This is a genomic window from Streptomyces dangxiongensis (assembly GCF_003675325.1).
GTDB lineage: Bacteria > Actinomycetota > Actinomycetes > Streptomycetales > Streptomycetaceae > Streptomyces > Streptomyces dangxiongensis.
This window is the reverse complement of record NZ_CP033073.1, coordinates 6,542,830-6,599,692: the sequence shown is the minus strand read 5'-3', so window position 1 is coordinate 6,599,692 and position 56,863 is coordinate 6,542,830. Positions and strand designations below refer to the sequence as shown.

The 56,863-nt window shown below is 73.3% G+C and carries 48 protein-coding genes, 3 pseudogenes and 1 riboswitch (2 of these 52 running past the window's edge); of the genes and pseudogenes, 19 read left to right on the top strand and 32 right to left on the bottom strand.

Going from position 1 to position 56,863, the window contains the following annotated elements; translation table 11 throughout:
* The 4 genes and pseudogenes from D9753_RS29870 to D9753_RS29855 form a co-directional block, all read right to left on the bottom strand.
* Positions 1-4,284, bottom strand: the 5' portion of a protein-coding gene (locus D9753_RS29870) for a hypothetical protein (protein ID WP_121789834.1). It extends 390 nt beyond the left edge of the window; the window shows 4,284 of its 4,674 coding nt (coding positions 1-4,284); the start codon lies at positions 4,282-4,284; the stop codon falls past the left edge of the window.
* A gap of 40 nt (positions 4,285-4,324) precedes the next feature.
* The gene (locus D9753_RS29865) at positions 4,325-5,215 is read right to left on the bottom strand and encodes a hypothetical protein (RefSeq protein ID WP_121789833.1); all 891 of its coding nucleotides are present in this window, start codon (positions 5,213-5,215) and stop codon (positions 4,325-4,327) included.
* Between the two features lie 31 nt (positions 5,216-5,246).
* Positions 5,247-6,777 (bottom strand): annotated as a pseudogene (locus tag D9753_RS29860) (hypothetical protein).
* Positions 6,778-7,108: 331 nt separating this feature from the next.
* The gene (locus tag D9753_RS29855; protein ID WP_121789832.1) at positions 7,109-7,816 is read right to left on the bottom strand and encodes a GntR family transcriptional regulator; all 708 of its coding nucleotides are present in this window, start codon (positions 7,814-7,816) and stop codon (positions 7,109-7,111) included.
* Positions 7,817-8,019: 203 nt separating this feature from the next.
* Here D9753_RS29855 and D9753_RS29850 point away from each other — a divergent pair, with 203 nt between their 5' ends.
* From D9753_RS29850 to D9753_RS29835, 4 genes are all read left to right on the top strand, one after another.
* Positions 8,020-9,339, top strand: a complete 1,320-nt coding sequence (locus tag D9753_RS29850; RefSeq protein ID WP_121789831.1) for an MFS transporter — start codon at positions 8,020-8,022, stop codon at positions 9,337-9,339.
* Between the two features lie 154 nt (positions 9,340-9,493).
* Complete coding sequence (locus D9753_RS29845; protein ID WP_121789830.1) at positions 9,494-10,252, top strand: LamB/YcsF family protein; 759 nt, start codon at positions 9,494-9,496, stop codon at positions 10,250-10,252.
* Complete coding sequence (gene pxpB, locus D9753_RS29840; protein ID WP_121789829.1) at positions 10,249-10,866, top strand: 5-oxoprolinase subunit PxpB; 618 nt, start codon at positions 10,249-10,251, stop codon at positions 10,864-10,866. Before D9753_RS29845 ends, pxpB begins: the two co-directional genes overlap by 4 nt.
* A gap of 30 nt (positions 10,867-10,896) precedes the next feature.
* A complete protein-coding gene (locus tag D9753_RS29835) occupies positions 10,897-11,766 on the top strand; it encodes a 5-oxoprolinase subunit C family protein (RefSeq protein WP_121789828.1) in 870 nt (289 codons plus the stop codon).
* 211 nt (positions 11,767-11,977) lie between these two features.
* Here the strand turns inward: D9753_RS29835 and D9753_RS29830 are convergent, their stop codons facing one another.
* The 4 genes from D9753_RS29830 to D9753_RS29815 all read right to left on the bottom strand — a co-directional run bounded on the left by D9753_RS29830 (position 11,978) and on the right by D9753_RS29815 (position 16,645).
* On the bottom strand, positions 11,978-13,156 hold the full coding sequence (locus D9753_RS29830; protein WP_121789827.1) for a glycosyltransferase: 1,179 nt from the start codon (positions 13,154-13,156) through the stop codon (positions 11,978-11,980).
* Positions 13,153-14,283 carry a glycosyltransferase family 4 protein gene (locus tag D9753_RS29825; protein ID WP_121789826.1) on the bottom strand — a complete coding sequence of 377 codons (1,131 nt, stop codon included), beginning with the start codon at positions 14,281-14,283 and terminating at the stop codon, positions 13,153-13,155. The genes D9753_RS29830 and D9753_RS29825 overlap by 4 nt, the downstream gene beginning before the upstream one ends.
* A gap of 252 nt (positions 14,284-14,535) precedes the next feature.
* The gene (locus D9753_RS29820; RefSeq protein WP_121789825.1) at positions 14,536-15,954 is read right to left on the bottom strand and encodes a HEAT repeat domain-containing protein; all 1,419 of its coding nucleotides are present in this window, start codon (positions 15,952-15,954) and stop codon (positions 14,536-14,538) included.
* A gap of 298 nt (positions 15,955-16,252) precedes the next feature.
* Positions 16,253-16,645 (bottom strand): ankyrin repeat domain-containing protein, encoded by a 393-nt coding sequence (locus D9753_RS29815; protein ID WP_121789824.1) that lies wholly within the window; start codon positions 16,643-16,645, stop codon positions 16,253-16,255.
* 353 nt (positions 16,646-16,998) lie between these two features.
* On the opposite strand from D9753_RS29815, the gene D9753_RS29810 reads away from it, so the two are divergent.
* Positions 16,999-17,193, top strand: a complete 195-nt coding sequence (locus tag D9753_RS29810; RefSeq protein ID WP_121789823.1) for a hypothetical protein — start codon at positions 16,999-17,001, stop codon at positions 17,191-17,193.
* A 40-nt stretch (positions 17,194-17,233) separates the two neighbouring features.
* Entirely contained in the window at positions 17,234-18,883 is a 1,650-nt protein-coding gene (locus D9753_RS29805) for a P-loop NTPase family protein (RefSeq protein WP_121789822.1), read from the top strand.
* Positions 18,884-19,040: 157 nt separating this feature from the next.
* Here D9753_RS29805 and D9753_RS29800 read toward each other — a convergent pair whose 3' ends face one another.
* Entirely contained in the window at positions 19,041-20,549 is a 1,509-nt protein-coding gene (locus D9753_RS29800; RefSeq protein ID WP_121789821.1) for an SCO1417 family MocR-like transcription factor, read from the bottom strand.
* A gap of 159 nt (positions 20,550-20,708) precedes the next feature.
* On the opposite strand from D9753_RS29800, the gene yczE reads away from it, so the two are divergent.
* From yczE to D9753_RS29780, 5 genes and pseudogenes are all read left to right on the top strand, one after another.
* Complete coding sequence (gene yczE, locus D9753_RS29795) at positions 20,709-21,287, top strand: membrane protein YczE (RefSeq protein ID WP_121791353.1); 579 nt, start codon at positions 20,709-20,711, stop codon at positions 21,285-21,287.
* Positions 21,288-21,304: 17 nt separating this feature from the next.
* Positions 21,305-22,081 carry a glycerophosphodiester phosphodiesterase gene (locus D9753_RS29790; RefSeq protein ID WP_121789820.1) on the top strand — a complete coding sequence of 259 codons (777 nt, stop codon included), beginning with the start codon at positions 21,305-21,307 and terminating at the stop codon, positions 22,079-22,081.
* 60 nt (positions 22,082-22,141) lie between these two features.
* Positions 22,142-22,780: pseudogene (locus tag D9753_RS39465) on the top strand (MFS transporter); the annotation flags it as partial.
* Between the two features lie 85 nt (positions 22,781-22,865).
* A pseudogene (locus tag D9753_RS39460) lies at positions 22,866-23,488 on the top strand (MFS transporter).
* Positions 23,489-23,659: 171 nt separating this feature from the next.
* The gene (locus D9753_RS29780; protein ID WP_121789819.1) at positions 23,660-24,034 is read left to right on the top strand and encodes an RNA polymerase-binding protein RbpA; all 375 of its coding nucleotides are present in this window, start codon (positions 23,660-23,662) and stop codon (positions 24,032-24,034) included.
* A 91-nt stretch (positions 24,035-24,125) separates the two neighbouring features.
* Here D9753_RS29780 and fxsA read toward each other — a convergent pair whose 3' ends face one another.
* From fxsA to D9753_RS29760, 4 genes are all read right to left on the bottom strand, one after another.
* Positions 24,126-24,677 (bottom strand): FxsA family membrane protein, encoded by a 552-nt coding sequence (fxsA, locus tag D9753_RS29775; protein WP_121789818.1) that lies wholly within the window; start codon positions 24,675-24,677, stop codon positions 24,126-24,128.
* Positions 24,678-24,750: 73 nt separating this feature from the next.
* Positions 24,751-25,545: a polyprenol monophosphomannose synthase gene (locus tag D9753_RS29770; protein ID WP_121789817.1), complete on the bottom strand. Its 795-nt coding sequence runs from the start codon at positions 25,543-25,545 to the stop codon at positions 24,751-24,753.
* A 554-nt stretch (positions 25,546-26,099) separates the two neighbouring features.
* Positions 26,100-27,704: an amidohydrolase gene (locus tag D9753_RS29765; RefSeq protein WP_121789816.1), complete on the bottom strand. Its 1,605-nt coding sequence runs from the start codon at positions 27,702-27,704 to the stop codon at positions 26,100-26,102.
* A gap of 52 nt (positions 27,705-27,756) precedes the next feature.
* The gene (locus D9753_RS29760; protein WP_121789815.1) at positions 27,757-28,197 is read right to left on the bottom strand and encodes an Lrp/AsnC family transcriptional regulator; all 441 of its coding nucleotides are present in this window, start codon (positions 28,195-28,197) and stop codon (positions 27,757-27,759) included.
* Between the two features lie 234 nt (positions 28,198-28,431).
* On the opposite strand from D9753_RS29760, the gene D9753_RS29755 reads away from it, so the two are divergent.
* The gene (locus D9753_RS29755; protein WP_121789814.1) at positions 28,432-28,869 is read left to right on the top strand and encodes a hypothetical protein; all 438 of its coding nucleotides are present in this window, start codon (positions 28,432-28,434) and stop codon (positions 28,867-28,869) included.
* A 406-nt stretch (positions 28,870-29,275) separates the two neighbouring features.
* Here the strand turns inward: D9753_RS29755 and D9753_RS29745 are convergent, their stop codons facing one another.
* Entirely contained in the window at positions 29,276-30,448 is a 1,173-nt protein-coding gene (locus D9753_RS29745; RefSeq protein ID WP_121789812.1) for an acyl-CoA dehydrogenase family protein, read from the bottom strand.
* 330 nt (positions 30,449-30,778) lie between these two features.
* Between D9753_RS29745 and D9753_RS29740 the strand changes: the two genes are divergently transcribed.
* Positions 30,779-32,011, top strand: a complete 1,233-nt coding sequence (locus D9753_RS29740) for a glycoside hydrolase family 18 protein (RefSeq protein WP_121789811.1) — start codon at positions 30,779-30,781, stop codon at positions 32,009-32,011.
* A gap of 76 nt (positions 32,012-32,087) precedes the next feature.
* Here the strand turns inward: D9753_RS29740 and D9753_RS29735 are convergent, their stop codons facing one another.
* The 5 genes from D9753_RS29735 to D9753_RS29715 all read right to left on the bottom strand — a co-directional run bounded on the left by D9753_RS29735 (position 32,088) and on the right by D9753_RS29715 (position 37,195).
* Positions 32,088-32,741 carry a TetR/AcrR family transcriptional regulator gene (locus tag D9753_RS29735; RefSeq protein ID WP_121789810.1) on the bottom strand — a complete coding sequence of 218 codons (654 nt, stop codon included), beginning with the start codon at positions 32,739-32,741 and terminating at the stop codon, positions 32,088-32,090.
* A gap of 73 nt (positions 32,742-32,814) precedes the next feature.
* Entirely contained in the window at positions 32,815-32,955 is a 141-nt protein-coding gene (locus D9753_RS29730) for an SCO1431 family membrane protein (RefSeq protein WP_121789809.1), read from the bottom strand.
* A 105-nt stretch (positions 32,956-33,060) separates the two neighbouring features.
* Positions 33,061-34,425, bottom strand: a complete 1,365-nt coding sequence (locus D9753_RS29725; protein WP_121789808.1) for a peptidase C39 family protein — start codon at positions 34,423-34,425, stop codon at positions 33,061-33,063.
* A gap of 208 nt (positions 34,426-34,633) precedes the next feature.
* Complete coding sequence (locus D9753_RS29720) at positions 34,634-36,160, bottom strand: amino acid permease (protein WP_240468316.1); 1,527 nt, start codon at positions 36,158-36,160, stop codon at positions 34,634-34,636.
* A 78-nt stretch (positions 36,161-36,238) separates the two neighbouring features.
* Positions 36,239-37,195 (bottom strand): hypothetical protein, encoded by a 957-nt coding sequence (locus tag D9753_RS29715; RefSeq protein ID WP_121789806.1) that lies wholly within the window; start codon positions 37,193-37,195, stop codon positions 36,239-36,241.
* A gap of 145 nt (positions 37,196-37,340) precedes the next feature.
* On the opposite strand from D9753_RS29715, the gene D9753_RS29710 reads away from it, so the two are divergent.
* On the top strand, positions 37,341-38,030 hold the full coding sequence (locus D9753_RS29710) for a uridine kinase family protein (RefSeq protein ID WP_240468315.1): 690 nt from the start codon (positions 37,341-37,343) through the stop codon (positions 38,028-38,030).
* A 429-nt stretch (positions 38,031-38,459) separates the two neighbouring features.
* Entirely contained in the window at positions 38,460-40,322 is a 1,863-nt protein-coding gene (locus D9753_RS29705) for an AAA family ATPase (RefSeq protein ID WP_121789805.1), read from the top strand.
* 62 nt (positions 40,323-40,384) lie between these two features.
* On the opposite strand, the gene D9753_RS29700 is transcribed toward D9753_RS29705, so the two are convergent.
* The 9 genes from D9753_RS29700 to D9753_RS29660 form a co-directional block, all read right to left on the bottom strand.
* Positions 40,385-41,473, bottom strand: coding sequence for a hemolysin family protein (locus D9753_RS29700; RefSeq protein ID WP_121789804.1), 1,089 nt, complete (start codon positions 41,471-41,473; stop codon positions 40,385-40,387).
* Positions 41,470-42,804, bottom strand: a complete 1,335-nt coding sequence (locus D9753_RS29695; protein WP_121789803.1) for a hemolysin family protein — start codon at positions 42,802-42,804, stop codon at positions 41,470-41,472. The genes D9753_RS29700 and D9753_RS29695 overlap by 4 nt, the downstream gene beginning before the upstream one ends.
* A gap of 225 nt (positions 42,805-43,029) precedes the next feature.
* Positions 43,030-43,485, bottom strand: coding sequence for a PH domain-containing protein (locus D9753_RS29690; protein ID WP_121789802.1), 456 nt, complete (start codon positions 43,483-43,485; stop codon positions 43,030-43,032).
* A gap of 16 nt (positions 43,486-43,501) precedes the next feature.
* A complete protein-coding gene (gene hisG / locus D9753_RS29685; protein ID WP_121789801.1) occupies positions 43,502-44,350 on the bottom strand; it encodes an ATP phosphoribosyltransferase in 849 nt (282 codons plus the stop codon).
* Between the two features lie 49 nt (positions 44,351-44,399).
* Positions 44,400-44,672, bottom strand: coding sequence for a phosphoribosyl-ATP diphosphatase (locus tag D9753_RS29680; protein WP_059248197.1), 273 nt, complete (start codon positions 44,670-44,672; stop codon positions 44,400-44,402).
* 34 nt (positions 44,673-44,706) lie between these two features.
* Positions 44,707-45,192, bottom strand: coding sequence for a 6,7-dimethyl-8-ribityllumazine synthase (gene ribH, locus D9753_RS29675; protein ID WP_121789800.1), 486 nt, complete (start codon positions 45,190-45,192; stop codon positions 44,707-44,709).
* A 23-nt stretch (positions 45,193-45,215) separates the two neighbouring features.
* Entirely contained in the window at positions 45,216-46,517 is a 1,302-nt protein-coding gene (locus tag D9753_RS29670; protein WP_121789799.1) for a bifunctional 3,4-dihydroxy-2-butanone-4-phosphate synthase/GTP cyclohydrolase II, read from the bottom strand.
* Positions 46,514-47,155 (bottom strand): nicotinamide mononucleotide transporter family protein, encoded by a 642-nt coding sequence (locus D9753_RS29665; protein ID WP_121789798.1) that lies wholly within the window; start codon positions 47,153-47,155, stop codon positions 46,514-46,516. The genes D9753_RS29670 and D9753_RS29665 overlap by 4 nt, the downstream gene beginning before the upstream one ends.
* Positions 47,152-47,757, bottom strand: a complete 606-nt coding sequence (locus tag D9753_RS29660) for a riboflavin synthase (protein WP_121789797.1) — start codon at positions 47,755-47,757, stop codon at positions 47,152-47,154. Before D9753_RS29660 ends, D9753_RS29665 begins: the two co-directional genes overlap by 4 nt.
* A 158-nt stretch (positions 47,758-47,915) precedes the next feature.
* Positions 47,916-48,046: riboswitch (FMN riboswitch) on the bottom strand.
* Between the two features lie 342 nt (positions 48,047-48,388).
* Here D9753_RS29660 and D9753_RS29655 point away from each other — a divergent pair.
* Entirely contained in the window at positions 48,389-49,141 is a 753-nt protein-coding gene (locus tag D9753_RS29655) for an SDR family oxidoreductase (RefSeq protein ID WP_121789796.1), read from the top strand.
* Positions 49,142-49,396: 255 nt separating this feature from the next.
* Here D9753_RS29655 and D9753_RS29650 read toward each other — a convergent pair whose 3' ends face one another.
* Positions 49,397-50,704, bottom strand: coding sequence for an ROK family transcriptional regulator (locus D9753_RS29650; protein ID WP_121789795.1), 1,308 nt, complete (start codon positions 50,702-50,704; stop codon positions 49,397-49,399).
* 141 nt (positions 50,705-50,845) lie between these two features.
* Between D9753_RS29650 and D9753_RS29645 the strand changes: the two genes are divergently transcribed.
* Positions 50,846-52,060 carry an MFS transporter gene (locus D9753_RS29645; RefSeq protein ID WP_121789794.1) on the top strand — a complete coding sequence of 405 codons (1,215 nt, stop codon included), beginning with the start codon at positions 50,846-50,848 and terminating at the stop codon, positions 52,058-52,060.
* Here D9753_RS29645 and D9753_RS29640 read toward each other — a convergent pair.
* Positions 52,020-52,478 carry an acyl-CoA thioesterase gene (locus tag D9753_RS29640; RefSeq protein ID WP_121789793.1) on the bottom strand — a complete coding sequence of 153 codons (459 nt, stop codon included), beginning with the start codon at positions 52,476-52,478 and terminating at the stop codon, positions 52,020-52,022. The two genes, D9753_RS29645 and D9753_RS29640, sit on opposite strands and share 41 nt — an antisense overlap.
* 233 nt (positions 52,479-52,711) lie before the next feature.
* Here D9753_RS29640 and D9753_RS29635 point away from each other — a divergent pair, with 233 nt between their 5' ends.
* Both D9753_RS29635 and D9753_RS29630 read left to right on the top strand, forming a co-directional pair.
* Positions 52,712-54,103, top strand: a complete 1,392-nt coding sequence (locus D9753_RS29635; RefSeq protein ID WP_121789792.1) for a uracil-xanthine permease family protein — start codon at positions 52,712-52,714, stop codon at positions 54,101-54,103.
* Positions 54,104-54,203: 100 nt separating this feature from the next.
* Positions 54,204-54,890, top strand: a complete 687-nt coding sequence (locus tag D9753_RS29630; RefSeq protein ID WP_121789791.1) for a DUF5995 family protein — start codon at positions 54,204-54,206, stop codon at positions 54,888-54,890.
* A 91-nt stretch (positions 54,891-54,981) separates the two neighbouring features.
* Here D9753_RS29630 and D9753_RS29625 read toward each other — a convergent pair whose 3' ends face one another.
* Both D9753_RS29625 and D9753_RS29620 read right to left on the bottom strand, forming a co-directional pair.
* On the bottom strand, positions 54,982-56,694 hold the full coding sequence (locus D9753_RS29625) for a flavin monoamine oxidase family protein (RefSeq protein ID WP_121789790.1): 1,713 nt from the start codon (positions 56,692-56,694) through the stop codon (positions 54,982-54,984).
* A 53-nt stretch (positions 56,695-56,747) separates the two neighbouring features.
* Positions 56,748-56,863, bottom strand: partial view of a carbon-nitrogen hydrolase family protein gene (locus D9753_RS29620; protein ID WP_121789789.1) — the 3' end only. The gene runs 673 nt beyond the window's last position; 116 of the gene's 789 nt are visible here — the last part of the coding sequence; its start codon lies off the right edge, out of view — the gene reads right to left on this strand; the stop codon is at positions 56,748-56,750.

Here is a 56,863-nt window from a genome sequence, read left to right as displayed (position 1 = left end):
GGTGAGTAGCTGGCCGCCCGAGAAGACGTCGCCCATCTGGCCGACGGGGACGCGTTCGGCGCGCAGTACGGCGTCCGGCTTGAGGATCTCCACGGCCACGCCCCTGGGCTGGAGCGCCGCCGCCACTCCGCGCAGCAGCAGGGACACGCCGTCGCGGCGCAGGTCGGAGTTCTTCCTCACGGCCGCGCGCGTCGCCTCGTCGATGACCTCGCCGAGCCGCTCGGTGAGGACGGCCTGGTCCGGCTCCTCGAAGCGGATGCGCAGGAACTCCTGCCCGGACCACTCGCCGAGCCCCTCGGGCAGCCGGGAGAGCCGCTGGGCGGACCTCAGCGTCGCCAGGGCCGACTCCACGAGACCGCGCAGCCGGTCCACGATCGAGTCGCGGTTGCGCTCCAGTTGGGCCAGCTCGTCCGTCAGGACGCGCAGCCGGGGCGCGAAGGCGTCCGCCCACTTCTGGGCGTGCTCGGGCAGCGCGGCCGCGGGCAGCTCGCGGATCTGCTGCCGGGCGGGGGTGCGGACCTGTTCGTAGCGCGTGGAGTTGGCGTGCCGGACGAGGATGTCGCTCGCCTCGCGCACGGCCGACTCGGCGGCGGAGAGGTCGGCGGCGCAGCCGCGCAGCGAGCGGCGGGCCTCGGCGGCGGAGTGCCGGGCCTCCTCCAGCGTGCCGGGGTAGGGCTCCGGTTCCTGCTGTTCCTCCTCGGAGGTGTGTTCGCGCAGCAGGTCGCGGAGCATGGCGGCGATCTCGTCGAAGCCGCCGGCCGCGTCCTCGGCGGCGCGGTGGGACGCCAACAGTTCCGCGTGTGCCTCACGGGCCTCGGCCAGGGCCTCGGTGCGGGCGGTGAGTTCGGCCGTGGCCGTACGCAGCAGGGCCTGGGCGTGCTCGGCGTCGCGCGGGACGAGTTCCTCGGCCAGTCCGGTGTGCGTACCGCCGTCCTCGGGCGCGTACCGCTCGGCCTCGCCGCGCAGCCGGCCGAGCTGCTCGCTCGCGGTCGACACGCGGGTCTCCAGGAGCTGCACCAGCTCCTCCGCGCGCGCGACGGCAGCCTGCCGGGAGGGGCCGTCGGCACCGTCGGGTGACTGCAACAACTGCTCGGCGCGGGTGCGGACCTTGTTGCTGAGCCGGTCCAGTTCGGCGCGGGCGGCGCTCTCGTCGCTCTCCGCGCGGGCCTGTTCGGCGCGCAGGTCGGCGCCGACGCCGACCTTCTCGTAGACCTGGGAGGCGGCCCGGTAGGCCTCGCGCAGGGCGGGCAGGGACGCCTCGGGTGCGTCCGCGTCCTCGGCCGGTACGTCGTCGGGTGCGCCGGCGATCTCCGCGCGCTCGGCGCGCAGGGCGCGCGCGGTGCGGCGGGCGTCGTCGGCGGCGCGCTGGGCGGCGCGGCGGTCCTCGTCGGCGGACCGGGCCCGCTCCAGGCAGGTCTGGGCGCGGGCCTCGGACTCGGTGGCCTCGTCGGCGAGTTCACGCAGTCTCGCCTGCCAGCCGGCGCGCTCGCGGAGCCGGAAGGCGAGGCCGGCGAGGGCATCGGCGGCGCGGCGGGCCTTCTGGGCGGCCTCCTGCCGTTCGTCGCGGACCTGCGCGGCCTCGGCGGCGGCCTCGTCGGCCTCCGCGCGCACGGTCCGTGCCTCGGTGAGTCCGGCCTCGCTCTCCTCTGCGGTCGCGCGGGCTTCCTGGGCGGTCCGGGCCAGTTCGGTGAGGCGTCCGGCGGGGCAGCCGGCGCGCCAGGAGGCGAGCCGGGCGGCCAGTTCGCGGTCCTTGCCGAGCCGGGCGGCGAGGGTCCGGATCTCCTCGTCGCGCGCGGTGGCCCGGGCGCGCAGGGTCTGCCGTTCCTCGTCGGCGGCGTACTCGTCGTGCATGGCCGGGTTCGGCGGTACGAGGAAGACGTCGTCCGGGGCGGCGGCGGGGGTCGGGGCGAGGAGGGCGGCGGCGGTGCCGACGGCCACCGCGGAACGCGGCAGCAGGGCGGCGCCGTCCAGTGCCTCGCGGGCCCGCGCGTGCGTGTCGGGGTCGGTGATGATGACGCCGTCGACCAGCTCGGGTCGGGCGGCGAGCACCCGCGCGTGGTCGGCGGGGTCGACGGCCTGCGCGAGGTAGCGCCAGCCCGGCAGCGCGGGAATGCCGTGCTCACCGAGGAACTCCACGGTGGCCAGCACGTCGGGGCCGGGCGGCAGCAGTCCGCCGTCGCCGAGGGCGCCCAGGATGCGCGCGTCGTCGGCGGCGGCCGTACGCAGGTCGAACAGGTGCCGTTCGGCGCTCGACACGGCGTCGTCGAGGAGTGCGCGCAACTCGTCTGCGAAGCGGTCGAGTTCCACGGAGGTGAGCGGACCGTCACCGACGGCGCGGGGGCTGTCACCGACGGAGCGGGCGCTGCTGCCGGGGGCCGGGGTGGCGTCGTCGGGGCCCGTCCTGGGGCCCGGCACGCCCACGCGTGCCGTCCCCGGCGCGCCCGGCAGGCTCAGCAGTTCCGCGAGGCGTTCCTCGGCGGCCAGCGACTCGGCCAGGCGCCGCTCCGCCTCGTACGCCCGCTCGGCGGCGGTCGCCGCGTCGGCCGCGCGGGCGGCGGTCAGCTCCGCGCGGGACTCTGCGGCAGCCGCCTCGCGCGCGTGCTCGGTGGCCTTGCGGGCGGCCTCACGGGCCGTGTCCCAGGCGGCCACGGCGGTCTTCTCGGCGTCGCTGGCGGCGAGCGCGGCCCGCGCCGGATCGGCGTCCGGCGCGCTGTCGTCGAGCCAGCCGGCGCGGACCGCCTCGGCGGTCTCCTGCTCGACCTCGGCCAGCCGCTGGCGCAGGTGCCCGGTCTCGCTGCGGGCGCGCTGCGCCTCGGTGGCGGCGGCGGTGGAGTCCCGGTAGGCGCCGTCGCTGATCTCCTGGAGGGCGGCGGACCGCTCCTCCTCCTCGTTGGCGAGAGCCTCCGCGCTCGCGGCGGCCCCGTGCAGGGCGCGTACGAGGTCCACGGCGGCCCTGGCGCGGGCGGCGAGGGCGGGGGCCGCGTCCCGCTCGGCCTCCTGGATGGCGGCGGAGACGCGTGCGACGCGGTCGGCGGAGACGCGGTGGCGCAGCACGGCCTCGGCGGCCTGCCAGGCCGCGTGCAGGGTGCGGGCGTCGGCCAGCTCGCGTTTCTGCGCCGCCGCGGACTTCTCTGCGGCGGCGAGGGCCAGGGAGGCGTGCCGGTAGGCGAGTTCGGCGGCGATCAGGGCGCTGCGTTCGCGCGCGCCCTCGGAGTGCGTGACGGCGTACGCGGCGGCCGTGACCCGCTGGGCGAGGTCGGCGGCCCGGACCCGCTCGCGCACGGCCCGCGCGGACAGCCGCCGGGCCAGGGTGCGGGTACGGCGCTCGGCGCCGGTGTGGATGTCCCGGGCGCGTGAGCGTGCCTCGGCGGCCTCCACGATCCGGCCGAGCAGGTCGGCGGAGCCGGCGGTGAAGTCCCGTTCGGCGATCAGTTCGGCGCGCCGGCCGAGTTTGCTGCCGAAGCCGCTGACGAGGTCGGCGAGGCCGTCGGTGTCGCGGGTGTCGGTGACCGCGCGCAGCAGCAGGTCGGTGAAGTCGGAGTCCTTCTTGACCGCGAAGAGACCGGCCGCCTCGCCCTCGTCGGCGTTCATCTCACGCTGGTAGCGGAAGAGTTCGGGGTCGAGGCCGAGGTCGCCGAGGTGCTCGTTCCAGCGGTCGTGGATCTCCTCCCAGTGCGCCTCGAGGTGCGGGTAGGCCTTGCCGGCCTCCATGAGCGCGTCACGGAAACCCTTCATGGTGCGGCGGCGGCCCTGTGCGCCGGAGGTGCCCTCGACGGGCGGCCGTACGGCGGTGGACTCGGCGACGGGCAGGTTGTCCAGGCTCAGTCCGGGGCCGGGCCGGAAGGAGTACCAGGCCTCGGCGAACTTGCGCGGGTCGTTGGAGACCTGCCGGCCGCGCCACTCGCTGACCTTGCCGACGACGACGCACTCGCCGGTGAGCACGTGCTGCCATTCCAGGGCCACGTGGCCGCAGTCGTCGGCGAGGAGGAACTTGCGCAGCACCCCGGAGCTGGCGCCGCCGAGGGTGTTGCGGTGGCCCGGCAGCATCACGGAGAAGATCAGTTTGAGGAGTACGGACTTGCCGCCGCCGTTCTCCAGGAACAGCACGCCCGCGGGTGCCGGCCGGCGCGGCGGGCCGGACGGCTCCTCCTGGAAGAACTCCGCCTGCGTGGGCGCCGGGTCGGGCACGGGCTCGCCGACACCCCGCAGGTCAAGCACGGTGTCGGCGTAGCGCGCACCGGCGGGACCGATGGAGTAGAGGCGGACCCGGGACAGCTCGTACATGGCGGACTCTCGTCAGTCTTCTGGCAGTTCGGTGAGGTGGTCAGGGGTGCGAGGGCGCGTGGAACGGCAGACCGGCGTCGGCCACCAGGTCCAGGTCGTCGGTGTCCTCCGCGGGCAGCAGACTGGCCGTGCCGTCGGTCACCGGGACGACGCCCAGTTCGAGGAGTTCGGCCAGGGCGGCGCTGCCGGCCAGGTCGCGGACCTGGAGCTGGTAGCGGGCGGTGGTGCGGTAGGTGCCGCCGCTGTCGTCGCCGGTGCGCTGGAGGAAACCCGAGTCGGTGAGGAAGGCGAGGGCCTTCGCCACGATGCCGGTGGTGGAGGCGGCCGGCCGGCGGGCGTCCTTGGTGGCGCCGGTGGCGCTGCGTCTGGCCCAGATCCGCCAGGCGGCCTCCAGGCCGGGCGCGTCGGTCACCGGGTCGGTGTTCTCGCCCTGCTCCTCGGCCCGTTCCTCCAGGCGGCGGCAGGCCTGCCGGACGAAGGCGTCGACGCCGTTGACCGTGACACGGCCGATGTAGGCGTCGTCGGCGAGGTCCTCCGGGCGCGGGAACGCCAGTGCGGCGGCGGCGAGATGGGCGAGTCCGTGCAGGAAACGGTCGCCGGAGTCGGCGGTGGTGCGACGCGCGTAGTCACCCATGCGGACGGCGAAGACCGAGTCCTCGGCGGCCGTCACGGCCATCCCCGCGCGCGGGGACACCTCCAGGACGACGAGGCCCAGACCGGCGGCGACGGCGTCCGCGAGCCGCGCGAACGCCGGGTCGTCGCGGTAGCGGCGCAGCAGCTCGGTGTACTCCTGGTCGCGCGCGGGCTGGAGCCTGGGCTGGAGGCCGAAGGCGACGAGTCGCGCCGCGTCGGCGGCGTCGGCGGGCGTGACGGCGGCGTTCGCCGGCGGGTCGGCGGGCTCCGGCTCACTCCGGTCGGCGTGCTCGGTCACGGATTCAGCTCCTTGTCACGGTCGTGCTCACTCATGCCGCTTCCGTCCGGTCCGCGGCCATTCCGGCGGAGTCGAGCAGGGCGGTGCCGACGATGAGGTCCGCCCCGCCGAACTCGGGATCGTCCAGTTCGGTGCCGTCGTCCACGGCGAACAGCAGTTTCTGCTCGCCCTGCCGGTAAGCGGTGCCGACGGGCGGGCTGGCCGCGTGGACCGCCAGCAGCGCCACGAGGTAGGCGAGGTCCGGGTCACCGGTCCGGCGGGCCTCGGCCAGGAGTCCCGACAGCCTTCTGGGAGCGTCCGCCGGCAGGTCGAGCAGCTCCGTCGCCGCGGCGAGCTGCTCCTCGCTGAACCGGCTGTCGTCCGGGGTGGCGATCAGGTCGGGCTCGGGCATCTCGGCGCCCAGGTGCTCGCGCTCCACGGGCGGTGTCAGCAGGATGTCGACGAGGTCCGCGACCCGGACGGACACCGGCGTCCTGAGCCCCGTGCCGTGTGCGAAGAAGGCGTCCGTGACCCGGATCGCCTGCTCCAGCGGCAGCGGCAGGACGGGCGCGAGGAGATGGCCGTAGAGGTCCGTTCCGGAGGTCGCCGCCGGGGTGGCGAAGGCCTGCCGGTCCTGTTCGGCGCGGAACAGCGGGCCGGCCTCCAGGAGGCGCGCCTGGAGCTGGGTGTGGCGCCGGATGCAGTCCTTGACGATGTCGACCAGTTCGGCGGCGCGGCGCTTGTGCTCGGTGTCCTCGGTCTCGTCGCGGGCCTTGCGGATGTTGGTGAGGATGGCGTTCTCGTGGCGGTAGCGCTCGGTCACGTGGTCGAGGGCCTCGGCGATCATGTCGGGGACGGCGTTGAGCCAGTCGACCGCGCGGACGTTGCGCCGGGTGGCGTCCAGGGCCCGGCGGAGCGTCTCGGAGTACTGCACCGTGCGGTAGCGGGCCTGTTCGGCGGCGAGCTGGGCGTCGGCGAGCCGACCGCGGTTGATCAGCACCTCCAGCTTGACCTCGGCGGCGATCTGGGCGCTGGTGACGTCGGTGTCGAGCGCGCCGACGAGGACGTTGACCGCCTCGTCGGTGGTCCGCAGGTAGACCGTGCCGCCGGGGCCGGGGACCTCCTCGATCAGCTTGAAGTCGTAGTCACGGCGGACGTACGTGCCGTCGGGCGCGAAGGTGCCGTACACCGCGCGGAAGCCGCGGTCCACGCTGCCGACGTTGATCAGGTTCTCCAGGACCCAGCGGGCCACCCGTTCGTGCTCGCCGGGGTCCCGCCGCGGGGCCTGGGCGGCGATGCGCGGGACGAGCCGGGCGACGATCTGCTCGTGGTCGGCGCCGGTGTCGAAGTCCATGTTCAGCGTGACGAGGTCGATGGCGGACAGCGCCACCTCGGCCATGCCGTACACCGAGTACTCGCCGGCCAGGTTGGCCTTGCGGGCGTCGAGGTCGTGCAGCGGCGCGGTGCAGGCGAGCGCGCGCAGCCGACGCGCCAGCCCCCTCGTCGGCGGCCGGGCCCGTAGCCGGGCGCGGCCCCGCGCTGAGCTGGGGCGGAACACGGTCCGTCGGTGCAGGCGAAGTCACGGTGCACAGACTAGGTCCTCGGTCTGACATCGACCCAAACGACGCAGATGCCACGACCGTCACGGAGGCTCGACATGGCCTCGGAGGAGGCCCGACCCGGCCGCCACGGCAGTGCGGAACCGCCGCCGCGGGCGGCTCGCGGAGGGGGGAGAGACGCTGCGAAGGAAGGGGCGGGAGGGAGGGAGAGAGTGGACGGGCTGGGCAGGCGGGCCCTCGGGAGGGGGCGGGCGGGGCCGGAAGGGCCCTCGGGAAGGGACAGCCGAGGCCGGAAAGGGCGCTCGGTGAGAGACGGCCGGGCTCGGGAAGGGACGGGCGGGGTCGGGGAGGGGGCTCAGAAGGTTCGCGTGCCGTCCTCGCCCACCCGCCGCCGGTACACCTCGACGACCCGGTCCAAGGAGTCCGCCAGGTAGGTCGACAGCAGCCGTCCCGCCCCGCTCGGGTCCCCGGCCTCCAGGGTGCGCAGGATCCGGCGGTTGCGGGTGAGGTACGGCTCGTGCAGCCGGTGCGGATCGTCCACGACGTGGAAGGCCAGCCGCAGTTCGGCGAAGACGCTGCGCATCAGCTCGTCGGTGCGCTCGCTGCCGGCCAGGGCGACCAGCTCCCGGTGGAAGTGGATGTTGGCCGTACCCACCGCTTTCCAGTCGCCCCCGACGGCCGCCCGCTCGCCCTCGGCGACCGCCTCGGCCAGCCCGTGGAGCGGGTACGGCGGCTCGCCCAGACTGCGGACGACGGCGCACTCGACGAGGGAGCGCGTGCGGTAGATGTCCTCGACGTCCTCGACGGTCAGGACCCGGACGAACACGCCCCGGTTCAGCTCGTGGACGAGCAGACGCTCGTGCGTGAGCAGCCGGAACGCCTCGCGCAGGGTGTTGCGGGAGACCCCGAGCGCCCCGCCGATGCTGTCCTCCGACAACCGCGTGCCGGGCGGGAAGTACCCGTCGGCTATGCGGCTCCTGAGGATGTCCGCGACCCGCTCCGCCGTACTCGTACGTCCCAGGAGGGCACGGTCGTCGGCCAGTCCCGCTAGCTGCTCTGCCATGCCGGGATTCAATCGCAGGCACGGGAACGAAACAACGTGGGTATTGAAGGATCGTTGAACGATCCTCTACGGTGCTGGCCTGGCACGGCTCTCGTACGACGCGACCGCCGCACCGCTCCCGGACCTCTCCCGCGCGCCATCGCACCGCCACCGCACCGCACCGCTCACCTCCCGCACCCTCCGTCCCCCTCTGCGAGGTGCCCATGAGCACGACCCCACCGCCCCGGTCCGTGTCCCCCTCCGGCATGCGCCCGGAAACCGAAGGCGCCGCCGATGACGGCGCGCTCGGCTGGCTGCGCGCCCTCGGCCCGGGCGGCCGGCGCGCGTTCGCCGGAGCGTTCGGCGGCTACGCACTGGATTCGTACGACTACTTCACCCTGCCGCTGAGCATGGTGGCGCTCTCCGCCTACTTCGGTCTGAGCAGCGGCCAGACCGGTCTGTTGACCACCGTGACCCTCGTGGCCTCGGCGGTCGGCGGCGCCGCGGCGGGTGTGATCGCGGACCGGGTGGGCCGGGTCCGGGCCCTGATGATCACCGTGCTCACCTATGCGGTCTTCACGGTCGCCTGCGGCTTCGCGCCCACCTACGAGACGCTGCTGGCCTTCCGTGCCCTCCAGGGCCTCGGTTTCGGCGGCGAATGGGCGGTCGGGGCCATCCTGGTCGCCGAGTACGCGGGCGGGCGCCACCGGGGCCGTACGCTCGGCGCGGTCCAGAGTTCCTGGGCGGTCGGCTGGGCGCTGGCCGCGGTCGTCTACACGCTGGTGTTCTCCTCCGCCGGTGACGACCTGGCCTGGCGGATCATGTTCTGGACCGGAGCGCTGCCCGCACTGTTCGTGGTGTGGCTGCGCCGCCGGGTGCACGACGCCCCCACGGCGAGGGCGGCGCGCGAGCAGGACCCGGGGCGCGGCTCCTTCGCGGCGATCTTCCGGCCGGCCCGGGACGGCGCACCGGGTCTGCTGCGCACCACGGTCTTCGCGAGTCTGCTGTCCACGGGCGTGCAGGGCGGCTACTACACGCTGGCGACCTGGGTGCCGACGTACCTGAAGTCCGAGCGCGGCCTGTCGGTCGTCGGCACCGGCGGCTACCTGGCCTTCCTCATCTCGGGCGCGTTCCTCGGCTACCTGACCGGCGGCCACCTCACCGACCGGCTCGGCCGGCGCGCCAACATCTGGCTGTTCGCGCTGCTGTCGGCGCTGTGCATCCTGGTGTACGCGAACATCCCGCAGGGCGCCGGCACCCTGCTGCTGGTGCTCGGCTTCCCGCTCGGCTTCTGCATGTCGGCCATCTTCAGCGGCTTCGGCTCCTACCTGAGCGAGCTGTACCCGACGGCGGTGCGCGGCACCGGGCAGGGCTTCACGTACAACACGGGCCGCGCGGTGGGCGCGGTGTTCCCCACCCTGGTCGGCTTCCTCGCGGACAGTTGGGGTGTGGGCGGCGCGCTGGTCTTCGGCGCGATCGGTTACGGCCTGGCGGCGCTGGCGCTGCTCGGGCTGCCGGAGACGCGCGGGAAGGAGCTGGCCTGATGCGGGTGAACGGTGGCGGGGACCGCCCGGTCACCACGCAAGCGCCGGGCCGGCCGGTCGTGGCCCGCGCCCGCGACGGGCAGTACCGCCCGGCCGGTGCCGACCGAGGCCGCCGGGCGACAACCCCCTGAGAACCGGAAGGCACGAGAACACCATGACCGTGATCGACCTGAACGCCGACCTCGGCGAGGGCTTCGGCCGCTGGCGACTGACCGACGACGAGGAGCTGCTGTCCGTCGTCACCAGCGCCAACGTGGCCTGTGGCTTCCACGCCGGGGACCCGGCCACCATGCGCCGGGTGTGCGAACTCGCCGCCGCGCGCGGGGTGACGATCGGCGCGCAGGTCTCCTACCGGGACCTCGCCGGGTTCGGGCGGCGCGCGATGGACGTGCCGCCCGCCGAGCTGGCGGCCGAGGTGGCCTACCAGATCGGCGCCCTGGAGGTGTTCGCGCGGGCGGCGGGAGCGCGCGTGGCGTACGTCAAACCGCACGGCGCGCTCTACAACCGGGTCGTGCACGACCAGGAGCAGGCCGGCGCGGTCGTCGAGGGTGTGCTCCTCGCCGACGCGGCGCTGCCGGTGCTGGGCCTGCCCGGCTCGCGGCTGCTGCAACTGGCCGCGCGAGCGGGGCTGCCGGCCGTCACGGAGGCGTTCGCGGACCGCGCCTACACCGACGAGGGCACTCTCGTGCCGCGCGGCCGGGACGGTGCCGTGGTGACCGATCCGGAGGCCGTCGTGGAGCGCTCGGTGGGCCTCGCGTGCTCCGGCGCGGTCACCGCGCACTCCGGCACGCGCATCCAGGTGCGGGCCAGGTCGCTGTGCCTGCACGGTGACACGCCCGGCGCGGTGGAGCTGGCCCGTCGGGTGTGCGAGCGGCTGGTGGCGGCGGGTGTGCGGCTGGAGGCGTTCGCATGAGGACGCTCCCCGTCGGCGACGACGCCCTGCTGGTGGAGGTGGCTTGCGGGGAGGAGGCGCAGGCCCTGCACGCGGAGCTGCTGCGGTGCCGCGAGGAGGGCGCGCTCACCGTCCGCGAGATCGTCCCGGCGGCCCGTACGGTCCTGCTGGACGGGCTGGCCGACCGGGCCCGCTGGGCGGCCGAGCTGGCGACCCGCGATGTGCCCGCGGCGGCGCCACGCGCGCGCGAGCTGGTCGAACTGCCCGTGCGCTACGACGGCCCGGACCTCGCGGAGGTCGCCGCGCACTGGCAGGTGCCCGAGCGGGAGGTGGCCCGTGTCCACGCGGACACGGAGTTCACCGTGGCGTTCTGCGGGTTCGCCCCCGGATTCGGCTATCTCACCGGGCTTCCGGCCCGCTGCCACGTCCCGCGCCGCACGACCCCGCGCACGGCGGTCCCGGCCGGTGCCGTGGCGCTGGCCGGGCCGTACACGGGCGTGTACCCGCGCTCCTCGCCGGGTGGCTGGCAGCTGATCGGCACGACGGACGCGGTCCTGTGGGACCCCGACCGGGTACCGGCCGCGCTGCTGGCGCCGGGGACGCGGGTGCGGTTCGTTCCGGTGGAGGGACCGTGACCGGGGCGCGCCGCGCGTGCGGGAGGGCGTATGAGTGACCGTGCGCTGCTGGTCGTGCGTGCCGGGGCGCTGACCACCGTGCAGGACCGTGGGCGGCCGGGGTACGCGCACCTCGGTGTGCCGCGTTCCGGGGTGCTCGACCCCCCGGCGGCGGCGCTCGTGAACCGGCTCGTCGGCAACCCGCCGGACGCCGCCGTCCTGGAGACCACCCTCGACGGCTGTGTCCTGCGTCCCCGTGCCACGGTGACCGTCGCGGTCGGCGGCGCGCCCTGTCCGGTGTCGGTGGGCGGCCGGCCTGCGGCGTGGGGCGCCCCGGTCGTCGTGCCGGCCGGGGCGCTGCTGGAGGTGGGCGCGGCCACGGCAGGAGTGCGCGGTTACGTCGCGGTCGACGGGGGCATCGCCGTCGAGCCGGTGCTCGGAAGCAGGGCCACCGACCTGCTGTCCGGCCTGGGCCCGGCCCCGCTCGCGGACGGCATGACGCTGCCGCTGGGCGTCCCGGCCGGTCCTCCCGCGCGCGTGGACGGCGTTCCGCAGCCGTGTCCGCCGGCCGAACTCGTGCTGCGCGTGACGCCGGGACCGCGCGAGGACTGGTTCACGGCGCGGGCGGTCCGGGATCTCACCACGCGCGCGTACCGCGTCTCGGCGGCGAGCAACCGCATCGGCCTGCGCACCGAGGGACCCTCGCTGGAGCGGGCCCGGACCGGGGAGCTGCCGAGCGAGGGCCTGGTCCTCGGCGCGGTCCAGGTACCGCCGGACGGGCGCCCGGTGGTCTTCCTCGCGGACCATCCGACCACGGGGGGCTACCCGGTGATCGCCGTGGTCCGCGCCGCCGACCTCCCGGCCGCCGCCCAGGCACTGCCGGGCATCCCGGTCCGCTTCGTACCGGTCCGCCGCCGCTGACCCCGGCGCGCCGGCGGACCCGTGCCCTCGCAGGCGGGGCGCCACGGGTTCCGGCTCTCCGCAGCCGGGACGCGCGTGCCGGTACGCCACCGGTGCCGCCCGGCACGGTACCGGGGGCCCGCGGCAGGGCCGTGCGGTTGCCCGGCACCCATGTGGCCCGGCCCCGTACCGGAAGGCCCGGGACAGGGCCCTTGGGTCACCGGTGTCCGGGTCAGGCCACGCCGCCCGGCAGGGTGGGACGGGGTGCGGCACCGTGGAGGATCTCGGCGTCGTGGGCGGCCAGGAACGCCCGTACGGCCGCTGCCCAGCCGAAGCGCTCCGCACGCGCGCGTGCCGCGTCCCGGCGCTCGGGCTCACCGCGTTCCAGAAGCAGTTCCACGGCGTCCGCGAACGCCTCCCCGCCGCCGGCCGCGACGGTCCCCGCGGACCCGATGACCTCGGGCAGCGCGGAGGACGCGCTCGCGACGACGGGCGTACCGCACGCCATGGCCTCCAGAGCCGCGAGACCGAACGTCTCGGCGGGCCCGGGCGCGAGGCAGATGTCGGCGGACGCCTGGAGCGCGCCGAGGAGGGCCCGGTCGGAGACGTGCCCGAGGAAGGTCACCGGCAGCCCGCGCTGCCGGGCGCGCTGCTCCAACCGGGCCCGCAGCGGTCCGTCCCCGGCCACCACGAGCACCGCGCGCCGCCCGCGCCGCCGCAGCAGCGCTTCCAAGGCGTCCAGGGCCGTACCGGGCCGCTTCTCCACGGACAGCCGGGAGCACATCAGGAACAGTGCCTCGTCACCGCGGGCGTGCCGTGCGCGCAGTCCCGGGTGGCGCAGCCCGGGATGCCGTTCCCTCAGGTCGACGCCGAGGGGAGCGCGTACGACGTTGCGCGCGCCGATGCGTACGAACTCGCGCTCGGCGTACTCCGTCGTGCACACCACCCGTGAGTAGACGTGCGCGGTCCGGGTGTTGAGGCCGTCGGCGGCGCGCCGGGCGACGGTCCCGGGCAGGCCCCAGGTACGCAGCACGCCGTCGGCGGTCTCGTGGGAGACCATCGCGGCGGGGACACGCGCGCGGCGGGCCCAACGGCCGGTCCAGCGCAGCGTGGTCCGGTCGGAGACCTCCAGCCGGTCCGGGACCAGTTCCTCCAGTACGGCGGCCACGCGCCGTCTGTCGACGAGGACGCGGTAGCCGCCGGTGCCGGGCAGCAGCGGGCCGGGCAGGGTGATGACCCGGCCCTGCTCGGTGTCGCGGTCGGTGTGCCGGTCGCCGGGCACGATCAGGACCGGTTCGTGGCCGGCGGCCCGGAAGCCCTTGCCCAGTTCCCTGAGGGCTGTGCGCAGGCCACCGGATGCCGGGGTGACGAAGTTGGCGAGCCGGACGATGCGCAGGGGCCGGCCGGTCATGCCGCCACCGCCGTCTTCCGGGCCGCGAGTACGTCGTCGTAGTGGGCGATGAGCCGGTCGCCGACTGCGGCCCAGGTGCGGCCCTCGACCGTCGCGCGGGCCGCGGCGCCGTACGCGGCCCGCCGCCCGGGATCGTCTGCCAGGGCGCCGACGGCCTCCTGGACGGCACGGGCGTCGCGCGGCGGGACGAGCAGGCCGGTGCGGCCGTGGGCGACCAGGTCGAGCGGGCCGCCAGCGGCGGGCGCGACGACCGGGACACCGCTGGCCATGGCCTCCTGGACGGTCTGGCAGAACGTCTCCAGGGGGCCGGTGTGCACGAACACGTCCAGCGAGGCGAAGATCCGGGCGAGATCGTCTCCGGTGCGGCGGCCGAGGAAGACGGCGCCGGGCAGGGCCTCGGTCAGGTGCGGCCGGCTGGGTCCGTCGCCGACCACCACGAGCCGCACGCCCGCCAGCGCGCAGACCCCGGCGAGGAGTTCGAGGTGCTTCTCGGGGGCGAGCCGGCCGACGTAGCCGACGATCGGTTCACCGTCCGGGGCGAGGGAGCGGCGCAGCGCCTCGTCCCGATGCTGTGGCCGGAAACGTACGGTGTCCACGCCGCGCGGCCACAGCCGCACCCGGGGTACGCCGTGCGCCTTCAGGTCGGTCAGGGCGGCGCTGGAGGGGGCCAGGGTGCGGTCGGCGGCGGCGTGCACGGCGCGCAGCCGCCGCCAGGCGGCGGCCTCTCCCACGCCCATGTAGGTGCGGGCGTAGCCGGCCAGGTCGGTCTGGTAGACGGCGACGGCGGGCACGCCGAGCCGGGCGGCGGCGGCCATGCCGCGGGCGCCGAGGACGAAGGGGCCGGCGAGATGGACCACGTCGGGGCGGTGTGCGACGAGGGTCGCGGTCAGGCGTCGGCTGGGCAGGGCGACGCGTACCTGGGGGTAGCCGGGCAGCGGCAGGGAGGGCACCCGGACGACCGGGCAGGGAGCGTCCGCGTCCGCGGCGGCGCCGGGTGCGGCGGGAGCGGGGGCGACGACGAGCGGATGGTGACCGCGTTCCACGAGGTGCCGGGCGGTCTGGAGCGCGCAGTGGGCGACCCCGTTCACATCGGGGGGAAAGGATTCGGTCACGATGACGACATGCATACGGGTGTTGTCGCCGCGCTGGGCGTGCCCGCGTCAACTAGGATCTGTCGGCGCGGGGAACGTCCCGTGAGCGTTCGCCCGCGGGCGCCCGCACACCGGTGCGGGAGGTGCGGGCCGGTGCGGACCGGACGGCCGTCATGACCGCCTGACCCGCGGGTCACCCGGTGTCCGTACGACGGACGGCCGCCCGCCCGGGCAAGGAGCGGGGGAAGCGTCGACGAGGGCGCGGGCTCAGCCGGCGCGCCCGGGACCTCAGCCGAGCGTCGCGTCGGGGCCGAAGCGGCTGCGGACCGCTGTCTGCACCTCCGCTTCCTCGGCCGGATCGGCGGCCAGGCGGCGCAGTCGCTCGACGACACGGGCGTCACCGGTCTCGGCGTGCCGGGCGGCGAGTTCGCGGGTGGTCTCCTCGCAGTCCCACAGACATTCGACGGCGAAGCCGGTGGCGAAGGAGGGGTCGGTGGCGGCCAGCGCGCGGGCGGCCCGGCCGCGGAGGTGGGAGGAGGCCGTCTCGCGGTAGACGTGGCGCAGCACGGGCGCCGCGCAGGCGATGCCGAGGCGTCCGGCGCCGTCGACGAGGGTCCACAGGGTGGGTGCGTCCGGGCCCTCGCCGCGTACGGCCTCGCGGAGGGCGCCGAGGACGAGGTCGCTGTCCCGGGCGGCCCCGCGGCAGGCGAGCACGCGGCCGGCGGCGGCACCGAGCGCGTCGGGACGCTGGGCCCAGCGGCGCGCGCGGTCGACGGCGGCGACACTGCGCATCCGTTCGAAGGCGTCGACGGCGGCCTCCACGACGGCCGGCGTGCCGTCGGCGACCGCGGCCTCGATCAGGTCGAGGGCGCCGGGATCGTTGCCGTCGGCGAGGTAGCGCAGTGCGGTGCAGCGGGCTCCGTCGATGCCGTCACGCGCGGCCCGGAGGATCTCGGGCCGGTCCTCGGGGCCGGCCACGGCGACCAGACAGCGGGCGGCGGGCACGTACAGGGCGGCGCCGCGCTCCATGCCCTGCTGGGCCCACTCGAAGACGGCGCGGACGCTCCACCCCGGGCGGGGCCCGGTGGGGCGCAGTTGGCGTTGCCAGCGGTCGAAACAGCCGGTTTCCTGCGCGGCACGCACGCGCGTGGCGATCGAGGGCCGCGGATCCTCGGCCCACAGCCGCCAGGGCCGGGGCTCGAAGGCGTCGCGCACGGCGGCGGCCAGCTCGGCCTCGCCCTCGGGATCGGTGGCGAAGCGGGCCAGGACGGGGGCGGCGAGGGCACGCAGGCCCGCGTCGTCGTCCCGCAGGGCCAGCTCGTCCAGCGCCCAGGCCCAGTTGGACCCCTGGGCGGCATACCTGCGCAGCAGTTCGAGGGCGTCGCGTCGGCCGTAGGAGGCGAGGTGGCCGAGGACGGCCAGGGCGAGGCCGGTACGGGACTCGTCGGTGTCGAGGACGTCCTGCGCGCCGAAGAGGTGCGCCTCCATGGCGTCCAGCTCGCCGTTCAGGTCGAGGTGGAGGCGGGCGTAGTACAGGGAGCGGTTCTCAAGCTGCCAGTCGTGGCGGGGATCGCGCAGCACACAGTGGTCGAGGGCCGCGAGCGCTTCGGCCCGCGGGGCGGTGAGCGCGTGCAGCGTGCCGTCGCCACGGCCGCGCTGGAGCAGCCCGAGCAGCGTACCGCTGGGCGCTATGACCGGATCGAACATGGGAAACAGCCTCACATCAAGCGTCGACGCAACCGGGAACCACGCATTACCTGGCCGCGTGACACAACGTCGGAGTGCCCGCCGTCTCTTGCTCGCTGTAGACCATCTCTCTGCCTCTCGTCGGTGGCCCATGCGGACCGCATCACGGCCCGCGCGGTGCGGCATCACCTGCCCGGCCATCGCGTCCGTGAATCACGTCGTCATGATGACCCGCGGTGTGTCCTGCCGCGACCGTATTTCCGGCGGCCTGTTACCGCCTCCCCCGTTTTGCGTGTCGTATCTGGTCGGGACGTCGTCGTCAGCTGACGCCGAACAGCTCCAGAAGCTCCGTCTTGCGGAACATCCGGGCCGTGTCGACGGCCGACGGCGTTCCCGCGGCGGGGTCGGCCCCGCCCTCCAGCAGGGCCTTGATCACGGCCGTCTCCCCCTTGAAGACGGCTCCGGCGAGCGGGGTCTGGCCCCGGTCGTTGATCTGGTCCGCCGCCGCGCCGCGGGTGAGCAGCGCGCGGACCGCGTCGGCGTGGCCGTGGTAGGCGGCGAGCATCACCAGGGAGTCGCCGCGGTCGTTGGTGAGGTTGGCAGGGACGCCCGCGTCGACGTACTCGACGAGCGCCTCGGTCTGCCCCTGCCGCGCCAGATCGAAGATCTTGGTCGCCAGCTCCACGACCTCGGGGTCGGGGGCTTCACTCATCGGCCGGACCGCCTCTCCTTGCGTATGCGGGACTGCTCGGGGACTGCTCAGGGGCCGCCCGGCGCCCGCTTCGGGACCGAGCGAGCGTACGGCAGCGAGCGGAGCGCGGCCGTACGAGTGAATCGCCAGCGTACTGGCTCCTGCGGCACATGACCCGATGTGCCCGAGGTAAAGATCGCCAACAGCGCCCGCCGGAGGCGACCGGCCTGGTCAAAGGGGCTGGGACAGCTCTGCCATGTGGGGGAAATCAGCCGCATTTCACCCAGTTGCACCTTTAATCGTATGGATACATCCTGTGATCCTGGAACAACTCATGGTGACTGCACCCCACCCTCGACACCAGGAGGCCCGAAATGATCCTTTCCCTGTCAGGCGTGTTCCTGCTCGGCACCATCGTCTTCCTCTTCTTCCGCAAGGACGGACTGAAGGGCTCGCACGCCGCGGTCACGGCGCTGTTCGGCTTCTACCTGTCGAGCACGGCCATCGCCCCCAGCATCAAGGCCGGCGGCGAGAGCCTGGCAAGCCTCCTCGGCGGCATCAAGTTCTGACCCCGCCCCTCACGCCCGCACGCACGATCAGGAGACAGCAGTGGCCCGGCGCCCTCTCCCCCGCATTCTGAGCAAAGACAGCGCGCAGATCGCCCGGACGCAGATCGCCCGGAGCCGGGAGCTGGCCCGGACGGCGGCCGACAGCGCCACCGACGTCCTCCACCCGCTGATCACCGTCTCGCGTGGACTGCGCCGGCTGGCCTCGGCCGGGCGGCGCAGGTGGGTGGACACCCCCAAGGACAGACGCGGGCCGCTGCTGTTCCTGGTGGCCTCCCTGGTCCTGGTCGTGGCCCTGGTGCCGTACGGGCCGCTGCTGACCGTCATCACCGTGATGGCGGCGGCGGCCTGGCAGGGCCGCGACCGCACCCCGTCGGCATCCGACGGGCCCGACGAGTCCCAGTCCGAACGGCTCCAGGCGCTGTACGAGGCCCTGGTGCCGTACTTCTCCGGCCCCGAGGACCCGGCGCCGCTGTACGCGCACGGCGGGGGATGGGAGAACGCCTTCACGGACCACGAGTTCGATGACTCCGGCCGCGTCGGTCATCTCGTGATCCGCTACCCCGCCTACTTCCCGGACGGCGAGCCGGTGGCCCGCGCGCGGATCGAACACCTGCTCACCGCGAAGGCCGGCCGGGGCCGTGAGTACCACTTCGCGTGGGACGAGGAGGGCAACCGGCTCACCGTGACCGTGCTCGCCCCGCTGCCCGCCGACGTCCCGGCCCAGCGGTTCGTCACGGCGCCGGGAGAGACCGTCCTCGGCTTCACCGACCCGAGCGAGGTCCAGCGCACGCTCCCGCTCTCGTACGGCGAGGAACGGATCGACGTCCCGCCCATCGTCTGGCGCACCGGCATCCGCTCGACCGAGCCGCACCTGCTGGCCATGGGCCATCCCGGCAGCGGCACCTCCACGCTGCTGCGCTCCATCGCCCTCCAGGCCCTGGAGTACGGCGACGTACTGATCGTCGACGGCGGCGGCACCGGCGAGTACGCGTGCCTGACCGGCCGGGACGGCGTACTCGCGGTGGAGTGCGCCCTCGCCGGGGCACTGGCCAGCCTGGAGTGGGCCGCGCAGGAGACCGAGCGGCGGCTCATCGCGATCAACCTGGCCCGGCAGGCGGGCGAGCCGCCGCCCGAGGACACCCGGCGCCCGCTGTGGATCCTGCTGGACCGGCCGGGGGTCTTCGCCCACCTCGCGGGGGCGCAGGGCCGCAAGGACCCGCAGGTCCTGCTCCAGGTGCCGTTGCGGCACGGCCGCGCGGCGAACGTCACCGTGGTCGTCGCCGAGCAGTTCGAGAGCGGGGAGGCGCTGAGCGAGGCGGTACGGCAGCACACACGCGCGCGTGTGGTGCTCGGGGCCGCGGCTCCGCAGCAGGTGGAGATGGTGCTCGGCGTGCCCCCGCACACCACTCCGCTCGTACACATGCCCCCCGGGCGGGGGTACGCCCGGCTGGGGTCCGGTCCGGTGCACCGGCTCCAGGTCCCGCGGACACCGGATCCCTACGACGACGCCACGAGCGACGCCGACCGGCAGGCGGTGCTGGCACTGCTGCCGACGCGGAGCACACCCGCGGACGCGGAGGACCCGGTGCCGGTGGACATGACGAAGCCGACGGAGCCGACGCGACCGGCGCAGTCGGCGGTCGAGCGGACACCGCTGACCGCGGAGGCCGTGGGCGCCGAGACCGCCTAGATGTGCTGTCCGGGAAGCCGCGGCGCACGGGCGACCCCACGGGGACGCGGACACCAGCGCACGGGCGACCCCCACGGGGCGCGGAGCAGCACGCGGGTGCCCCCCGCAGGGACGCGGACAGCAGCACGCGGGCGACGCGCGCCCGTCACGCGCCCCCCTACGCCACCAGCGTCCGCGGTGACTCCCCCGCTCCCGTCGCGCCCGACTCCACCAGCCGGGCCGCGGCGGCGAGCCGGGAAGCCGCCTCGTCCGCCACCGCTCCCCCGACGGTGAACGGAAGCCGGACGTAGCCCTCGAACGCGCCGTCGACGCCGAAGCGGGGGCCGGAGGGGACGCGGACGCCGGTGCGTTCGCCCGCTTCGGCGAGGCGGGAGCCGGAGAGGCCGCCGGCGCGTACCCAGAGGGTCAGGCCACCGCGCGGCACCTCGAACTCCCAACTGGGCAGTTCCCGGCGGACCGCGGCCACCAGGGCGTCCCGGTTCTCGCGGGCCTGGGCGCGGCGCAGGTCGACCGCCTGCTCCCAGCCCCCGGTGCTGAACAGCCAGTTCACGGCTAGCTGCTCCACCACCGGCGTGCCCAGGTCGGCGTACGCGCGGGCGGCGACCAGGCTGCGGATGACGTCCGGCGCCGCCCGCACCCAGCCGATGCGCATGCCCGCCCAGAACGCCTTGCTGGCCGAGCCGACCGTGATCACCGTGGAGCCGGCCGGGTCGAAGGCGCACACCGGCCGGGGCATGCCGCCGGCCCGGAACTCCTCGTCGAGCCACAGCTCGGTCATCGTCTCGTCGGCGACGAGGACCGTGCCGGCCGAGCGGGCCGCGTCCACCAGCCGGCGCCGCTGGTCCTCGTCGGCGAGCGCCCCGGTGGGGTTGTGGAAGTCGGCGACGACATAGGCGATGCGGGGTGCGGCCTCGCGCAGGACCTGGCGCCAGCGGTCCATGTCCCAGCCGGAGAGTCCCTCGGCCATCGCGACGGGGACGAGCCGGGCGCCCGTCTCCCGCATGAGCTGGAGGATGTTGGCGTAGGACGGGGACTCCACCGCGATGCGCTCGCCGCGGCCCGCGAAGAGATGGCAGATGGCGTCCATGGCGCCCATCGCGCCGGTCGTCACCATGATCTGCTCGGGCATGGTGGGGATGCCGCTCGCGGTGTACCGCTCGGCGATCATCGAGCGCAGGGCGGGCAGACCGGCCGGGTAGTCGCCGTGTGTGTGGGCGTACGGCGGCAGTTCCTCCAGGGCGCCCCGCACGGCCCGGGTGAGCCACGGCTCGGGCGCCGGGAGCGAGGCGCAGCCCAGGTCGATCATCGAGCCGAGGGCCTCCGGGGGCAGCGGTTCCAGGCCCCGGGCGGGGACCGGGTTGCCGGCCGGTACGGCGGTCCAGCTCCCGGCTCCGCGCCGGGACTCCAGGAAGCCCTCGCCGCGCAGCGCCTCGTAGGCCGCGGCGACGGTCGTGCGGCTCACGGAGAGGGACAGGGCGAGTTCGCGTTCGGCGGGGAGGCGGGCGGCCACCGGGACGCGGCCCTCGAGCACCAGCAGCCGGATGCCGTCGGCGAGGGCACGATAGGCGGGGGGACGGCGGGTGCCGGGGCCGGCCGGGCGGTCCTGTTGGGAATTGAGGAGCCTGGCGAGTTGTGCGGCTCCCACCGCCGAGGTCCACTGCGCCATGAAGATCAGTCCACCTTCCCCGGATTGGCCATGGATGGCGTTCCATCCCAAGCCACAGAGTGGCATGCGTCAGTCCAGTTCCACTACCCAGGGGGGTATGTCGTGTCCGCTCCCGGCCGCCATGTCGGACGACGGTTGATCCAGCTCTACACCGGGCTCATGCTCTACGGCGCGAGTTCCGCGCTGCTGGTGGCGGCGGGCCTGGGTCTGGAGCCCTGGAACGTGCTGCACCAGGGGCTCGCGGAGCTGACCGGGCTGAGCATCGGGGCGGTGTCGATCATCGTGGGCGCGGCGGTGCTGCTGCTGTGGATCCCGCTGCGCCAGCGGCCCGGGCTCGGCACGGTCTCCAACGTCTTCGTGGTCGGCCTCGCCATGGACGGCACGCTCGCGCTCGTCCCGGACGTGCGTTCCCTCGCCGTACGCGTCCCGCTGATGCTGGCGGGGATCGCGCTGAACGGCGTGGCGACCGGTCTGTACATCGCGGCGAGTTTCGGGCCCGGCCCGCGCGACGGGCTGATGACGGGTCTGCACCGGCGCACCGGCCGGTCGGTCCGGCTGATGCGGACGGCGGTGGAGGTGACGGTGGTGGTCACCGGTTTCGTCCTGGGCGGCACCATCGGCGTGGGCACCCTGCTGTACGCCGTGGCGATCGGCCCGCTGGTCCAGCGGTTCCTGCGGGTGTTCGCCGTGCCGGCGGCACCGGCCGGCAGGGCGGTGGTCGCCACGGCGACACCGTAGGGGGCCATACTGCGTCCGTGACCCTCACGACACCGGCCCCGCGCCACCCGTACCTGGACCATCCCGGCCCGATCGCCTTCGCCCATCGGGGCGGGGCCGCCGACGGTCTGGAGAACACCGTGGCGCAGTTCCACCGCGCGGTGGAACTGGGTTACCGGTACATCGAGACCGATGTGCACGTCTCGGCGGACGGCCGGCTGGTCGCCTTCCACGACGCGACCCTGGACCGGGTCACCGACGGGGCGGGCCGGATCGCCGACCTGCCGTGGGCGGAGATACGGCACGTGCGCGTGGGCGGCCGGGAACCGGTGCCGCTGTTCGAGGAGCTGCTGGACACCTTCCCCGAGGTGCGCTGGAACGTCGACGTCAAGGCGGAGCCGGCGCTGCGGCCCCTGCTGGGGCTGATCGAGCGAGCGGACGCCTGGGACAGGGTGTGCGTGGGCTCCTTCTCGGAGGCGCGGGTGCTGCGGGCCCAGCGGCTGGGCGGACCGCGCCTGGCCACCTCGTTCGGGACGCGCGGCGTGCTGAACCTGCGGTTGCGCTCCTGGGGACTGCCGGGCGCGGTGCGCCGGTCGGCCGTGGCCGCGCAGGTGCCCGAGGCGCAGTCGGGGGTGCCCGTCGTGGACCAGCGTTTCGTGCGCGCCGCCCATGCGCGCGGGCTGCACGTGCACGTGTGGACGGTCAACGAACCCCGGCGCGTGCACCGGCTCCTGGATCTCGGGGTCGATGGCATCATGACCGACCACATCGACATGTTGCGCAAGGTCATGGAGGACCGCGGCGTCTGGGTCTGACCGCCCGGACCGGCCGCCCCGCGCCTTCGCACGGCACTGCGGCGGGGAGGCGAGGGCGCGGTGGGCACGGAGACCGTGCGTGCGCCGGTGGCGGGCGAGGCCGCCGGACCCAGACGAGAGCGGCACGGCTGGTACGTCCACGACTGGGCGTGCTCGGTCTACTCGACCAGCGTCCTCACGGTCTTCCTCGGCCCGTACCTCACCTCGGTCGCCGAGCGGGCGGCGGACGGCGACGGCTATGTGCATCCGCTGGGCGTCCCGGTCCGGGCGGGCTCCTTCTTCGCCCACTCGGTGTCCCACTCGGTGTCCCTCTCGGTGCTCCTGGCGGTCGTCGTGATGCCCCTCGTGGGCAGCGCGGCCGACCGCACGGGCCGCCGCAAGCCGCTGCTGGCCGTGGCGGCGTACACCGGGGCGGCGGCCACCACGGGCATGTTCCTGCTGGACGGCGACCGGTACCTGCTCGGCGGGACGCTGCTCGTCGTGGCCAACGCGGCGCAGTCCGTCGGGATGATGCTCTACAACTCCTATCTGCCGCAGATCGCGCCGCCCGAGCAGCGCGACGCCGTCTCCTCGCGCGGCTGGGCCTTCGGCTACGCGGCCGGCTCGCTGGTCCTCGTCGCCGATCTGGTCCTGTACTCGGCGCACGACTCCTTCGGCCTGACCGAGTCGGCCGCGGTCCGCGTCTGCCTGTCCTCGGCGGGCCTGTGGTGGGGCGCGTTCACGCTCGTACGGCTGCGCCGGCTGCGCGACCGCCGGGCGCGCGTGGCGGGGGCGGCGGCGCCCGGTGCGCGGCGGCTGGCGGCCGACGGTCCGGGACCTGCGACGGCATCCGCTGACGCTGGCGTTCCTGCTGGCGTACCTCGTGTACAACGACGGGATCCCGACGGTGATCTCGCAGGCCTCGGTCTACGGCTCCGAGGAGCTGGGACTCGGGCAGTCGACGCTCATCGGGGCGGTGCTGCTGGTGCAGGTGCTGGCCGTGGCGGGGGCACTGGCGACGGGGCGGCTGGGATCGGCCTGGTCCTGGGGGGCGGCCAGGCGCTGTCCCGGTCGCTGTTCTCGCACCTGGTGCCGCCGGGCAAGGAGGCCGAGCACTTCTCCGCGTACGAGCTGAGCGACCGCGGGATGAGCTGGCTCGGCCCGCTACTGTTCGGGGTGACCAATCAGCTTACCGGAAGCTACCGATCGGCCATCGTGTCGCTGGTGGCCTTCTTCGTGATCGGTTTCGTGCTGCTCGTACGGGTGCCGGTACGGCGTGCGATCGGCGAGGCGGGGAACCCGGTACCGGAAAGGATCTGGCGTCGAGTTAGCACTCGGCGTGAAAGGGCGGTAGTGTACGCGTTTGGCCTGCCAGGCGTACCGTTACTGCGCGTCAAAGATGCCGAAGCGCTGGGTGACATCTGCTAGTAGATGTGACAAACCGGGCGCCTGTGGGTAGAACAAGGGGCGGCTACGACGGTGACGCACGACCCGGAACGGGACTCGGAACGGGAATCTTTACCGCCGACCGGACGTTGACCGGATGACGACGACAGCGACACCTGTCCTGTGGGCGACAAAGCCCGGGAGGCACGATTCATGAGTGAGCGAGCTCTTCGCGGTACGCGCCTCGTGGTGACCAGCTACGAGACGGACCGCGGCATCGACCTGGCCCCGCGCCAGGCCGTGGAGTACGCATGTGAGAGGGGCCATCGCTTCGAGATGCCCTTCTCGGTCGAGGCGGAGATCCCGCCGGAGTGGGAGTGCAAGGTCTGCGGGGCCCAGGCACTCCTGGTGGACGGCGACGGCCCGGAAGAGAAGAAGGCCAAGCCCGCGCGTACCCATTGGGACATGCTGATGGAGCGACGCACCCGCGAGGAACTCGAAGAGGTCCTCGAGGAGCGTCTGGCGGTTCTCCGTTCTGGGGCGATGAACATCGCCGTTCACCCCCGGGACAGCCGCAAGAGCGCATAGCGCGAGACAGCACCAATAACCGCGGGCGCCGTACGTGAAGACGTACGGCGCCCGCGGTTTCGTGCTGTCCCGGACGGCGGTGCCGCCCGGGTCAGTGCGTCAGCCCAGGCCGCTGCTCCCCCGGCTCGGGGCGGCTCTCCCGGATGACCTCGCCCTGCACCACCTTGCCCTCGGGCCGGTGGGTGCGGGCCTGCTGGAAGGCGTCACCCAGGCCGCCCGGGGCCGCCTTGCGGAGCCTGCGCTCCAGGGCGTTCTCGGTGCGGCGGCTCACGGCCCTCTGGACCGGCGGGAGCAGCAGGAGGAGGCCGACGGCGTCCGAGACCATGCCGGGGATCATCAGCAGCAGGCCGCCGAGCATCGTCAGGCCGTTGCCGCCGCCGCGCGCCGGCGAGCCGCCCCGCTGGAGCGCCTCGTTGAGGTTTTTGAAGGCGCGGCGGCCCGCCCGCTTGATGATCACGGAGCCGGCCATGACACCCGCCATGAGGAGCAGGAGCACGCCGAGGCCTCCCGCCGCACCCGCGACCAGGGTCAGCAGCCAGATCTCGAGCACCAGCCACCCGGCGAGGCCCAGCGGCACGTACCTGCGCAGCCGGGAGCGCCGGGGCCGGACGGTGTACGGGGAGGTCGGAGCGCCAGTCGTCATGCTTCCAGTGTGCCTGGGGGCGGCTCAGCGCGGGATAAGGGAGTGATCGGCGCGGGACCGGGAAGGGCCCCGGTCAGGCCTGCCTGTCCTTGCCGGTGAGCTTGCCGAGGCGGTCGCCGACCCCCCAGGCGGTGACCCGCCAGAGCGCCTCGACCACGATGTCGCGGCTCATCTTGGAGTCGCCGAGTTCGCGCTCGACGAAGGTGATGGGGACCTCGACGACGTGGTAGCCGGCCTTCACGGCGCGGCGGGCGAGGTCGACCTGGAAGCAGTAGCCCTGCGAGGAGACCTCGGTGAGGCCCAGTCCCTCCAGGGTCTCGCGGCGGAAGGCCCGGAAGCCGCCGGTCACGTCGCGGATCGGCACGTCGAGCAGGAGCCGCGAGTAGGTGGAGCCGCCGCGGGAGAGGAACTCCCGGGACTTCGGCCAGTTCACCACCCGGCCCCCGGGCACCCACCGGGAGCCGAGGACGAGGTCGGCGCCCTTCAGGGCGGTGAGCAGCCGGGGCAGTTCCTCGGGCTGGTGGGAGCCGTCGGCGTCCATCTCGATCAGCACGCCGTAGTCCCGCTCCAGGCCCCAGCGGAAACCCGCGAGGTAGGCGGCGCCGAGACCCTCTTTGCCCTTGCGGTGCAGCACCTGGACATGGTCGTCCGCGCCGGCCAGCTCGTCGGCGATCTTGCCGGTGCCGTCGGGGCTGTTGTCGTCCGCGATCAGCACGTGGGCGTCGGGGACGGCCTCGCGTACCCGGCCGACGATGGGCCTGATGTTCTCCGCCTCGTTGTAGGTCGGAATGATCACCAAGGCCGTGCCGAGCGGGCCGAACCGCCGCTCCTGGGCCTTGGCCGCGAGGGTTCCGTCGCCGTCGTTCACTGCTGCCCCTTCATGTCGTACACAGGGGACCACCATAGTGGCCCCGGCCTGGGAGGACGCGGCGGCTCGTGCGTACGGTGGTGTCAATTGCACAAGAACGGGGTAAGAGCGCGTTTTTCGGCCCCCTCACCTTACGTCCGTCCCACCTCCGTGGCACGGCGGGTGGGGGGCCCGGCGCCCTTCGGGCCGGCCCGGGACCCGCTGGCTGCGGGTCGACCGGAAGCCGTTGTCTACTGAGCGCCCGGGCCCCACCCGGGTCACACCTGGCCGACCAGCTTGACGTTCCCCGTCGGCGCAGGCGCTGAGCCTGGCTCCCGGCGACGGTGCCCGGTACGGCACACCGACCCTGACCCAGCGGCGCTGCGACAGGTGTCCGAACGCTCCACGGTCGGGCGTCCGGTGGTGGACTCGGCCGAACCTACCGGCCCCCCGCCGTCGACTGTCAACAGCCGTCTGACCTGCGAAGACCGCTGACGCGGCGCAATTGGCGGGGAGGATGCGCAGGTGGGCGGCGGGCCCGCGGCGGCCGGGCGCCGCCGCGCCGCCCCCGGAGATCACTCGCCCGGCCGTACGAACACCGTCCGGCCGCCCACCACGGTGCGCAGGCAGACCGGCAGGTCGCGGCCGGGGCTGAGGTCGGGCAGACCGGGGGTGCCCGAGCGCGGGTCGGTGGACCAGCGGGCGACCCGGTCGTCGGGGGCCTGGACGATCAGCTCGTCGGTCCGCCAGACGGCGTAGTCCGCGGGCGCGCCCGGGACGAGGACACCGGCGTCGTCGCGGCCGACGGCCCGCCAGCCGCCCCGCGTGTGCGCCGTGAACGCGGCGCGGACGGAGATCCGGTGCTCGGGTGTGCGGTGGAAGGCGGCGGCGCGGACCGTGCCCCACGGGTCGAGCGGGGTGACCGGGCTGTCCGAGCCGAACGCGAGCGGTACGCCGGAGCGCAGCAGGGCGGCGTACGGGTTCAGGGTACGGGCCCGCTCGGCGCCCAGCCGCCGGGCGTACATGCCGTCCTCGCCGCCCCACAGCGCGTCGAAGGCGGGCTGGACGGAGGCGATCAGGCCCAGCTCGGCGAAGCCGGCGATGGTCTCGGGGGTGAGCATCTCGGCGTGCTCGACGCGGTGCCGGGCGGCGCGGATCCGGGCGAGGCCCGCCTTCTCGGCGGCGGCGCGCACGCCGTCGACCACGGCGGACACGGCGGCGTCGCCGATGGCGTGGAAGCCCGCCTGGAGGCCGGCCTCCGTGCAGCCGAGGACGTGGGCGGCGACGGCGTCGGCGTCCAGGTACACGGTGCCGGTGTGGCCGGCGTCGGCGTAGGGCTCGTGCAGGCACGCGGTGTGCGAACCGAGGGCGCCGTCGGCGAAGAGGTCGCCCGCGGCACCGGCCGCGCCCAGCTCGCGGGCCTTCGCGGGGTCCTGTTCCGCCCAGTAGCCGACGACGCGGGGGCCCGGCGCCGCGGTGGCGAGTGCCAGCAGGGCGGTGAAGTCGTCCTCGGAGGAGATCTGCGGGCCGCCGCACTCGTGGACCGTGCCGATACCCAGGGAGGCGGCGTGGGCCAGGGCGGTGCGCTGGGCCTCGGCGCGCTGGGCCGGGGTGACGGCGGCGAGAGCGGCCTCGCGCACGGCGTGGTGGGCGTCCCCGGTGAGCGGAACGTCCTCGCGGGGGACGCCGCCGGGGACCAGGTCCAGCAGGGCGGTGGTGACGACCGCCGAGTGCACGTCGATGCGGGACAGGTACAGCGGGCGCCCGCCGGTCGCGTCGTCCAGCTCCGCACGGGCCGGCGGGCGTCCGCCGGGCCAGCGGGCGGCGTCCCAGCCGTGGCCCAGCAGGACCCGGTCACCGGGTCGGGCGGCGGCGAACTCGCGGATGCGGGCGAGGGCCGCCTCCAGGGAGGGGGCGCCGGACAGGTCGAGGCCGGTCAGGGCGAGGCCCGTGGCGGTGGTGTGCACATGGGCGTCGGTGAAGGCCGGGGTGACGAGGGCGCCGTCGAGGTCGACCACCTCGTCCACGCCGTCGGCGAAGGCGTCGGCGGCGCCCTCGGAGCCGACCCAGGCGACCTGACCGCGCTCCACCACCATCGCGGTGGCGAAGGGGTCGCCGGGGCTGTGCACCTCCCCGCGGCGCAGGAGGACGGTCTGGGGCTCGGCGGACTGCTCACTCATGACGCACAGTCTCTCGCGTGCGCGGCCTTCGCCGGGCACCGGGGCGGGCCGGTCAGATCTTCGGGGCGCGCGCCTCGTACGGGGTGGACAGCACCACGGTGGTGCGGGTGGAGACGCCGGCGAGGCTGCGCACCCGGGCCAGCAGTTCCTCCAGCTCGTGCGGGGTGGCGACGCGCACCTTGAGGATGTAGTTCTCGTCGCCGGCCACGCTGTGGCAGGCCTCGATCTCGGGAACGCCGGCGAGGCGCTCCGCGATGTCGTCGGGGGCGCTGGGGTCGAACGGTTTCACCGAGATGAACGCGGTGAGCGGCAGCCCGACGGCCTCGGGGTCGACCACCCCGGCATAGCCGCGGATGACGCCACGCTGTTCCAGCCGGCGCACCCGCTGGTGCACGGCCGACGTGGACAGGCCCGTGGCCTTGCCCAGGTCTGTGTAGCTCATCCGCCCGTCTACGACGAGCAACTGCACGATCTGACGGTCCAGCTCCTCCATGCCGCCAAAACCTACAGTGCGCCTGATCTCCTCGGATACCTGAAAGGCGCAGGTCATTCCCTGCGGGGTGGAAAACGTACCGGGACGGGCATCTGCACGCGGCATGTGACCAACGCCACACGTCCGGTGTGGGCTCCGTGATGTTCTCGTGATTACCGCCGGGACGGGACGGGAAGTGCTTGCTGTGGTCGAGACCGCAGTGCCGTCACGGCCCAGTCTTAGGGGGAGAAACCCATGCAGAGTGTCAGCCACCCTGATCGTTCCGCGTCCACGCGTCGACAGCCGGTCCTCGAGCCCGAGCCGAAGGGCGTCGAACCCGACGACCTCTTCGACGAGGAACTGGACGCCTACGACACCTTCGAGATGTACCGGGTGATCTGCCCGGACTGCGCACAGCCGATCGCGCTGCTGGCGGACGAGGAGGTCCTGCCGGAGCACGCGCTGTGCGCCTCGCCGTGGAACCCGTTCGGGCTGACGGTGTGCGCGGGCACGGGCCGCGCCGCGGCCGACGCCCGCCCGGCGGACGAGTCGTACGAACCGCAGGAGCAGGACACCGCTCTCCTGCTGACGCTCCCCCAGGGGCTGGACTGGCGGACACAGCCCTTCTCGCACGTCGGCGGGCCGGGCTCGCGCCCGATGCGTGTACCGGCGATGCGCCGCGAGGCCGCCTGACGCATCCGGGCGGCGGCCCGCCCCCTCCCCGTACCCGCTTCCCCGCACCACGCACGGTGCGCGGGCCGGCGTGGTGCGGGGAGCGGCGCGCCCGGACCGCCGGGACGGCGCGGACGGCGGGAGCTGGAAAGGGACCTGCGTGAACTGACGCCCGATTCCGCCCGGCGGTGACCTGTCCGGCCGCCGCCGCGTTGCCCGGGCATGAGCCTCATGGACTCGGCGACCGGGTATCAGCGCCGCACGTTCGTCCCGCGCCCCGCAGAATCGGTTCCGCCGGCGGTGCCGCAGGACCCGCCCATCTACCGTGATCTCCTGCGGAGCTGGGCCGACCGGGGCCGGGCCCTGCCGGGCCGCCATGACCCGGAGTGGACCAGGCTGGCGGCCCCGACGGTGCTGCGGGGGCAGTTCAGCGACCCTCGGGTCCCGCCACGTGACGTGCGATGACCATGCGCTGGATCTGGTTGGTGCCCTCGACTATCTGAAGGACCTTGGCCTCGCGCATGTAGCGCTCGGCCGGGAAGTCGGCGGTGTAACCGTAGCCGCCGAGGATCTGCACGGCGTCCGTGGTGACCTTCATGGCCGTGTCCGTGCAGTGCAGCTTGGCCATGGCGGCCTGCTTGGCGAACGGCCGGCCCGCGTCGCGCAGGCGGGCCGCGGCCAGGTAGAGAGCGCGGCCGGCCTCGATCTGCGTGGCCATGTCCGCGAGCATGAAGCGCAGGCCCTGGAAGTCGGCGACGGGCCGGCCGAACTGCCGGCGCTGCGTGGCGTAGCCGACCGCCTCGTCCAGCGCGGCCTGGGCGAGGCCGATCGCGCAGGCCGCGATGCCCAGCCGGCCGGAGTCCAGGGCGGCCAGGGCGATGGCGAAGCCCTGGCCCTCCTCGCCGATCCGCCGGTCGTCGGGGACCCGGACGCCGTCGAAGTGGACCTGGGCGGTGGGCGAGCCCTTCATGCCCATCTTCTTCTCCGGCGCGGCGCCGCTCAGGCCGGGAGCGTCGCCGGGCACGAGGAAGGCGGTGATGCCGCGGGGGCCGTCCTCGCCGGTGCGGGCCATCACGGTGTAGAAGTCGGCGATGCCACCGTGCGTGATCCAGGCCTTGGTGCCGTCGATCACCCAGCCGTCGCCCTCCCGGACGGCCCTGGTGCGCAGGGAGGCCGCGTCGGAGCCGGAGGACGGCTCGGAGAGGCAGTAGGCGCCGAGCAGGCTGCCACCGAGCATCGCGGGCAGGTGCTCGACCTGCTGCTGCTTGGTGCCGTACGCGGCGAGGGCGTAGGAGGCGAGGGTGTGGACGCTGACGCCGAGGCCGACGGTGAGCCGGGCCGCGGCCAGCTCCTCCAGGACCTGGAGGTAGACCTCGTAGGGCTGGTCGCCGCCGCCGTACTCGGAGGCGTACGGCAGGCCGAGCAGGCTGGATTCGGAGAGGAGGGTGAAGATCTCGCGCGGGAAGCGGCCCGCGTCCTCCTCCTCCGCGGCCTGCGGGGCGATCTCACGCCGGGCGATGTCCCGGACGAGGGCGAGCAGATCCCTCGCCTCTTCCGTGGGCAGTTGACGCTCCACCGGCTGCGGGTCGCGGTCGGACATGGCGTCCAGCTCCTCCCTGTTCGGGCACCGGCGGTCCGGCCCGGGGTGGGGGCGGCTCCGCCTGTTCGTCACGCTGGCCGTGGTGCCCGCTCCCGGGTCTCGGAAGCTGCTGACCAGCGGCATGCGCTGTGAGTATGCCCGATCGGCGACCTCCCGTCACCAGTTAACGACCGCTTACTTCGGACCGCCTCCCGGGAGATCCTCCGGGACGGAAATTGGTCCGAACCATTGACCCGACTGGTCTAGTCCTCCTACTGTGCATGACCAACGCTTTACCGCGTTCATGCCAATCGGCGCGCGATCCCCTCTCCCCCCACGAGGAGACACCCGATGCACACTCCCCACCGCTCCGTCCTGCGGGCACTCGTCTCGGCAGCGTGTACCGCCGCCCTCGGGGCCGGCCTGCTGGCCGGCTCGGGCACGGCGACCGCGGCGGCGCCGGCCGCCCCGCAGGCCACGGCAGGCTCCAAGGTCGTCGGCTACTTCACCGAATGGGGCACCTACGACCGCAAGTACTACGTCAAGAACATCGAGACCTCCGGTTCCGCGGCGAAGCTCACCCACATCAACTACGCCTTCGGCAACGTCTCCGGCGGCAAGTGCGCGATGGGCGACTCCTACGCGGCCACCGACCGCGCCTACACCGCCGCCGAGTCCGTCGACGGCGTCGCCGACACCTGGGACCAGCCGCTGCGCGGGAACTTCAACCAGCTACTGAAGCTGAAGAAGAAGCACCCGGGGCTGAAGGTCCTGTGGTCCTTCGGCGGCTGGACGTGGTCCAGCGGGTTCTCGGAGGCCGCGAAGAACCCGGCCGCCTTCGCCCAGTCCTGCTACGACCTGGTGAAGAACTCCAAGTGGGCGGGCGTCTTCGACGGGATCGACATCGACTGGGAGTACCCGAACGCCTGCGGCAACACCTGCGACACCAGCGGCCGGGACGCGTTCAGGAACGTGATGGCCGCCCTGCGGTCGAAGTTCGGCTCCGGCAGCCTGGTGACCGCCGCGATCACCGCGGACGCCACCAGCGGCGGCAAGATCGACGCCGCGGACTACGGGGGCGCCGCCCAGTACGTCGACTGGTACAACCCGATGACGTACGACTACTTCGGCGCCTGGGACGCGAAGGGCCCGACCGCCCCGCACTCCCCGCTCACCTCGTACTCCGGCATCCCGAAGGCCGGCTACCACACCTCGGCGACCATCGCCAAGCTCCGGGGCCTCGGCGTCCCGGCCTCCAAGCTGCTGCTCGGCATCGGCTTCTACGGGCGCGGCTGGACCGGCGTCACCCAGGACGCCCCGGGCGGTACGGCCACGGGCCCGGCGGCCGGCACCTACGAGCAGGGCATCGACGACTACAAGGTGCTCAAGGCCAAGTGCCCGGCGACCGGCACGGTGGCCGGCACGGCGTACGCCAAGTGCGGCAACGACTGGTGGAGTTACGACACCCCGTCGACCATCGCCACGAAGATGACGTACAAGAACCAGCAGGGGCTCGGCGGCACCTTCTTCTGGGAGCTGAGCGGCGACACCGCCAACGGTGAGCTGATCAAGGCCATCAACTAGCCCCGCTCCGGGGGGAGACGGGAGCGGAGGACCACGAGCCTTCGCTCCCGTTCCGTTGTCCCGGCGTCCTCCCGGGTCAGCCGTCCCGGCGGGCGGGCGGCGGGGCCGGGCAGGAGGGGTCCAGCTCCTCGATGGCGCGCAGGGTCCCGCCGAGGGTCCGCACCAGCAGTTCGCGCATCGTGTCCCGGGGCAGCCCGGGGCGGTCGATCCACTCCAGGGTGGCGCCCTCCACGCCGCACACCCAGCCGAGCAGGCCCATCCGGGCCACCGGGGGGATGTCGCCGCGCCCGTAGGCGCCTTCGGCGATGGTGGTGACGATGACCTCGCGCACACCGTCCCGGATCGCGTGCACCTCGGTGTCGAAGCCGACGCCGCCGCTGACGATGGTGCGGTAGGCGGCCTGGTGGCTCTCGGCGTAGCGCAGATAGCCGTCGACGGTGCGGTGCACGCGGTCCACGGCGGGCAGTCGGGCGCCGCCGGCCGCGGAGGTCACCAGGGCGGCGACGGAGTCCTGGACGATCGCCAGGTAGTAACCGCGCTTGGACCGGAAGTAGTAGTAGATGAGCCCCTTGGCGACCTGCGCCTGCCGGGCGATGTCGTCCATGGACAGCGCGTCGTAGGACGTGTCGGCGAACAACTTCCGCCCGATGGCGATGAGTTCGGCGCGACGCGTCGCGGAGCGCTCGGTGCCGCGCACCGGGGTGGCGGCACGCTGCTGCGGCAAGTTCAAGGTCGACCCTGGTCTAGACGGCCGGCGGGACTTCCGCAGTATGTCAGAACATGCGGTACGTGCGACCGGTCCGTCAGAGCAGGCCGAGCTGGGTCACGAGCATCGCGAACACCACGACGAGGACCCAGCCCATGACGTGCTCGACGATCTTCGGGCCGTCTTCCTTGGGGCCGCCGGTGGCGGCGCGGAGTGCGGTGGCCGGGAATGCGGTCATGGTGATTACTCACAGAGGTCGGACGTGAGGGGCGAGACTTCCCCGTCCCTGCGTCCACCATGCCACCCGTGCCGGGATCTGCGGCCATGAGTTCGGTCACACGCGTCAGTGCACACCCACCGCGGCGAGGGCCCTGCGCTGGTGAGGGGTCGGGTGGGCCGGGAAGTACAGGTAACAGACCCCTCCGGTGCCGGAGGCGACCTTGCCGGAGGCGTTGTACCGCTTGGTGCGCAGCCAGATGTTCTCGAACTCCCGGCGCAGATAGACCCGCCGTACCGCCGCGTCGTCCGGCGAAGCCGGGTCATTGGCGATCACGTCGCCGTCGGCCGTGAAGCCGATCACCGTCATCAGATGCCCCGAGGTGCCGTAACCGGCGCCGGTCAGCTCGGTCTTCAGGAAGGACTGGGACGTTATGGCCGGGATGCCGGCCGCGATCAGAGTCTCCAGGTCGGTGAGCGAGGCGAGCCGGGTGACCACGCCCTGGATGCCCTCGAAGGTGGCGGCGTAGGCGGCGTTGAAGGGCCAGTTGCCGCACCCCTGGTACTGGTGGTCGTACGTGGAGCGGGCCGCGTGGTCCACCTGCGGGTCGGCGTAGGACGGGTCGACCCAGGACAGTTGCTCGGGGGTGAGCCGGCCGCCCCAGTACTCGATGATCATCTGCGAGGAGGTGGGGCTGCACCAGGCCTCGCCGCCGTTGTCGTACTCCGGGTACTGGCCCTTGTGGATCTCCTGCGAGTAGCGCGGGACGGCCAGCTCCTGGGCGAGACCGGGGGTGGAGGCCGGCACGGTGAAGCGGTCGGGGACGTCGGAGCCCATCGCGCCGAGCCGCCGGACGGTCGGGGTGAGGCGCGTGCCGGGCCGGCGGTAGAGGGTGAGCCGCAGCCGGTACGACGCCAGGCGCAGGCCCGTGCTCGCGTCGTCGACGGCAAACGTGTCGGTCCAGACGCTGCTCCTGCCGTCGGTCTGGCCGTCCACCGACGTCCGCTTGATGTCCTGGTCGCCGGCCGCCCAGCGCCCCATCACGTACCAGGGCGTGCCGGTGCCGTCGGAGTAGGTGCCCTGGAGCTCGACCTGGAGCCAGGTGCCGTCGGGGGTGTGCGCGTTCCAGGAGGCGACGGCCTCGGTCGCCGGCGTGGTGAGGCGGTGGACCGGGGAGGTCCAGGTGGCGTACTCCCAGGTGGCGGTGGTGCCGGTGTGCGGGTCGGTGTAGTCGGTGCTGCCGACGGGGGCGCCGATCACCACGCCGGGGCGCCGGCCGGAGGCGGCCCGGGTGCCCTCGGCGGTGCCGGAGCGCCAGTCGCTGTACGTGGTCCAGGCACGGTAGTCGATCGGGCGGGGCTGCGCCCGGCCGGGCGCGTCGGCGGCGGCTCCCGGGGCGGCGACGGCCGAGGGGGCCGCCGTGCCGGTCACCGCCGCGGCGACGGCGACGGCCAGGACCGTTCTGCGGGACGGCTGTTGGGCTTGGCTCATGAGTGCGACGACCCCCAGGTGTCCGAGTCGGGCTGGTCCGGTGCACGGTTGTGGGCCAACTATGGAGCAGGCCGGATCGCCCTGCCAGCACTTGCGCGCATGCCGCGGCACGAATATTGGTCTGGTCCGCCGAAAGGGGTCGTGGCGGGTGCCGGACGGCCCCGGCGCGGGCGGTGGGCCGGGCGCCGGGGCCGTACGGCCGGCCGGGTCAGACCAGGTCCATCGCGGCGACCTCGTCGGGGCGGCCGTAGCTGACCGGGCCCTGGAAGCGGCGGCGGGCCGTGGCGAACCACCACACCGTGGCCACCAGCAGGACGACGGCGAGCGCGATCGGCGCGTAGTTGAAGGAGTCGACGGTGATCGGCGAGGCCTGCGGCAGCATGAACAGGACGCTGCTGAGCAGGATCCAGACCACCGCGAGCCAGCCGATCGGCCTGCCCCAGCGACCCAGGTGCCAGGGCCCGGGCTGGAAGGCGTCCCCGAGCCGCAGCCGCAGGAAGATCGGCACGGCGTAGGCGAGGAAGAGCCCGACCACGTTGACGCTGACGATCGCGGTGAACGCCGTGTGCGACCACCAGCCCGGCACCACCAGGGCCAGCGAGCAGCCCACCGCGAACCACACGGCCTTCACCGGTGTACGGGTGCGCGGCGAGACCGAATGCCACCAGCGGGAGCCGGGCATGGCGCCGTCCCGCGAGAAGGCGAAGATCTGCCGGGTGTTGCTGGTGAGGTTGGCGAGACCGCAGAAGAGCATGGCGCCGATGACGATGAGGAGCATCACCTTGGCGGCGCCGAGACCGAGGCCGTCGATGAGGATCCGGACGGGCGGCGCGGCCGAGCCGGCCACCGTGGCGTAGTCACCGATGCTGTAGACCAGTGCCAGCATCAGCACCAGGCCGGTGATCGCGGAAAAGGCGATGGCGCGGGTGATCCCCTTGGGGGCGCTCACCGTCGCGCGGACCGTTTCCTCGGACATGTGGAAGCTGCCGTCGAACCCGGTGAAGGTCCAACTGGTGACCAGCAGTCCGAGCATGCCGCCGTAAAGGCCGCTCGTGAACCCGGTGTTGTTCTCGAAATGCGTCACGAAGGACGCGGACTGGTGCCGATCGGGCATCACGATGAGTGCGCCTACGATCACGACGAGTCCGATGAAGAGCCACCACACGGAAATACGGTTCAGCAGGGCGACGAGCTGGACGGTGTAGGTGTTCGCCAGTCCCTGGAGGACGATCACGAGGGCCGTGATCAGCACCGTCTGGTGTGCGGTCGGCCGGTAGGAGGGCCATTGCAACTGCACGAGGACCTGGATGAAGGTGGCGGCGGCATAGCCGGTGGCGGCGGTGCCGCCGATCTGGCCCACGAAGTTCAACCAGCCCGTGAACCAGGACCAGGCGCCCTTGTGCCGCTTGGCGAGCTTACCCGCCGAGAAATACAGGGCGCCGCTCGTCGGAAAGGCGGAGGCGACTTCCGCCATGGCCGCGCCGATGAGCAGCACCATGACGGAGACGCCGATCCAGCCGAACACGAGAATACGCGGTCCGCCCGCGTTCATACCGAAGCCGAAGGAGGAGAAAATACCCGAGAGGATATTGATGATGGTGAAGGAGATAGCGAAATTGTCGAACGCCTGGAAGCGCCGGGTGAGTTTCCGTGGATAACCCATCGCGTGCAGGGTCGCGTCGTCGTCGAGCACGACGGAGTCCACCGCGCGCGTGCGGGCCCGGGGAGTCGTCATTCGTTCCGACACAGATCGGCCTTTCTCTCTCGACGGGGCAGGAGGGCAAGGGGACGGAAGCAGGGCGGGCGAGCCGGGTCAGGCGGGTGCCGGGACGGGCAGGCCGCAGGCGCGCCGGGCCCGGGAGAGCTGCTCGGCGGGGTCACCGAAGGCGCTCCAGGGCATGCGTGAGGCGTACGGACCCATCGCCGTGAACACCGCCCGGGCCTCGAACTCGCACTGGGCCATCACCAGCGCGTGCGCGAGGTAGGCGAGGTCCAGCACCGGGGTGAAGGGGTAACCGGCCAGCGTGGGCAGCCAGTTCCGGTAGACCGCGAGTGCGGTGGAGCGCCACTGGGGCTCCTCCCAGATCCGGTCGGCGAGGAGCCGGGTGGGGTTGTAGCTCTCCACGAGGGCCACCAGGGGCAGCAGCCGGAGCGCGGAGTCGGCGGGCGCCCGCTGACTGAGGAAGGCGGCCACGTCCCAGGCCGCGTTGACCGAGCCGCCGTGGCGCGTGAAGAAGAAGGACAGGAAGCGGTGGTGCGCCTCGCGGTGCCAGGGGTCGAGGGACAGGATGTGCGCGAACAGCCGCCAGGGGCCGGGCGGTGCGGTGAGCAGGCCCTGCGGGGCCGGGTCGCGCAGCCGGTGCAGCCGGGCCATGGAGAGCCTGGCGACCCAGGGGGTGGGGTCCCGGGGTGCTTCGGCGGCGGCCCGGTCGCAGGCCGTCAGCGCGATGCGTTCCAGCCGCTCGGCGCGATCGTCCCGCGCGTCGGCGGCCCGCAGCGCGCGCTGCACCGCCACCCGGGCCCACATCAGCGACGCCTCGGGCGTCGGCTCCTCGGCGAGCCAGCGCTCGACCAGGTCGGTGCCGGCCGCCTCGGAGGCGAGCACCAGCGAGCGGTGGGCCCGCAGGGCGGAGTCGGAACGCGTCTCGGCGAGGGCCTCGTGCGCGTATCGATAACGTCCGGCGCGCACATCGACGCATACGCTCGCCAGGACCCGGTCGTCGGCCGCCGGATGCCATACATAGTGCCCCTCGAATAACTCCGCCGCCATGTCCCCCCTGCCGATCCCCGTACGGTCGCATCACGTTGCGCAGGAGGCACCTTACTCAGCGTCGGGCACACTCGGAACGCCGAATTCGACATATCGGTCAAGGGATTCGGGACGTTTATCGGCGCCTTTGACTGGCCGGCAGCCGATGGTTCAAGACGCGACTACACTGGTTCGCGGAAAACATCCCGCACCGCACCACACACCGGGAAACGCCATTCACGACCTCGCCGCCCGGCTGCGCGGGCTCCCTCCGTCCCTCGGACCGGTCCGGCTGATCGGCGTCGACGGTCACGCCGGCTCGGGCAAGTCCACCTTCGCCGCGCGGCTGGCCCACGCGCTGGGCGGGGCTCCGGTGTTCCACCTCGACGACATCGCCAGCCACGAGCGGCTCTTCGCCTGGACGGGCCGGCTCACGGCCCAGGTGATCGAGCCCCTCGGCCGCGGCGAGAGCGCGTCCTACACGCCCTACGACTGGCGAGCCCGCGTCTTCGGCGCCCCGTGCCCGCTGCCGCCCGCGCCCGTGGTCCTCGTGGAGGGCGTCGGCGCGGGCCGCCGGGCGCTGCGCCCGCACCTGGCGCGGCTGCTGTGGATGGAGCTGCCCCCGACGGAGGCCTGGCGGCGCGGCCGGCTGCGGGACGGGCCGGAGCAGCGGGAGTTCTGGGACGGCTGGGTCGCCGCGGAGCGCGCGCACTTCGCCGCCGACCCCTCACGCCCCCATGCCGATCTGCTGGTGCTGCGGGATCAGGAGGGGTACGAGGTGCTGCCGGGGCCCGGCGCGGCCCCCGCGACGGACCGAAATGTCACTGAACGTGAAGGGCCGTCTGCGATGTGGTGAAGTGGTGAAGGGTGCGGCCGGACAACTCCCGCGAGTGCCCCAACACTGCTTGACCAGCGGGCCGTACAGGTCTTACGTTCTGGATGTGCGGCCTTTCGGGAGCCGCCCACCGACCCGAAGCCCCCGGTTGTTCCCCCGTGACCGGGGGCTTCGTTCTGCCCGCGGGCGGCCCTTCGGCCGCCGCGCGCACCGATCCGCTCACCCTGGGTCACGAAGCCGTGTGCGCCCCGTCTGCCCCCACCTCGTGGAACGCCTGGTGCGGCACCCTACGGCGCGCGGTCGCCACGCGGGTACGATGCCTTCGGTGCGACCTTCGCGTCTGTCTGGCGCACCTGCAACTCCGGTCCGCGGCCCGGCGGTTCGACCGCGGCGGCCGTCGGGCGACTGCCCGGTGGTGAACCACGGGGGCACGGTCTGTGGGGGGACGTGATGGACTTCGGCACGCGGGGCCCCGAGGCCCCGGCCGACCTGGCCTGGCTGCGGGGCGTGGACGCCTACACGATGGGCGCCTATCCGCAGGCCGAGGAGGAGTTCCGCGCCGCGGTGCGGATGGACCCGGGCATGGCCGACGCCTGGCTGGGGCTGCACGCGCTCCGGGTCGACACGACGACCGCGCTGCTGCGCATGTTCCGGCACCGCGAGCGTTTCGGGGAACAGCGCACCCGGCACCACCGGGCCCTCAACTCCTGGTACTGGCTGGGCTGGTGGGTGCAGCCGGTGCTGGAGAGCCCGCGCGATCTGCTGCTGGCGCACGCCTCCCACTGGCTGGACGGACGGCACGTGCCCGAGCTGGACCGGGCCCTCGCCGGACTGCCCCCGGTCGACACCGACGCCCAGGTCCGCTTCCTGCACGCCTGCCGCGCCTATCTGGTCAAGGACTGGGAGCAGCTCATACGGCACACCGACCCGCTGCTGGACGACGCCCTGCTCGGCATCGAGGCCGGCCTGTTCGGCGGCATGGCCCGGGTCCGGCTGGAGATGTACGGCCACGCGGAACCGCTGCTGTCGGCGGCGCTGATGCGCTGCCGCAGCGAACAGCCGCAGCGCAAGGAGCTGCGGTACTGGCTGGCGCGCGCCCACGAGGGCACCGGCCGCAGCGCCGCCGCGCTCCCCCTGTACCGGGCGGTGCACCGGGCCGACCCCGCCTTCATGGACACCTCCGCCCGGCTCGCCGCGATCGCCGAGGGCGACGGGTACGACGACACGTCCGACCTCGCCGCGATCACGCTGACCGGCGCGGGACTGGACACGGTGGACGGACCGGACGGCCTCGACCCGCTGTTCGGCACGGAGGGCCGGGACCTGCGGCTGCCGGAGCCCGACCTGCCGACCGGGCCGCTGCCGTCGGTGGCCGACCCCTCCGTGCGGGTGAAGAGCGGGGTGTCCGCCTCGCCGGTCCCGGCCGGTCCGACCGACCCCGCGTTACTGGAGGAGGCGCTCGCCGAACTGGAGCGCATGGTCGGGCTCGAACCGGTGAAGCGCCAGGTCAAGGCGTTGTCGGCGCAACTGAACATGGCCCGGCTGCGGGCTGGGCAGGGACTGCCGGTGCAGCCGCCGAAACGGCACTTCGTCTTCTCCGGCCCGTCCGGTACGGGCAAGACCACCGTCGCGCGCATCCTGGGCCGGGTCTTCTACGCGCTGGGCCTGCTCGGCGGCGACCACCTGGTGGAGGCCCAGCGGGCCGACCTGGTCGGTGAGTACCTCGGGCAGACGGCCGTGAAGGCCAACGAGCTGATCGACTCCGCGATCGGCGGGGTGCTGTTCGTGGACGAGGCGTACTCGCTGTCCAACTCGGGCTACGGCAAGGGGGACGCGTACGGCGACGAGGCGCTCCAGGTGCTGCTGAAGCGGGCCGAGGACAACCGGGACCACCTGGTGGTGATCCTGGCCGGCTATCCGGAGGGCATGGACCGGCTGCTCGCCGCCAACCCCGGGCTCTCCTCCCGCTTCACCACCCGGGTGGACTTCCCCTCCTACCGGCCGCAGGAACTCACCGAGATCGGCAAGGTGCTGGCGGCGGAGAACGGGGACCGGTGGGACGAGGAGGCGCTGGAGGAGCTGCGGTCCGTCGCCGGGCACGTGGTCGGCCAGGGGTGGATCGACGAGCTGGGCAACGGCCGCTTCCTGCGGACGCTGTACGAGAAGAGCTGCGCGTACCGGGACCTGCGGCTGTCCGTCTGCCCGGGTGACCTGTCCCGCCAGGACCTGGCGACGCTGCGGCTGCCCGATCTGATGCAGGCGTACGGAGAGGTGCTGTCGGGGCGGGGGCCGCAGGACCCGTCGGCCCCGTAGGCCCTTCCGGGGGCGCCGGGAGCCGTGTGATCAGCCCCCGCGCGCCCGCGCACGACGACGGCCTACGTCGTCAGCACCCCCTCCGGTTCTCCGCTCACCCTGGGTTCGGTCAGCCGCACACCGGCCGGCTCCCGGTGCGCCGGGTCCCTGACCTCGCCCACCAGCAGCTCCAGTGCGTCCTCCAGGGCGACCAGGCCCAGCACCTTGCCGGTGGCGTCCGCCACCTGGGCCAGATGCGTGGCCGCCCGGCGCATCACCGTGAGGGCGTCGTCGAGCGGCAGCTCGGCGCGGAGCGTGGCCATCGGGCGCCAGACGTGCTGCGGGACCGCCCGGTCCGAGTCCTCCAGGTCGAGCACGTCCTTGACGTGCACATAGCCCATGAAGGGGCCCTTCTCGGCCGCCGCGACCGGGAAGCGGGAGTAGCCCGTGCGGGCGGTCAGCTCCACGATCTGGCCCGGGGTGACCGCCGGGGTCACCGTGACCAGCGACTCGCGGCGCAGCAAGACGTCCGTCACCGGGCGCGAGCCCAGCTCCAGGGCGTCCTCCAGGCGCTCCTGCTCCTCGGGGTCGAGGAGACCCGCCTGGCCCGAGTCCTCCAGCAGGCGGTTGAGCTGCTCGGTGGTGACGACCGCCTCGACCTCGTCCCTGGGCTCGACCCGGAACAGCCGCAGGATGCCCCGCGCGCAGGCGCCGAGGGCCACGGTGATCGGCCGGCAGAGGCGGGCGAAGTAGACCAGGCCCGGGCTGAGCCAGAGGGCCGCCTTCTCGGGCGCGGCCATCGCGAGGTTCTTCGGCACCATCTCGCCGATGACCAGGTGGAAGAAGACCACGGCGGCCAGGGCGATGACGTAGCCGAGGGGGTGGATCACTCCGTCGGGGAGGTGGATCCCCTCGAACAGCGGTTCCAGCAGGTGCGCCACCGTGGGCTCGGCGACCGCGCCGAGCGTCAGGGAGCAGACGGTGATGCCGAACTGGGCGGCGGCCATCATCTGGGGCAGCCGCTCCAGGCCGTACAGCACCTGGCGGGCGCGGGCCGTGCCGAGCGGCTCGATCTGGCTGCGGCGGACGGAGATGAGCGCGAACTCGGCGCCGACGAAGAAGCCGTTGGCGAGCACGAGCAGCGCGGCGAAGACCAGTTGCAGGACGCTCATCGGGCGGCCTCCATCACGTTGACCGTCGGGGCCGTCCTGACCACCCGGACCCGTTCGGCGCGGTAGTGGCCGACCTGGCGGACGGCGAGCCGCCAGCCGGGCAGTTCGGCCCGGTCACCGGGGGCCGGGATCCGGCCGAGCAGGTCGGCCACCAGACCGGCGACGGTCTCGTACGGCCCCTCGGGCACCTCCAGGCCTATGCGCTGGAGCATGTCGACCCGGCAGCTGCCGTCGACGTCCCAGGCCGCCCTGCCGTCCTCGGGCGGGGCGGGGGCCAGCTCGGGCACGTCCTGGCCGTCGTGCTCGTCGCGGACCTCGCCGACCAGTTCCTCGACGATGTCCTCCAGCGTGACCACGCCGGCGGTGCCGCCGTACTCGTCGACCACGACGGCGATGGGCTGCTCGCTGCGCAGACGGGCGAGGAGGGGCTGGACGGGCAGGGTCTCGGGTACGAGGAGCGCCTTGCGGGCGATGCGGCCGACCGGGGTGCGCAGGCGGTCGGCCACCGGGACCGCGAGGGCGTCCTTGAGGTGGGCCATGCCGACGACCTCGTCGATCTTCTCCCGGTAGACGGGGAAGCGGGACAGGCCGGTGGCGCGGGTCAGGTTGACGACGTCCTCGGCGGTCGCCGAGTCCTGGAGGGCGCTGACCCGCACGCGGGGGGTCATGACGTGCTGCGCGGTCAGCTCGCCCAGGGACAGGGTGCGCACGAACAGGTCGGCCGTGTCCTGCTCCAGGGCACCGGCCCTCGCCGAGTGCCGGGCCAGGGAGACGAGTTCCCCGGGGGTGCGGGCGGAGGCCAGCTCGTCGGCGGGTTCGACGCCGAGGGCGCGGACCAGCCGGTTGGCGACCGTGTTCAGCGCGGAGATCACCGGGCGGAACAGGAGGGCGAAGCGGTGCTGGGGGCCGGCGACGAACCGGGCCACCTGCAACGGCCGGGACACGGCCCAGTTCTTGGGCACGAGTTCGCCGATCACCATCTGGATCGCCGAGGCCAGCAGCATGCCGACGACCACGGCGACACCGGAGACGGCGCCCCCGGGGATGCCGATCGCGGCGAACGGGCCGTGCAGCAGCTCGGCCAGGGCCGGTTCGGCGAGCATGCCGACGACCAGGGAGGTGATGGTGATGCCGAGCTGGGTGCCGGAGAGCTGGAAGGACAGTTCCTTCAGCGACTCCACGACCGTACGCGCGCGTCTGTCACCGTCGGCGGCGGCCTTCTCGGCTTCCGGGCGCTCGACGGTCACCAGACCGAACTCGGCCGCCACGAAGAAGCCGTTGGCCAGAATCAGCAGGAACGCCGCTCCGAGGAGCAGCAGGGGGATGGTCACGCTGCCACCGCCTTCCCGCTGTGTCGGGTCGGGGCGGCGCAGGTACTACAGGACGATCCGTCCATCGCTGGAGGGAGTCACTCCTCGGGTAGCAGGAACCCCTGGGTGCCGGGCGGCGCGCAGGGGCGGAGGCACGGGGGAAAGGCCTCCGTCACCAGATTAATCAAGATATGGGCGGGTGCGGCAGAGCGGACGCCCCGGAGCGGACCCTGATCCCGCCCCGAGTCAGCCCTGGCCCTCCGCCGCGCGGGCCGTGGCGCGGGCCTCGGCCAGGTCACGGAGGGTGCGCGCGTCGGCGATGGCCCGCTGCCGGGCGATGCCCGGCTGGATGCCGAGCGCGGGCAGGCTGGTGCCGTCGCTGAGATCGAGGAACACCCAGGGATCACCCGGGCGGAGGTTCACCCGGAGGATCTCCGCCCACGCCAGGCGCCGCCTGCTCGCGATGTTGACGACGGTGACGCCGGACTCGTCGGCGACGACCTTGATCCGGGCGAGCTGGGCCAGGGCCCAGAAGATCAGCGCCCCGGTGATGACGAAGCTGAGCCGTGAGCCGGGGCCGAGGTGCTCCAGGAGCATCGCGATCCCGGAGAGCACCAGGAAGATCGCGACACCGGCGCTGAGCAGGATGGCCCGGGTGTGGCCCGGCCGGAAGGTGACGGGAAGAGCGGGGAGGTCGGACATCTCGGTGCGTGTACCCCTACAGGCGGCAGGCGTGAATGGCCGTGGTCAGGATAGCGCGGGCGCCGATGCCGTAGAGGTCGTCCATGATCCGCTGCGCCTCCTTGGCGGGGACCATGGCGCGCACGGCGACCCAGCCCTCGTTGTGCAGCGGGGAGACGGTCGGGGACTCCAGGCCGGGGGTGAGCGCCACGGCCTTCTCCAACTGCTCGACCCGGCAGTCGTAGTCCATCATCACGTAGGTCCGGGCGACCAGGACGCCCTGGAGGCGGCGCAGGAACTGCTGGACCTTCGGTTCCTCGCTGTCGGCGCCGGTGCGGCGCACGACGATCGCCTCCGACTTCATGATCGGCTCACCGAACACCTCCAGGCCCGCGTTGCGCAGGCTGGTGCCGGTCTCGACGACGTCGGCGATGACCTCGGCGACGCCCAGCTCGACGGCGGTCTCGACAGCGCCGTCCAGGTGGACGACGGTGGCGTCGATGCCGCTGTCGGTGAGGTGCCGGGCGACGATGCCCTCGTAGGAGGTGGCCACCGTGCGGCCCTTGAGGTCGTCGATGCCGGCCGCGGTGCCGGGCCTGGCGGCGAAGCGGAAGGTGGAGCGGGCGAAGCCCAGCGGGAGGATCTCCTCGGCGTCGGCGCCGGAGTCGACCAGCAGGTCGCGGCCGGTGATGCCGATGTCGAGGCGGCCGGAGGAGACGTAGATCGCGATGTCGCGGGGGCGGAGGTAGAAGAACTCGACCTCGTTCACCGGGTCGACGATGCGCAGTTCCTTGGACTCGCGGCGCTGCTGGTAGCCGGCCTCATGCAGCATCTCCGCCGCAGGGCCGGACAGGGAACCCTTGTTGGGGACGGCGATGCGCAGCATGAGGTCGGCTTCCTTTGCTCGTTCTCTACGGGGGGCGGTGCGGTACGGCTCAGAGGTGGGCGTAGACGTCGTCCAGGGAGATCCCCCGGGCCACCATCATCACCTGGACGTGGTACAGCAGCTGCGAGATCTCCTCGGCGGCTGCCTCCTTGCCCTCGTACTCGGCGGCCATCCAGACCTCGGCGGCCTCCTCGACGACCTTCTTGCCGATGGCATGGACGCCCTTGCCGACAAGCTCGGCGGTGCGGGAGGTGGCGGGGTCGCCGTGGGCGGCCTTGTGCTGCAACTCGGTGAAGAGCTGCTCGAACGTCTTCTTGGACATGGTGGCCCCCACCCTACGTGGTCCGCGTGGTGCCTCAGTGCCAGGGTTCGGACACCGAGCGGAGTGTGGCCGCCGTCGCCACCGCGGCCGTCACCGCCTCGTGCCCCTTGTCCTCGTTCGAGCCCTCGATACCGGCCCGGTCCAGGGCCTGCTGCTCGGTGTCGCACGTGAGCACGCCGAAGCCGACGGGTACGCCGGTCTCGACGGAGACCTGGGTGAGGCCGTGGGTGACGCCCTGGCACACGTAGTCGAAGTGGGGGGTGCCGCCCCGGATGACGACGCCGAGGGCGACCACGGCGTCGTAGCCCCGGCCCGCGAGGACCTTGGCCGCGACCGGCAGTTCGAAGCTGCCGGGGACCCGGATCAGGGTCGGCTCGTCGATGCCCAGGTCGTGCAGGGCGCGCAGCGCGCCGTTCACCAGACCGTCCATCACCTTCTCGTGCCACTGCGCCGCGATGACGGCGACCCGCAGGTCGCTCACGTTGCGTACGGACAGTTCGGGTGCGCCCTTGCCGCTCACGTCTCTCCTCAGTGCTTTCTTGCCTACTGGTTGCCACAGGTGGCCGCGGAGGCGGCCACTGCGGGCGTGTCGAGCCAGGGCAGGTCGTGCCCCATCCGGTCCCGCTTGGTGCGCAGGTAGCGGAGGTTGTGCTCGCCGGCCTGGACGGGCATCGGCTCGCGGCCGGTGACCCTGAGGCCGTGGCGCTCCAGCGCCTCGGTCTTGTCGGGGTTGTTGGTCATCAGCCGGACGCTGCGTACGCCGAGGTCGGCGAGGATCTGCGCGCCGGCGCCGTAGTCGCGGGCGTCGGCGGGCAGGCCGAGTTCCAGGTTGGCGTCGAGGGTGTCGTGGCCCTGTTCCTGGAGCGCGTAGGCGCGCAGCTTGGACAGCAGGCCGATGCCTCGTCCCTCGTGTCCGCGCAGGTAGACGACGATGCCCCGGCCCTCGGCCTGGATGCGTGCCAGGGCGGTGTCCAGTTGGGGGCCGCAGTCGCAGCGCAGGGAGCCGAAGACGTCCCCGGTCAGGCATTCCGAGTGGACGCGGACCAGGACGTCCTCGCCGTCGCCCGGCTCGCCGTGGACGAGGGCGACGTGCTCGACGCCGTCGACGGTGGACCGGTAGCCGTAGGCGGTGAAGGTGCCGTGCCGGGTGGGCAGGACGGTCTCGGCCTCACGGCGGACGGTGGGCTCGCTGCCGCGCCGGTAGGCGATCAGGTCCGCGATGGAGATGATCGTCAGGCCGTGCTTACGGGCGAACGGGATCAGCTCGGGCAGCCGGAGCATGCGGCCGTCCTCGCCGGCGATCTCCACGATGGCGCCGGCCGGGCGCAGCCCGGCGAGCCGGGCGAGGTCGACGGCGGCCTCGGTGTGGCCGTCCCGTGCCAGGACGCCACCGGGCCTGGCCCGCAGCGGGAAGACGTGGCCGGGGCGGACGAAGTCGGTGGGCCGCGCCGTCCCGCCGGCCAGGAGCCGGAGCGTGGTGGCGCGGTCGGCGGCCGAGATACCGGTGCTCACACCGTGCGCGGCGGAGGCGTCCACGGAGACCGTGAACGCGGTTCTCATCGACTCGGTGTTGTCCTCGACCATCTGCGGCAGCCGCAGCCGGTCCAGTTCCTCGCCCTCCATGGGCGCGCAGATCAGGCCCCGGCACTCGCTCATCATGAACGCGACGATCTCGGGGGTGGCCTTCTCGGCGGCGATGACGAGATCGCCCTCGTTCTCCCGGTCCTCGTCGTCCACGACGACCACCGGGCGGCCGGCGGCGATGTCGGCGACGGCCTGCTCGACCGGGTCGAGCGTGAAGTCCTCGATCGGATCGGTGCCGTACAGCGGCGGTGCGGAGGTCATGCCGGCGCTCCTTCCAGGACGGGCTGCGGGCCCCTGCGGGAGCGCAGCCACCAGTCGCGCATGCCCCACAGGACGAGCGCGCCGTAGATGACGTAGACGAAGCCGGAGAAGGCGTAGCCGTTGGCGAAGTTGAGGGGCACGCCGACGAGGTCGACGAGCAGCCAGGCGAACCAGAACTCGACCATGCTCTTGGCCTGGGCGTACATGGCGACGATGGTGCCGACGAAGATATAGGCGTCGGGCCAGGGGTCCCAGGACAGCTCTGGGTAGGCCTTGAAGAGCAGGGCGACCGCGACGGTGCCGGCGGCGGCAGCGGCGAGCATCACCGCGCGCTCGCGCCAGGTGGCGAAGCGGGGGGTGATGTGGCCGTCCCCGGACCGGTCCTTGCTGCGCTGCCACTGCCACCAGCCGTACAGGGCGACGGCCATGACGACGGCCTGCTTGCCGGCGCTGCCGGTCAGATGGCCGTAGAAGGCGGCGAAGAGGACGAGTCCGGACAGGAACTGCACGGGCCAGGTCCACAGGGAGCGGCGCCAGCCGAGGGCCAGGGTGATCAGGCCGAGGATGTTGCCGACCATGTCCGACCAGATGATGTGCTGGCCGAAGAGGGTGAACGCCTCGGAGTTCATCCAGTTCACTTGCCGGCCCCCTGTCCGGCCGCGAGCAGCCGCTCGACGTACTTGGCGATGACGTCCACTTCGAGGTTGACCGGATCGCCCGGCCGCTTGATGCCGAGCGTGGTCAGGGCGAGGGTGGTCGGGATGAGACTCACGGTGAAGTGGTCGGGGCCGGCGTCCACGACCGTGAGGCTGATGCCGTCGACGGTGATGGAGCCCTTCTCCACGACGTACCGGGAGAGGTCCGCGGGGAGGGAGATCTTCACGATCTCCCAGTTGTCGGAGGGTTTGCGCGCCAGGATCTCGCCGGTGCCGTCCACGTGGCCCTGCACGATGTGTCCGCCGAGGCGGGCGCCGACGGCGGTCGGGCGCTCCAGGTTGACGCGGGAGCCGACGGTGAGCGCGCCCAGGCTGGAGCGGTCGAGGGTCTCGGCCATGACGTCGGCGGTGAACTCGTCACCCTCGTGCTCGACGACCGTGAGACAGACTCCGTTCACGGCGATGGAGTCGCCGTGCTGCGCGCCCTCGGTCACGACGGGGCCGCGGAGCCGGAAGCGGGACGCGTCGCCGAGGTTCTCGACGGCGGTGACCTCGCCCAGCTCTTCGACGATTCCGGTGAACACTTCCCGGGTCCTCCTGCCTCTTGGGGCACGGACTCCGGGGCCTGTCGATGAGCGACAGCATCTACGGGTGAGCACACCTGGGGCGTCGCCGACGGGGACGCGTCCGCGAACGGACGTGCCCGGTACGGCGGCGCGCACACGGAAAGCGTGCCCGCCCGCCGCGCACTGCCTCCCATCCGGACTTTAACCGTCGGTCCAGGAATTTCACCTGGTCAACCGGCCGCTGGAAGCGGTCGGGTCGCGGACTGTAACCGCCGGTTCGGACTTTCACCGACCCCGGAGTGCGCTGCTTCTGGTACAGGGCCAGTGTGCCACGGCCGACGGTCGCCCTGACAGGTGCACGGTGTGGGCTCGCTCACAGTGTGTACAGCACATTTCGCGCCACGTGTGCACGCCTGTCGACCGGCCGCTTCCCGTCGGGCGTCGAATGGTCCGGACCATTGACCGTGCTGGTCTAGTCCTCTTAGGGTGCGGGCGGGCCCGGCGGCGGTGACGACGGCCCTTGCCCGCCGCCGGGCCGCCCAGAAAGCCGTGCCACGTTCCCGTGTCACGTTTCCGGGGGCTGTTCCGTCCACCTGACGAAGGGCGCTCCGGCCGGGAGCGCCCCGGTGTCCGGAGGGACGGAGACAGCATGACCACGATTCTGGTGACCGGTGGAACCGGAACGCTCGGCCGGCTGGTCACGGAGCGGCTGCGGGCGGACGGGCATGAGGTACGGGTACTCAGCCGGCACACCCAGCCGTACGCCGTCGACCTGCGCGAGGGCGGTACCGGGCTCGACGCGGCCCTGGAGGGGGTGCGGACGGTCGTGCACTGCGCCAGTTCGCCCCGGGGCGGTGACGAGCGGGCCGCCCGGAACCTGATCGCGGCGGCCCGGCGGGCCGGGGTGGACCATCTCGCCTACATCTCCATCGTCGGCGTCGACCGCGTGCCGTTCGGCTACTACCGGAGCAAGCTCGCGGTGGAGCGGCAGATCGAGGAGTCGGGGCTCGGCTGGAGCGTGCTGCGCGCGACACAGTTCCACGACCTGCTGGTCACGCTCTTCCAGGCCCTCGTGAAGGCGCCGGTGCTGGTGATCCCGGCGGGCGTGTCGGACCAGCCGGTCGAGGTCGCCGAGGTGGCCGACCGGCTCGCCGTCCTGGCGCTCGGCGCGCCGGCCGGACGGGTACCGGACCTGGGCGGCCCCGAGGTCCGCACGCTTGAGTCCCTCGCCCGCGCCTACCTGCGGGCCACCGGCCGACGCCGGGCCGTGGCCCGCGTACCGCTGTTCGGGAAGGCCTACCGCGCCTTCCGCACGGGCGGCCACGTCACCCCGGACCGGGCGGAGGGCAAGGTCACCTTCGAGGAGTACTTGTCCCGGCGCTTCGGCCAGGTCGGGGACTGACGGGGCGGGCGGGGCGGGCTTGCGGCGCAGACGGGGCGGGCTTGCGGCGCAGACGGGGCGGGCTTGCGGCGCAGACGGGGCGGGCTTGCGAGGCGCCGGGTTCCGCGGCCGTGTGACCGTCCGGCCGTCTGGCAGGCAGACCCTCTGGCAGGCCGGCCCTCTCTGACCCTCTGACCCTCTGGCCCTCTCTGGCCGTCCGGCCGTCCGGCCGTCCGACGGTCCGGCGAGACCCCGTGGAGGCGTCACGTCACGCCGTCATGGGGCCGGGCGCTCGGGCGGTGCGAACAGTTCGTCCTGTGCCCGGTCCCTGGCGGTGAGCAGCGCGCCGCGCAGCACGGCCGCACCGCCCAGGCCGCTCGCCCGTACCTCGGTGCGCAGGGGCGACATGGCCCGCAGCCGCTCCTCCACCAGCCCGGCGAGCACCGCTCCCCCGGCCCGGCCGACCTCCCCGCCGAGCACCACACACCCGGGGTCCAGTACGGCCACGACGGAGGCGACGCCGACGGCGACCCGGTCTGCCAGGAGGCGGAGGAAGCGGTGCGAGGGGCCCCCGCCGGTACCACCGAGCACCTCGGTCATCACGCCGGGCACCTCCTCCCCGGTCACCAGGCCCACCGGCCCGGCCCCCGGCACCCCGTCCCCCGACCTGGCACCCGCCCCCGTCACCTCCGCCACCGCCCCCCGTACGACCGCCGCGGCCCCCGCTCCGTCCGTCGTGGGCGGTGTCGGGAGTCCGCACCGGGTCGCGAGGGACGTGAGGGCCGCCGCCCCCGTGAGGGCGTGGAAGCCGCCGCCGCAGTCCCTGGCCGACGGCAGGGAGTCCGTGCCCGGGACCGGCAGGAAGCCGATCTCGCCGGTGCCGCCGGAGGCCCCGCGGCGCAGAGCGCCGTCCAGGACGACCGCGGCGCCGACGCCGTGCCCGAGCCAGAGCAGGACGAAGGTGTCGCGATCGCGGGCGGCACCCTCGCGCTGTTCGGCCAGGGCGGCCAGGTTGGTCTCGTTCTCGACGGTGACGCGGGCGCCGGGCAGCCGTTCCTGGAGGGCGGTGGCGAGGCTGCGGTGCCAGGCGGGCAGGCCGGCGGAGTCGCGGAGGTCTCCGGTGACCGGGTCGATGAGGCCGGGGGCGCCGATGCCGACGGTGTGCAGGCGCTCCGCCCCCGCCTCCTCGGCGGTCCGTTCCACCGCGGCCACCGCCTGCTCCACCGCGGTCCCGGTGCCGGCGTCCCCGCCGATCGGCACGGAGCCCTCGGCGAGCACCCGCCCGAGGAGGTCGGAGACCAGGACGACGACGCCCGCGGTGCGGACGTCGAGGGCGGCGAGGTGGGCGCGACCGGCGACGATGCCGTAGAGCCGGGCGTTGGGGCCCCGGCGCTGCTCTCCGGACTCGCCGACCACCGTGATCAGCCCGGCGGCGGTGAGCCGGTCGACGAGGTCGGCGACCGTGGGCCGGGACAGTCCGGTCAGTTGCTTCAGCCGCCCCGCGGTGAGCGGGCCTTCCTGCTGCAACAGCCGCAGGGCAAGCCGGTCGTTGATGGCCCGGGCGGTGCTGGGTGTTGCGGGCATGACGGGAATCCTCCCAGATCGCGTGGACCGGCCGCCCGACGCAGGACGCGGAGGTCCGCTATCTATCAGGCAGGGTCCCTGATAGTTTACGGCGCGTGCGGCAGAGCGGGGCGGGGAACTCCCCGGGAAAGGGGTGGAGAGATGAGCGACGTGGGCCACGCGCGTGGCGAGGTCAGGCGCGCCCGGTACGCCGTGGCGGCCGTCTTCGCGGTGCACGGCGCCGTGACCGGCACGTTCGCGACACGCGTTCCGTGGGTCCAGGACCACACCTCGATCGGCGCCGGTCAGCTTGGCTTCGCGCTGGCCTTCACGGCGTTCGGCGCCTCGTGCGCGATGCCGCTGGCGGGCCGGATCAGCCACCGCTTCGGCAGCCGTACGGCGCTGCGCGGGCTGCTGGCACTGTGGACGCTGTCCCTCGTGCTGCCGTCCTTCGCGCCGAACCTGGTCACCCTCTGCCTGGCGATGTTCACCTACGGCGCGACCGCGGGCATGGCCGACGTGGCCATGAACGCGCTCGGCGTCGAGGTCGAGCGGCTGCTCGACAAGTCGATCATGTCGGGCCTGCACGGCATGTGGAGCGCGGGCGCCCTGGTCGGCTCGGCGGCCGGCACCCTCGCCGCGCACCTCGGCTCGGACGCGCGCCTGCACTTCGTGGTGGCGTCGGCCGTCCTGACCGCGTTCGGCCTGGTGGCCTGCTCCTGGGTGCTGGACCTCCAGCCCGCGCAGGACGAGGAGCCGCCGCCCCGGTTCGCCCTGCCGCCCCGCTCGGCGCTGCTGATCGGCGCGGTCGGCTTCTGCGCGGTGTTCGCGGAGGGTGCGAGCCTGGACTGGTCGGCGGTGTTCCTGCGCGACCGGCTGGACACTTCGGCCGGTCCGGCGGCCGCCTCGACGACCGCGTTCATGCTGACCATGGCCGTGGCCCGGGTCGCCGGGGACGCGGTGGTGAACCGGTTCGGGGCGGTGCGGACGGTCCGCGCCGGCGGGGCGCTGGCCGTACTGGGCGGCCTGCTCGTCGTCCTCGCCGGGCATCCCGCGCTGGCGATGGGCGGGTTCGCGCTGATGGGCCTCGGGATCGCGGTGGTCGTACCGCTGTGCTTCGCGGCGGCCGGGCACGCCGGGCCGAACCCCAGCCAGGCGATCGCGGGCGTGGCGACCATCACCTACACGTCGGGACTGATCGCGCCGGGTCTGATCGGCGGGGTGGCGCAGGCGACCAGCCTGGTGGTGTCGTTCTGCGTGGTGACGGTGCTGGCGTCCGGGCTCGCGGTGTTCGCGGGCGTGCTGCGCACCGCTGAGCGCGGGGGTCGTACGGAGGTCAGTCCGCAGGCCGCAGCAGTGCCCGCCCCGCGGCCCTGAAGGTCTCGCTCCAGGGCGCGGGACGCATGGTCGTGGCGTCCAGCCGGACCAGCACCCGGGTGCCGTGGGCGTAGGTCTCGGTGCCGTCCGCCGAGCAGAACCGGAAGCCGTAGGTGAGGCCGGTGTTACCGAGCCGTTCCAGCCACAGGTGGACGGCGTACGGGCCGGGGCGGGTCACCGGGGCCTCGTAGGTGATCCGCAGTTCCTTCACCGCGTTGCAGGCGTCCCCGGCCGCCGTCCAGTCGCCGTCGAAGCGGATGCCGTGCTCGTTCCACAGCTCGGTCCAGGCCCGCTCGACCATCAGCGGGTAGCGGGCGTTGTGCAGCAGCCCGAGCGCGTCGAGGTCGTCGAAGTGGACGGTGACGGGGACCAGCCGGCCGTGGGAGACGGCGGGGGCGGTCGGGGCCGGTGCGGTCACGGGTGGGGCTCCTGAGCGTCGCTGACGGGGACGGTGACGGTCCCGGGCGCTCCGGGGCCACTGGTCATACTAAGCGACCGCTCAGCACTCTCGGTGGGGAACCCCCTGGTCAGCAGGTCGACCGGCCGTCGCGCCCCGCTGCCCCCGTGCGGGGCCGTGCGCGCGTGCGGCCGTCCGCTCCCCCGACAATGGTGCGGACCCTCCTGACGTACTTGAGAAAGCGAAACCCCACCATGGACCTCGGCGTGCGCTGGAAACTGCACGGTGACGGGCGCACGCCCGCGCCCGGAGCAGTGGTACGCCCCGACGAACGGCTCTCCTGGCCCCGGACCGTGGGCCTGGGCGCCCAGCACGTGGTCGCGATGTTCGGCGCCTCCTTCGTGGCGCCCGTGCTGATGGGCCTGGACCCGAACCTCGCGATCATGATGTCGGGCGTGGCGACCGTGATCTTCCTGCTCGCCACCCGCGGCCGGGTGCCCAGCTACCTGGGCTGCTCCCTGTCGTTCGTGGGGGTGGCCGCGGTCATCCGCGCCCAGGGCGGGACGAGCGCGACCGTCACCGGTGCCGTCCTCGTCGTCGGCGCCGTGCTGTTCCTCGTGGGACTCGCCGTGCGGCACTTCGGCGCGCGGATCATCCACGCGGCCATGCCGCCCATCGTCACCGGCGCGGTCGTGATGCTGATCGGCTTCAACCTCGCCCCGGTGACCGCCTCCACCTACTGGCCGCAGGACCAGTGGACCGCCCTGCTCGTGATGCTGTTCACCGGCCTCGCGGTGGTCTGCCTGCGCGGCTTCTGGTCCCGGATCGCGATCTTCCTGGGCCTGGTCTTCGGGTACGGCGTCTCCTGGGCGTCCGACCGCGTCTTCGGCAGGATCCACTCGGTGGACGCGAGCGGCAAGCTCACCGACCACTGGCGGCTCGACCTCTCCGGCGTCTCCCGGGCCGACTGGATCGGCCTGCCCTCCTTCCACGGGCCGTCCTTCCAGTGGTCGGCGATCCTGGTCGCGCTGCCCGTCGTCATCGCCCTGGTCGCGGAGAACGCGGGGCACGTCAAGGCGGTCGGCGAGATGACCGGCGACCCGCTGGACGACCAGCTCGGCACGGCGATCTCGGCGGACGGCGTCGCCTCCGTGCTGTCGACCGCGGTGGGCGGCCCGCCCAACACCACCTACTCCGAGAACATCGGCGTGATGGCCGCGACCCGCGTCTACTCCACCGCCGCCTACTGGGCCGCCGCCGGTTTCGCACTGCTCTTCGGCGTGTGCCCCAAGTTCGGCGCGGTCGTCGCCGCAGTCCCGGGCGGCGTCCTCGGCGGCATCACCGTCATCCTGTACGGCATGATCGGCCTGCTCGGCGCCCAGATCTGGAACAACGCCGGGGTGGACCTGCGCAACCCGCTGAACCTGGTGCCGGCCGCCGCGGGCATCATCATCGGCGTCGGCAACGTCACCATGAAGTTCACCGACACCTTCAGCCTCAGCGGCATCGCGCTCGGCACCCTGGTCGTCATCACCGGCTACCACGCCCTGCGCGCCTTCGCCCCGGCCCACCTGAAGAACCAGGAGCCGCTGCTGGACGAGGGCACGTCCTCCTACGACGCGGAGCGCGGGCGCGCCGAGCCGTAGGCCGTGCCGACCCGGGCCCGGCCTGCCGGCGTTCCCCCGTTCCGGGGAAGCGCCGGGCCGGTCGGTACCGCGGCCGGCCCGAGGCTGCGACGCTTCCTCCATGGCGCAGCTCGAGCACTTCACCACCCCCGTCGACGCCGTCGTCTCGCGGATGCGCGCGCTCGGCGCGGTCCTGCCCGAGGGGGACGGCGTCGGCGTGTTCAACCGGGTCTACCTCGCGGTCACCGAGGAGGTCGGCCGGTGTCTGGGCGCCGGGGGGTTCACGGACCCGTGCGCGGCGGCCACGCTGGGCGCGCGGTTCGCCGAGCGCTATCTGACGGCGGTGGACGCGGTCGCCGCGGGCCGCCGCGCGCCCGCCTGCTGGCGCCCGCTGTTCCAGCTCCGCCACCATCCCGGGGTACGGCCGCTGCAGTTCGCGCTGGCGGGGATCAACGCGCACATCGGGCATGACCTGGCGCTGGCCCTGGTGGACACGTGCCGCGCGCTCGACTGCGAACCCCTGGACCTGGAGGACGAGTTCGACCGCGTGGGCGATCTGCTCGTGTCCCTGGAGGAGCGCATCCGCGAGGATCTGATGCCGGGCCCCGACCTGCTCCAGATCGCCGACCCGCTCACCCATCTGCTGGGCTCCTGGAGCCTGGAGCGGGCCCGGGACGCCACCTGGACGGCGGCCCGCGCCCTGTGGGCGCTGCGTCACCGCGCCGACGTCGCCGAGGAGTTCGCCGAACGGCTGGACGCGGCGGTGGGCTTCGCGGGACGGATGCTGCTGACGCCGCTGACGGACTGAGCCGGGACGGACGTCGCCGCCGAGGTGTTCGACAAGGCGCGGGCGGCCGGAGTCCGAGTCCGGCCGCCCGCGCCCAGGTCACTGTTCCCGGTCAGTCCTCGGGAAGCTCCACGGGCGCGATCTCGTCGTAGACGTCACCCGGGCCCGGGTTGGTGGTGTCGGTGGTGCCGCCGAAGTGGCGCATGACGCCCCAGACCGCGTTCAGCGCGGTCTGGACGGCGCCCTCGGCCCAGCCGGCCGTCCAGGAGATGTCGTCGCCGGCGAGGAAGATGCCCCGCTTGTCCTCGGGCAGCCGGTCCTGCATGAAGTGGGTGAACAGGCGCCGCTGGTAGCGGTAGTGGCCGGGCAGGTTGGCCTTGAACGCACCCATGAAGTAGGGCTCGTTCTCCCAGGAGACGGTCACCGGGTTGCCGATGATGTGCTTCCGGATGTCGACGTTCGGGTAGATCTCGCCGAGCGACTTCAGCATGACCTCCATCCGCTCGTTCGCGGACAGCGGCAGCCACTTCAGGCTGTCGTCGCACCAGGTGTACGACAGGCAGATCACGGCGGGCTTGTCCGGGCCGTCGTCCAGCAGGTAGGTGCCGCGGGTCATGCGGTCGGTGAGCGTCATCGACATGACGTCCCGGCCGGTCGGATTCCCCTGGTCGTCGACGGCCTTGTCCAGCCAGAACGGCCGGTCCACCGGGACGAACAGCTTCGAGGACTCCATGTAGTGCGTGCGCTCGATCGCGGTCCAGTGGTCGATCGGGAAGAGCGAGTCGTCACAGGCGATCTTGGACAGCAGCATCCAGGACTGGGCGGTGAAGACGGCCGCCTGGTAGGTGCGGATGTCGCCGTTCGCGTCCGTCACGGTGATCTGGTTGCCCGCGGTGCGGTGCAGCCGGGTCACGGCCGGGCGCGGCTCGCCGTCCACGTGCAGGGACTTCAGCGAGGTGCCGTACGGCCAGTGGACGATCTTCTCGGGCTCGCGCTCCCACAGGCGCAGCGGTAGCTGCTGGGAGCCGCCGACGATGCCGCGGTGGTGGTCGTCGGCCTCCGTGTAGACGACGCGCAGGATCTCCAGGATGGAATTCGGGAAGTCGGTGTCCCAGCCGCCGGTGCCGAAGCCGACCTGGCCGAAGATCTCGCGGTGCCGGAAGGACTTGAAGGCGTCGGAGTCGCAGAGGAAGCCGTAGAACGTCTGGTTGTCGAGCTTCTCGACCAGCTTCGCCCAGATCTCACGGATGCGCGGCACGTCCCGCTCGCGCATGGCGCGGTTCATGTCGGAGAAGTCGGCGCCCTTCTCCAGGCACCTGCCCCAGGCCGCGGCGACGTCCCGGTACACCTGCGGCAGGTCGTCGATCGTCTCGGCGTAGTGCGACTCGCCCTTGAGGTCGACCACGGTCGAGGGGGTCGTCTCGGCCAGCGGGTTGGGGAAGGGGCGGGTCTCCAGACCGACCAGGTCGATGTAGTGCTGGAGCGCGGTGGAGGACGGCGGGAAGCGCATGGCGCCCATCTCCGCGGTCAGCGAGTCGTCGCAGCCCTCGAAGCCGACCGTGCGGAGCCGGCCGCCGATCTGGTCGGCCTCGTAGACGACGGGCTTGAGTCCCATCTTCATCAGCTCGTAGGCGGCGATGATGCCGGACAGGCCGCCGCCGATGACCGCGACCTCGGTGCCGTGCTCGGTGGCCGGTATCTGGCCGAGGCCCGCCGGATGGGCGAGGAAGTCGTCGTAGGCGTAGGGGAAGTCCGGGCCGAACATGGTGATCGGCGGCTGCTGCTCGTCGGTGTGCTCGACGGCGTTGGGCACCGTGGACGTCATGGGGTACGGACTCCTTGCGCGTGGTGAAACAGGGGGGAGGCTTGCGCGGCGGCTCAGACGAGGGACCCGTACAGACCGGGGCGGCGGTCCTGCAGGTACGGGTTGGCCTCGCGGGAGGCGGCCAGGAAGGCGGGGTCGGCGTCGGCGAGCACCAGCTGCTCGGCACGGC

Coding starts and splice junctions, on each gene's coding strand:
- D9753_RS29855 (WP_121789832.1), bottom strand. CDS start 7,816: ATGGCAGAGCAGCTAGCGGGACTGGCCGACGACCGTGCCCTCCTGGGA.
- D9753_RS29850 (WP_121789831.1), top strand. CDS start 8,020: ATGAGCACGACCCCACCGCCCCGGTCCGTGTCCCCCTCCGGCATGCGC.
- D9753_RS29845 (WP_121789830.1), top strand. CDS start 9,494: ATGACCGTGATCGACCTGAACGCCGACCTCGGCGAGGGCTTCGGCCGC.
- pxpB (WP_121789829.1), top strand. CDS start 10,249: ATGAGGACGCTCCCCGTCGGCGACGACGCCCTGCTGGTGGAGGTGGCT.
- D9753_RS29835 (WP_121789828.1), top strand. CDS start 10,897: ATGAGTGACCGTGCGCTGCTGGTCGTGCGTGCCGGGGCGCTGACCACC.
- D9753_RS29830 (WP_121789827.1), bottom strand. CDS start 13,156: ATGACCGGCCGGCCCCTGCGCATCGTCCGGCTCGCCAACTTCGTCACC.
- D9753_RS29825 (WP_121789826.1), bottom strand. CDS start 14,283: ATGCATGTCGTCATCGTGACCGAATCCTTTCCCCCCGATGTGAACGGG.
- D9753_RS29820 (WP_121789825.1), bottom strand. CDS start 15,954: ATGTTCGATCCGGTCATAGCGCCCAGCGGTACGCTGCTCGGGCTGCTC.
- D9753_RS29815 (WP_121789824.1), bottom strand. CDS start 16,645: ATGAGTGAAGCCCCCGACCCCGAGGTCGTGGAGCTGGCGACCAAGATC.
- D9753_RS29810 (WP_121789823.1), top strand. CDS start 16,999: ATGATCCTTTCCCTGTCAGGCGTGTTCCTGCTCGGCACCATCGTCTTC.
- D9753_RS29800 (WP_121789821.1), bottom strand. CDS start 20,549: ATGGCGCAGTGGACCTCGGCGGTGGGAGCCGCACAACTCGCCAGGCTC.
- yczE (WP_121791353.1), top strand. CDS start 20,709: ATGCTCTACGGCGCGAGTTCCGCGCTGCTGGTGGCGGCGGGCCTGGGT.
- D9753_RS29780 (WP_121789819.1), top strand. CDS start 23,660: ATGAGTGAGCGAGCTCTTCGCGGTACGCGCCTCGTGGTGACCAGCTAC.
- fxsA (WP_121789818.1), bottom strand. CDS start 24,677: ATGACGACTGGCGCTCCGACCTCCCCGTACACCGTCCGGCCCCGGCGC.
- D9753_RS29765 (WP_121789816.1), bottom strand. CDS start 27,704: ATGAGTGAGCAGTCCGCCGAGCCCCAGACCGTCCTCCTGCGCCGCGGG.
- D9753_RS29760 (WP_121789815.1), bottom strand. CDS start 28,197: ATGGAGGAGCTGGACCGTCAGATCGTGCAGTTGCTCGTCGTAGACGGG.
- D9753_RS29755 (WP_121789814.1), top strand. CDS start 28,432: ATGCAGAGTGTCAGCCACCCTGATCGTTCCGCGTCCACGCGTCGACAG.
- D9753_RS29745 (WP_121789812.1), bottom strand. CDS start 30,448: ATGTCCGACCGCGACCCGCAGCCGGTGGAGCGTCAACTGCCCACGGAA.
- D9753_RS29740 (WP_121789811.1), top strand. CDS start 30,779: ATGCACACTCCCCACCGCTCCGTCCTGCGGGCACTCGTCTCGGCAGCG.
- D9753_RS29730 (WP_121789809.1), bottom strand. CDS start 32,955: ATGACCGCATTCCCGGCCACCGCACTCCGCGCCGCCACCGGCGGCCCC.
- D9753_RS29725 (WP_121789808.1), bottom strand. CDS start 34,425: ATGAGCCAAGCCCAACAGCCGTCCCGCAGAACGGTCCTGGCCGTCGCC.
- D9753_RS29720 (WP_240468316.1), bottom strand. CDS start 36,160: ATGACGACTCCCCGGGCCCGCACGCGCGCGGTGGACTCCGTCGTGCTC.
- D9753_RS29715 (WP_121789806.1), bottom strand. CDS start 37,195: ATGGCGGCGGAGTTATTCGAGGGGCACTATGTATGGCATCCGGCGGCC.
- D9753_RS29710 (WP_240468315.1), top strand. CDS start 37,341: ATGGTTCAAGACGCGACTACACTGGTTCGCGGAAAACATCCCGCACCG.
- D9753_RS29705 (WP_121789805.1), top strand. CDS start 38,460: ATGGACTTCGGCACGCGGGGCCCCGAGGCCCCGGCCGACCTGGCCTGG.
- D9753_RS29700 (WP_121789804.1), bottom strand. CDS start 41,473: ATGAGCGTCCTGCAACTGGTCTTCGCCGCGCTGCTCGTGCTCGCCAAC.
- D9753_RS29690 (WP_121789802.1), bottom strand. CDS start 43,485: ATGTCCGACCTCCCCGCTCTTCCCGTCACCTTCCGGCCGGGCCACACC.
- hisG (WP_121789801.1), bottom strand. CDS start 44,350: ATGCTGCGCATCGCCGTCCCCAACAAGGGTTCCCTGTCCGGCCCTGCG.
- D9753_RS29680 (WP_059248197.1), bottom strand. CDS start 44,672: ATGTCCAAGAAGACGTTCGAGCAGCTCTTCACCGAGTTGCAGCACAAG.
- D9753_RS29670 (WP_121789799.1), bottom strand. CDS start 46,517: ATGACCTCCGCACCGCCGCTGTACGGCACCGATCCGATCGAGGACTTC.
- D9753_RS29655 (WP_121789796.1), top strand. CDS start 48,389: ATGACCACGATTCTGGTGACCGGTGGAACCGGAACGCTCGGCCGGCTG.
- D9753_RS29650 (WP_121789795.1), bottom strand. CDS start 50,704: ATGCCCGCAACACCCAGCACCGCCCGGGCCATCAACGACCGGCTTGCC.
- D9753_RS29645 (WP_121789794.1), top strand. CDS start 50,846: ATGAGCGACGTGGGCCACGCGCGTGGCGAGGTCAGGCGCGCCCGGTAC.
- D9753_RS29635 (WP_121789792.1), top strand. CDS start 52,712: ATGGACCTCGGCGTGCGCTGGAAACTGCACGGTGACGGGCGCACGCCC.
- D9753_RS29630 (WP_121789791.1), top strand. CDS start 54,204: ATGGCGCAGCTCGAGCACTTCACCACCCCCGTCGACGCCGTCGTCTCG.
- D9753_RS29625 (WP_121789790.1), bottom strand. CDS start 56,694: ATGACGTCCACGGTGCCCAACGCCGTCGAGCACACCGACGAGCAGCAG.